Annotated in this window: 52 protein-coding genes and 2 tRNA genes (1 of these 54 cut by a window edge); 21 read left to right on the top strand and 33 right to left on the bottom strand. The window is 68.3% G+C overall.

What is annotated here, in order from left to right; all coding sequences use genetic code 11:
• Positions 1-122: 122 nt before the first annotated feature.
• The 4 genes from ACFQI8_RS10600 to ACFQI8_RS10585 form a co-directional block, all read right to left on the bottom strand.
• Positions 123-1,163, bottom strand: coding sequence for a presenilin family intramembrane aspartyl protease PSH (locus tag ACFQI8_RS10600; protein ID WP_390244561.1), 1,041 nt, complete (start codon positions 1,161-1,163; stop codon positions 123-125).
• Positions 1,164-1,211: 48 nt separating this feature from the next.
• Positions 1,212-1,439 (bottom strand): H/ACA ribonucleoprotein complex subunit GAR1, encoded by a 228-nt coding sequence (locus ACFQI8_RS10595; protein ID WP_390244559.1) that lies wholly within the window; start codon positions 1,437-1,439, stop codon positions 1,212-1,214.
• Entirely contained in the window at positions 1,439-1,717 is a 279-nt protein-coding gene (gene srp19 / locus ACFQI8_RS10590) for a signal recognition particle subunit SRP19 (RefSeq protein WP_007273434.1), read from the bottom strand. Before srp19 ends, ACFQI8_RS10595 begins: the two co-directional genes overlap by 1 nt.
• 95 nt (positions 1,718-1,812) lie before the next feature.
• Positions 1,813-2,949, bottom strand: coding sequence for a PGF-CTERM-anchored ABC transporter substrate-binding protein (locus ACFQI8_RS10585; RefSeq protein WP_390244556.1), 1,137 nt, complete (start codon positions 2,947-2,949; stop codon positions 1,813-1,815).
• 60 nt (positions 2,950-3,009) lie between these two features.
• Between ACFQI8_RS10585 and btuC the strand changes: the two genes are divergently transcribed.
• The 4 genes from btuC to ACFQI8_RS10565 all read left to right on the top strand — a co-directional run bounded on the left by btuC (position 3,010) and on the right by ACFQI8_RS10565 (position 7,604).
• Positions 3,010-4,104, top strand: coding sequence for a vitamin B12 ABC transporter permease BtuC (gene btuC, locus ACFQI8_RS10580; protein ID WP_390244554.1), 1,095 nt, complete (start codon positions 3,010-3,012; stop codon positions 4,102-4,104).
• A complete protein-coding gene (locus ACFQI8_RS10575) occupies positions 4,101-5,585 on the top strand; it encodes a heme ABC transporter ATP-binding protein (RefSeq protein WP_390244552.1) in 1,485 nt (494 codons plus the stop codon). Before btuC ends, ACFQI8_RS10575 begins: the two co-directional genes overlap by 4 nt.
• An 83-nt stretch (positions 5,586-5,668) precedes the next feature.
• Positions 5,669-6,838 carry a tubulin-like protein CetZ3 gene (gene cetZ3, locus ACFQI8_RS10570; RefSeq protein ID WP_390244550.1) on the top strand — a complete coding sequence of 390 codons (1,170 nt, stop codon included), beginning with the start codon at positions 5,669-5,671 and terminating at the stop codon, positions 6,836-6,838.
• Between the two features lie 67 nt (positions 6,839-6,905).
• On the top strand, positions 6,906-7,604 hold the full coding sequence (locus tag ACFQI8_RS10565) for an RNA ligase partner protein (protein WP_004970903.1): 699 nt from the start codon (positions 6,906-6,908) through the stop codon (positions 7,602-7,604).
• Positions 7,605-7,629: 25 nt separating this feature from the next.
• Here the strand turns inward: ACFQI8_RS10565 and ACFQI8_RS10560 are convergent, their stop codons facing one another.
• Together ACFQI8_RS10560 and ACFQI8_RS10555 are read right to left on the bottom strand one after the other, a co-directional pair.
• Complete coding sequence (locus tag ACFQI8_RS10560) at positions 7,630-7,830, bottom strand: DUF7511 domain-containing protein (protein ID WP_390244548.1); 201 nt, start codon at positions 7,828-7,830, stop codon at positions 7,630-7,632.
• Positions 7,830-8,177 carry a helix-turn-helix domain-containing protein gene (locus tag ACFQI8_RS10555; protein ID WP_390244576.1) on the bottom strand — a complete coding sequence of 116 codons (348 nt, stop codon included), beginning with the start codon at positions 8,175-8,177 and terminating at the stop codon, positions 7,830-7,832. The genes ACFQI8_RS10560 and ACFQI8_RS10555 overlap by 1 nt, the downstream gene beginning before the upstream one ends.
• 181 nt (positions 8,178-8,358) lie before the next feature.
• Here ACFQI8_RS10555 and ACFQI8_RS10550 point away from each other — a divergent pair, with 181 nt between their 5' ends.
• Positions 8,359-9,000, top strand: a complete 642-nt coding sequence (locus ACFQI8_RS10550; protein WP_390244546.1) for a helix-turn-helix domain-containing protein — start codon at positions 8,359-8,361, stop codon at positions 8,998-9,000.
• Between the two features lie 94 nt (positions 9,001-9,094).
• Positions 9,095-9,229 (top strand): DUF7560 family zinc ribbon protein, encoded by a 135-nt coding sequence (locus tag ACFQI8_RS10545; protein WP_004970899.1) that lies wholly within the window; start codon positions 9,095-9,097, stop codon positions 9,227-9,229.
• A 90-nt stretch (positions 9,230-9,319) separates the two neighbouring features.
• Here ACFQI8_RS10545 and ACFQI8_RS10540 read toward each other — a convergent pair whose 3' ends face one another.
• Positions 9,320-9,832: a halocyanin domain-containing protein gene (locus ACFQI8_RS10540; protein WP_390244544.1), complete on the bottom strand. Its 513-nt coding sequence runs from the start codon at positions 9,830-9,832 to the stop codon at positions 9,320-9,322.
• A 73-nt stretch (positions 9,833-9,905) separates the two neighbouring features.
• Between ACFQI8_RS10540 and ACFQI8_RS10535 the strand changes: the two genes are divergently transcribed.
• The 3 genes from ACFQI8_RS10535 to ACFQI8_RS10525 all read left to right on the top strand — a co-directional run bounded on the left by ACFQI8_RS10535 (position 9,906) and on the right by ACFQI8_RS10525 (position 11,708).
• A complete protein-coding gene (locus ACFQI8_RS10535) occupies positions 9,906-10,253 on the top strand; it encodes an Htur_1727 family rSAM-partnered candidate RiPP (protein ID WP_390244574.1) in 348 nt (115 codons plus the stop codon).
• Positions 10,250-11,458 (top strand): TIGR04347 family pseudo-SAM/SPASM protein, encoded by a 1,209-nt coding sequence (locus ACFQI8_RS10530; RefSeq protein ID WP_390244542.1) that lies wholly within the window; start codon positions 10,250-10,252, stop codon positions 11,456-11,458. Before ACFQI8_RS10535 ends, ACFQI8_RS10530 begins: the two co-directional genes overlap by 4 nt.
• A gap of 64 nt (positions 11,459-11,522) precedes the next feature.
• The gene (locus ACFQI8_RS10525; RefSeq protein WP_390244540.1) at positions 11,523-11,708 is read left to right on the top strand and encodes a hypothetical protein; all 186 of its coding nucleotides are present in this window, start codon (positions 11,523-11,525) and stop codon (positions 11,706-11,708) included.
• Positions 11,709-11,776: 68 nt separating this feature from the next.
• Here the strand turns inward: ACFQI8_RS10525 and ACFQI8_RS10520 are convergent, their stop codons facing one another.
• Positions 11,777-12,826 carry an NAD(P)/FAD-dependent oxidoreductase gene (locus tag ACFQI8_RS10520; protein WP_390244538.1) on the bottom strand — a complete coding sequence of 350 codons (1,050 nt, stop codon included), beginning with the start codon at positions 12,824-12,826 and terminating at the stop codon, positions 11,777-11,779.
• A 141-nt stretch (positions 12,827-12,967) separates the two neighbouring features.
• On the opposite strand from ACFQI8_RS10520, the gene ACFQI8_RS10515 reads away from it, so the two are divergent.
• Positions 12,968-13,252 carry a DUF357 domain-containing protein gene (locus ACFQI8_RS10515; RefSeq protein ID WP_390244536.1) on the top strand — a complete coding sequence of 95 codons (285 nt, stop codon included), beginning with the start codon at positions 12,968-12,970 and terminating at the stop codon, positions 13,250-13,252.
• Between the two features lie 111 nt (positions 13,253-13,363).
• Here ACFQI8_RS10515 and cysS read toward each other — a convergent pair whose 3' ends face one another.
• The 3 genes from cysS to ACFQI8_RS10500 all read right to left on the bottom strand — a co-directional run bounded on the left by cysS (position 13,364) and on the right by ACFQI8_RS10500 (position 17,335).
• Positions 13,364-14,848, bottom strand: a complete 1,485-nt coding sequence (gene cysS / locus ACFQI8_RS10510; protein ID WP_390244534.1) for a cysteine--tRNA ligase — start codon at positions 14,846-14,848, stop codon at positions 13,364-13,366.
• Positions 14,849-14,965: 117 nt separating this feature from the next.
• Entirely contained in the window at positions 14,966-16,774 is a 1,809-nt protein-coding gene (locus ACFQI8_RS10505) for a globin-coupled sensor protein (RefSeq protein WP_390244532.1), read from the bottom strand.
• Between the two features lie 66 nt (positions 16,775-16,840).
• Positions 16,841-17,335 (bottom strand): DUF7523 family protein, encoded by a 495-nt coding sequence (locus ACFQI8_RS10500; RefSeq protein WP_390244530.1) that lies wholly within the window; start codon positions 17,333-17,335, stop codon positions 16,841-16,843.
• A 180-nt stretch (positions 17,336-17,515) separates the two neighbouring features.
• Here ACFQI8_RS10500 and ACFQI8_RS10495 point away from each other — a divergent pair, with 180 nt between their 5' ends.
• Together ACFQI8_RS10495 and ACFQI8_RS10490 are read left to right on the top strand one after the other, a co-directional pair.
• The gene (locus tag ACFQI8_RS10495; protein ID WP_390244528.1) at positions 17,516-18,394 is read left to right on the top strand and encodes a CbiX/SirB N-terminal domain-containing protein; all 879 of its coding nucleotides are present in this window, start codon (positions 17,516-17,518) and stop codon (positions 18,392-18,394) included.
• Positions 18,394-19,563 carry a DR2241 family protein gene (locus tag ACFQI8_RS10490; RefSeq protein WP_390244526.1) on the top strand — a complete coding sequence of 390 codons (1,170 nt, stop codon included), beginning with the start codon at positions 18,394-18,396 and terminating at the stop codon, positions 19,561-19,563. Before ACFQI8_RS10495 ends, ACFQI8_RS10490 begins: the two co-directional genes overlap by 1 nt.
• A 71-nt stretch (positions 19,564-19,634) precedes the next feature.
• On the opposite strand, the gene ACFQI8_RS10485 is transcribed toward ACFQI8_RS10490, so the two are convergent.
• From ACFQI8_RS10485 to ACFQI8_RS10475, 3 genes are all read right to left on the bottom strand, one after another.
• Positions 19,635-20,216: a DUF7524 family protein gene (locus ACFQI8_RS10485; protein WP_390244524.1), complete on the bottom strand. Its 582-nt coding sequence runs from the start codon at positions 20,214-20,216 to the stop codon at positions 19,635-19,637.
• Positions 20,217-20,273: 57 nt separating this feature from the next.
• Complete coding sequence (locus ACFQI8_RS10480; protein ID WP_049905248.1) at positions 20,274-20,459, bottom strand: methytransferase partner Trm112; 186 nt, start codon at positions 20,457-20,459, stop codon at positions 20,274-20,276.
• A gap of 108 nt (positions 20,460-20,567) precedes the next feature.
• Positions 20,568-21,899, bottom strand: a complete 1,332-nt coding sequence (locus ACFQI8_RS10475; RefSeq protein ID WP_390244522.1) for an adenylosuccinate synthase — start codon at positions 21,897-21,899, stop codon at positions 20,568-20,570.
• Positions 21,900-22,130: 231 nt separating this feature from the next.
• On the opposite strand from ACFQI8_RS10475, the gene ACFQI8_RS10470 reads away from it, so the two are divergent.
• Positions 22,131-22,436, top strand: coding sequence for a hypothetical protein (locus tag ACFQI8_RS10470; RefSeq protein WP_004043804.1), 306 nt, complete (start codon positions 22,131-22,133; stop codon positions 22,434-22,436).
• A 260-nt stretch (positions 22,437-22,696) separates the two neighbouring features.
• On the opposite strand, the gene ACFQI8_RS10465 is transcribed toward ACFQI8_RS10470, so the two are convergent.
• Positions 22,697-24,952, bottom strand: a complete 2,256-nt coding sequence (locus ACFQI8_RS10465) for a DUF7527 domain-containing protein (RefSeq protein WP_390244519.1) — start codon at positions 24,950-24,952, stop codon at positions 22,697-22,699.
• Positions 24,953-25,142: 190 nt separating this feature from the next.
• Here ACFQI8_RS10465 and ACFQI8_RS10460 point away from each other — a divergent pair, with 190 nt between their 5' ends.
• On the top strand, positions 25,143-26,048 hold the full coding sequence (locus ACFQI8_RS10460; protein WP_390244517.1) for a methyltransferase domain-containing protein: 906 nt from the start codon (positions 25,143-25,145) through the stop codon (positions 26,046-26,048).
• Here ACFQI8_RS10460 and ACFQI8_RS10455 read toward each other — a convergent pair whose 3' ends face one another.
• Positions 26,049-26,912: a CDP-alcohol phosphatidyltransferase family protein gene (locus ACFQI8_RS10455; RefSeq protein ID WP_390244515.1), complete on the bottom strand. Its 864-nt coding sequence runs from the start codon at positions 26,910-26,912 to the stop codon at positions 26,049-26,051.
• A gap of 162 nt (positions 26,913-27,074) precedes the next feature.
• Entirely contained in the window at positions 27,075-27,428 is a 354-nt protein-coding gene (locus tag ACFQI8_RS10450; protein ID WP_390244513.1) for a hypothetical protein, read from the bottom strand.
• A gap of 53 nt (positions 27,429-27,481) precedes the next feature.
• Here ACFQI8_RS10450 and ACFQI8_RS10445 point away from each other — a divergent pair, with 53 nt between their 5' ends.
• Complete coding sequence (locus ACFQI8_RS10445; RefSeq protein WP_390244511.1) at positions 27,482-29,140, top strand: potassium channel family protein; 1,659 nt, start codon at positions 27,482-27,484, stop codon at positions 29,138-29,140.
• Between the two features lie 186 nt (positions 29,141-29,326).
• Here the strand turns inward: ACFQI8_RS10445 and ACFQI8_RS10440 are convergent, their stop codons facing one another.
• Both ACFQI8_RS10440 and ACFQI8_RS10435 read right to left on the bottom strand, forming a co-directional pair.
• Positions 29,327-30,175, bottom strand: a complete 849-nt coding sequence (locus ACFQI8_RS10440; RefSeq protein ID WP_390244509.1) for a cytochrome c oxidase subunit 3 — start codon at positions 30,173-30,175, stop codon at positions 29,327-29,329.
• A gap of 212 nt (positions 30,176-30,387) precedes the next feature.
• On the bottom strand, positions 30,388-31,464 hold the full coding sequence (locus tag ACFQI8_RS10435; RefSeq protein WP_390244507.1) for a phytoene/squalene synthase family protein: 1,077 nt from the start codon (positions 31,462-31,464) through the stop codon (positions 30,388-30,390).
• Between the two features lie 116 nt (positions 31,465-31,580).
• Here ACFQI8_RS10435 and ACFQI8_RS10430 point away from each other — a divergent pair, with 116 nt between their 5' ends.
• The gene (locus ACFQI8_RS10430) at positions 31,581-32,723 is read left to right on the top strand and encodes an acyl-CoA dehydrogenase (RefSeq protein WP_390244505.1); all 1,143 of its coding nucleotides are present in this window, start codon (positions 31,581-31,583) and stop codon (positions 32,721-32,723) included.
• 9 nt (positions 32,724-32,732) lie between these two features.
• Here ACFQI8_RS10430 and ACFQI8_RS10425 read toward each other — a convergent pair whose 3' ends face one another.
• Positions 32,733-33,083, bottom strand: a complete 351-nt coding sequence (locus ACFQI8_RS10425) for a DNA-binding protein (protein WP_390244503.1) — start codon at positions 33,081-33,083, stop codon at positions 32,733-32,735.
• Positions 33,084-33,203: 120 nt separating this feature from the next.
• Here ACFQI8_RS10425 and ACFQI8_RS10420 point away from each other — a divergent pair, with 120 nt between their 5' ends.
• On the top strand, positions 33,204-33,479 hold the full coding sequence (locus ACFQI8_RS10420) for a DUF7111 family protein (protein WP_390244501.1): 276 nt from the start codon (positions 33,204-33,206) through the stop codon (positions 33,477-33,479).
• Positions 33,480-33,508: 29 nt separating this feature from the next.
• Here the strand turns inward: ACFQI8_RS10420 and ACFQI8_RS10415 are convergent, their stop codons facing one another.
• Complete coding sequence (locus tag ACFQI8_RS10415) at positions 33,509-34,180, bottom strand: protein sorting system archaetidylserine synthase (protein ID WP_390244499.1); 672 nt, start codon at positions 34,178-34,180, stop codon at positions 33,509-33,511.
• A 166-nt stretch (positions 34,181-34,346) separates the two neighbouring features.
• Between ACFQI8_RS10415 and ACFQI8_RS10410 the strand changes: the two genes are divergently transcribed.
• Positions 34,347-34,793: a cupredoxin domain-containing protein gene (locus ACFQI8_RS10410; RefSeq protein WP_390244497.1), complete on the top strand. Its 447-nt coding sequence runs from the start codon at positions 34,347-34,349 to the stop codon at positions 34,791-34,793.
• A 121-nt stretch (positions 34,794-34,914) separates the two neighbouring features.
• Here ACFQI8_RS10410 and ACFQI8_RS10405 read toward each other — a convergent pair whose 3' ends face one another.
• Genes ACFQI8_RS10405 through ACFQI8_RS10390 form a run of 4 tightly spaced genes read right to left on the bottom strand, consistent with a single transcriptional unit; the run spans position 34,915 to position 37,405 of the window.
• Complete coding sequence (locus ACFQI8_RS10405) at positions 34,915-35,580, bottom strand: 30S ribosomal protein S3ae (protein ID WP_390244495.1); 666 nt, start codon at positions 35,578-35,580, stop codon at positions 34,915-34,917.
• Complete coding sequence (locus ACFQI8_RS10400; protein WP_115878595.1) at positions 35,573-35,815, bottom strand: KEOPS complex subunit Pcc1; 243 nt, start codon at positions 35,813-35,815, stop codon at positions 35,573-35,575. Before ACFQI8_RS10400 ends, ACFQI8_RS10405 begins: the two co-directional genes overlap by 8 nt.
• The gene (locus ACFQI8_RS10395; RefSeq protein ID WP_390244493.1) at positions 35,812-36,933 is read right to left on the bottom strand and encodes an exonuclease; all 1,122 of its coding nucleotides are present in this window, start codon (positions 36,931-36,933) and stop codon (positions 35,812-35,814) included. The genes ACFQI8_RS10400 and ACFQI8_RS10395 overlap by 4 nt, the downstream gene beginning before the upstream one ends.
• A gap of 4 nt (positions 36,934-36,937) precedes the next feature.
• Positions 36,938-37,405 carry a 30S ribosomal protein S15 gene (locus tag ACFQI8_RS10390; protein ID WP_390244491.1) on the bottom strand — a complete coding sequence of 156 codons (468 nt, stop codon included), beginning with the start codon at positions 37,403-37,405 and terminating at the stop codon, positions 36,938-36,940.
• A gap of 233 nt (positions 37,406-37,638) precedes the next feature.
• Between ACFQI8_RS10390 and ACFQI8_RS10385 the strand changes: the two genes are divergently transcribed.
• Positions 37,639-37,710, top strand: a tRNA-Ala gene (locus ACFQI8_RS10385).
• 179 nt (positions 37,711-37,889) lie between these two features.
• Here the strand turns inward: ACFQI8_RS10385 and ACFQI8_RS10380 are convergent.
• A complete protein-coding gene (locus ACFQI8_RS10380) occupies positions 37,890-38,102 on the bottom strand; it encodes a hypothetical protein (protein WP_390244489.1) in 213 nt (70 codons plus the stop codon).
• A gap of 147 nt (positions 38,103-38,249) precedes the next feature.
• Here ACFQI8_RS10380 and ACFQI8_RS10375 point away from each other — a divergent pair.
• Positions 38,250-38,321, top strand: a tRNA-Ala gene (locus ACFQI8_RS10375).
• A 337-nt stretch (positions 38,322-38,658) separates the two neighbouring features.
• Positions 38,659-40,170: a DUF7289 family protein gene (locus tag ACFQI8_RS10370; RefSeq protein ID WP_390244487.1), complete on the top strand. Its 1,512-nt coding sequence runs from the start codon at positions 38,659-38,661 to the stop codon at positions 40,168-40,170.
• A 51-nt stretch (positions 40,171-40,221) separates the two neighbouring features.
• Here ACFQI8_RS10370 and ACFQI8_RS10365 read toward each other — a convergent pair whose 3' ends face one another.
• The 7 genes in view from ACFQI8_RS10365 to ACFQI8_RS10335 are tightly spaced (each overlapping or abutting the next) and all read right to left on the bottom strand, a layout consistent with a single transcriptional unit that may run on beyond the window.
• A complete protein-coding gene (locus ACFQI8_RS10365; protein ID WP_390244485.1) occupies positions 40,222-40,992 on the bottom strand; it encodes a DUF7289 family protein in 771 nt (256 codons plus the stop codon).
• A complete protein-coding gene (locus ACFQI8_RS10360) occupies positions 40,989-41,504 on the bottom strand; it encodes a DUF7266 family protein (protein WP_390244483.1) in 516 nt (171 codons plus the stop codon). Before ACFQI8_RS10360 ends, ACFQI8_RS10365 begins: the two co-directional genes overlap by 4 nt.
• Positions 41,501-42,517, bottom strand: a complete 1,017-nt coding sequence (locus ACFQI8_RS10355) for a DUF7261 family protein (protein WP_390244481.1) — start codon at positions 42,515-42,517, stop codon at positions 41,501-41,503. The genes ACFQI8_RS10360 and ACFQI8_RS10355 overlap by 4 nt, the downstream gene beginning before the upstream one ends.
• Entirely contained in the window at positions 42,505-43,140 is a 636-nt protein-coding gene (locus ACFQI8_RS10350) for a DUF7288 family protein (protein ID WP_390244479.1), read from the bottom strand. The genes ACFQI8_RS10355 and ACFQI8_RS10350 overlap by 13 nt, the downstream gene beginning before the upstream one ends.
• Positions 43,134-43,640, bottom strand: coding sequence for a DUF7287 family protein (locus ACFQI8_RS10345; protein ID WP_390244477.1), 507 nt, complete (start codon positions 43,638-43,640; stop codon positions 43,134-43,136). The genes ACFQI8_RS10350 and ACFQI8_RS10345 overlap by 7 nt, the downstream gene beginning before the upstream one ends.
• Entirely contained in the window at positions 43,637-45,679 is a 2,043-nt protein-coding gene (locus ACFQI8_RS10340) for a type II secretion system F family protein (RefSeq protein ID WP_390244475.1), read from the bottom strand. Before ACFQI8_RS10340 ends, ACFQI8_RS10345 begins: the two co-directional genes overlap by 4 nt.
• Positions 45,680-47,457, bottom strand: the 3' portion of a protein-coding gene (locus ACFQI8_RS10335) for an ATPase, T2SS/T4P/T4SS family (protein WP_390244473.1). Its footprint extends 1,510 nt past the window's final position; the window shows 1,778 of its 3,288 coding nt (coding positions 1,511-3,288); the start codon falls outside the window, past its right edge; its stop codon occupies positions 45,680-45,682.

Genomic DNA, 47,457 nt, shown 5'->3' with positions numbered 1-47,457 from the left:
CCTGTGGAGACTGCGCTCCCTACGGGAACCACCACAGTTCCTGCAAAGCGCGTCGTGGAAGCAGGAAGCCCTACCCTCAAGGAACGAGCCGCGTCAGCGGCGAGTGAGTAGGGTAGGGTAGTTCACAGGTACGGCGCGAGTCCGAGCGCGGAGACGAGCGGAACGCCAGCGACGACCGCACCGACGAGGTAGCCGCCGATTGCGCCGCCGTTGAGAAGCGGCAGGCCGGCGTGCGCCCGACCCTTCATCACGGCCCACATCAGCCCGGCGAACCCGGCGAACGTCCCGACCATGGCGAGGAGTGCCGGGAGGTTGAGCGCCGGGAGCGCGCCGAGGCCGAGCGACGGCGCTTCGGAGAAGAACGCGCTCGAGGCGACCATCACGGTCGGCATGACCGCGTCGCCGAGACCGATGAAGAAGGCGTCGCGGTCGCCGGAATCGGACTCGTCGGTGTCGGTGTCGGTGTCGGTGTCGGCGACGGCGGTCGTCTCAGTCTCGGTATCGCCACCGGCCGCGGCCGCCGGTTCGCCCTCGTCGGTCGCGTTCTCCCCGTCGCCGATTTCGTTGGTGTCGCGGGCGAACTCGTCGTCGAGAATCGAGTACGACAGCGTCGTCGGGATGATGAGCACGACCGGGATGCGGAGGTCCATCACGCCCTCCGCGAGGTCGAGCATGTGTTTGGTCTTGTAGACGCTGATGGCGTCGTAGATAGCGAGGACCGAGAGGAGCACGATGGCGGGCAACAGGCCGAAGCTGATGCCGAACAGAGCGGCCGCGCCCGCGCCCATGAGCGTCCCGGCGGCGTCGATGACGTACCACTCGGGGTAGACCAGAAGCGCGAGCGCGACGGCCGCCGAGAGGCCGACGGCGACGAGCGCGTTGGGAATGAGCGCAGCGAAGACGTACCACGCGAGCAGGCCGCTCGTGAAGACGATGACGAGGCGGATGAGCTGGTCGAGGTCGTACTTGAACGCCGCGAGCATGAACGCGGTCATGACGATAATCGCGCCGATGTAGAGGAGGCTGTTCGTCGGGTCGGCGGGGTTTTCGACCGTCTGGTACCCCTGTTCGAAGAACGTCGGCACGAGGGCGAGCGCACCCACCTGCACGACGAGGAAGATGAGGGCGGCGAGGGCGACACCCCGATAGGCGCGGCGTGACATGGAGGGGGGTTCCCACCCGAGTGGTATGGGGGTTGCGCTCTGGCGTCGTCAGCGAGCGTAGAGCTTGCTCCCGACGAGCCGGGCGGGCGAGTCGTCGTCCGCCGTGACGGCGACGTAGGGACGGTCGACCGGCCCGAACACGTCCACGATGCGGCCCACCGTCGACAGCGACTCGTCGAGGACCATCGTGCCGATGTCCGGCGTGTCGTTGTCGTCGTCGAGGCGGACGATAGCGAGGCCCTGCGCCGTCCGGGAGACCGTGCCGATTCGCCGCATCAGTCGCGGAGGATTCCGACGTAGGCGGCGACCGCCTGCACGATGTCGTTTTTCGTGGCGTCGTCGGCGTTGTTCACGAGGACCCGCCCGCGGGTTTCGAACTCGCGGGAGTACCGTTTGCCCCGTTCGATGACGGCGTCGTAGCCGACCTGCTGGACCGCCTTCGCGATTTCGTCGACGGTCGGTTCCTCGACCGCCGCGGACTGGGCGACCCGCCGACCCTCGCTACGCGAGAGAGAGGCGTCGAGGTAGGCGGGGTAGATGACGTTCTCGACCATACCCGTGTGTCCGCCATCCGACGGTAATACGGTTGTGGTCTCACGGAGCCGAGTCGAGACGGAGCGAATCGGAGACGGTGGTGCTGTCTGCGCGGTTATCGGCGGCGCGCGAGCAGGGCGACCGCACCGACGGCGGCGAGGCCGGCGACGACGCCGAACCCGGGCGCGTCGCCCTCGGTGGTCGATTCCGACGACCCGGTCGTCGCGGTCGCCTCGGTGGCGTCGGTTTCGGTCGCGGTCGCGGTCGTCGCGGTCGCGGTCTCGGTCGATTCCGAATCCGTCGCCGACTCGGTTTCGAGTTGCCGGTAGCGCTCGTAGGCGTCGGGGTGGACCGCTTCGAGAATCGCCTCGCTCGCCTCGATTGCGCGCGGGGCGGGCTGTTGGAGCTTGTGCGCCTCGATGACGATGACGTTGCCCTCTTGCATCGCCGTCGTGCTGTTGTACGCCGGCGTGCTCGGCACGGGGGCGTGGTCGGGGACGACGATGTACTCGGGGTTCATCTGGACGACGAGCTCCTCGTTAATCTGGGCGAAGCCGGTGAGGTTCGCCTCCGCCGCGCCGTTGCGCAGGCCGCCGGTCGTCATGATGTCGGAGATGAACGTCTCCGACCCGGAGGTGTAGCCGAAAAAGGAGTTGAGGCCGACCGGGCGCTCCGCGCCGTCGAGGGCCTGTCGCATGTGCTCTATCGACTCGCGCATCTCGCCCGCGCGCTCCGCGCCCGCCTCGCAGTTGCCGGTCATGCGGCCGACACGCTCGGTCTTGTCGGCGACGGCGTCGAGCGACTTCCCGGATTCGAAGACGACGACCGAGATGTCCGCCGAGCGAAGCTGACCGATGCGGTCGGGCTCGGCGTTGTACGAGGAGTTCGGGACGAGCACGAGGTCGGGCTCGAGGCCGATGACCGCCTCGACCTTGAGGCCGCCGGACCCGGAGACGTTCCCCTTTTCGGCCGCGCCGTCGAGGTACATGGCGTACTGCGAGACGCCGACGACCTCGTCGCGCGCGCCGAGTTCCCACATGGTTTGGGCGGCGCTCGGGTTGGTCGTGACGACTCGCTCGGGGTCCTCCGCGATGGTGACGTCGGTCCCCGTGGCGTCGGTGACGGTCACCGGGAACGTGCACGCTCCGGTCTGGTGCGGTGCCGCTTGCTCTACCGCGGCCGCGGCCGGTGCCGGAACCCCGGCGAACGCGGTCGCGAACACGAGCAGAGCAACGACGAGTTGTCGGTTCACGGTAGTGGCCTCAGCGGCTGTTCAATAAATATTTACCTACTGAAAGCGCGGTTGTGCTCAATGAGCGTTCGAACGCGGGCGACCACGTGGACGCTCGGTCTCACCGGGGTCTTACTTTTCGTCGTCGTCGCGAGCGCCGGTATCGGGGCCGTAACGATTCCGCCGCGGACCGTCGCCGCCATCCTCGCGGACGCGTTGCCCGTCCCCGTCGGCATCTCTCTCGGCGGCGCGACGGCCCTCCCCGTCGTCGGGTCGGTTCCGACGCCGACGCTGGAGTTCGCCTCGCCGTTCGAGTTCGCCGTCCCCAGACCCGCCCGCATCATCGTGCTCTCGGTCCGCCTGCCCCGCATCCTCCTCGCGGCGCTCGTCGGCTTCGCGCTCGCCACCGCGGGAACCGTGATGCAGGGCTTTTTCCGCAACCCGATGGCCGACCCCTCCATCGTCGGCGTCTCCTCCGGGGCCGCCGTCGGCGCGGTCGCGACCATCGTGCTGTCGCTTTCGATTCCGTTCGGGCTCGAGGGCGCGGCGTTCGTCAGCGCCGTCGTCACCGCCTTCGTCGTCTATCTCATCGCCACCGAGAGCGGCCGGACGCCCGTGGCGACCCTGCTTCTCGCGGGGGTCGCCATCCAGACGTTCCTCGGCGCGGTCATCTCGTTTCTCCTCCTCCAGAGCGGTGAGAGCCTCCGGCAGGTCGTCTTCTGGCTCATGGGCCACCTCGCGGGCGCGACGTGGAGCGAGGTCGGCATGCTCGCCCTCGTCCTGCCGCTTCCCTTCCTGGTCCTCGTGGTCCACGCCCGCGACCTGAACGTCCTGCTCCTCGGCGAGGAGGACGCCCACGCCCTCGGCATCGAAGTCGAGCGGACGAAACAGCTCCTCCTCGCCACCGCGAGCGTCGTCACCGCCGCGGCCGTCTCGGTCTCCGGCGTCATCGGCTTCGTCGGTCTCGTCGTCCCCCACATGCTCCGGCTCCTCGTCGGCCCCGACCACCGGGTGTTGCTCCCGGCGTCGGCGCTGGCGGGCGCGTCGTTCCTCGTCGCCACCGACACCGTCGCCCGCTCCGGCGGCGCGGAGATTCCGGTCGGCGTCGTCACCGCCGCCGTGGGCGCGCCCTTCTTCCTCTATCTGCTCCGCACGCGGGAGGTGCGCTCGCCGTGAGCGACCCCGACCGCCCCGGCGAGGCGGACGACCCCGGTTCCGACGACCCCGCTATCGGCTCCGACGACCTCGCTCCCGACTCCTCCGACGCCGACCCCTTCGGCGACGCCGACCCGGCGATTCGCCTCGACGGCGTGTCGGTTTCCCTCGGCGGAACCCGGATTCTCGACGCCGTCTCGGTCGACGTGGGCGAAGGCACCTTCGTCGGGCTCATCGGCCCCAACGGCGCGGGGAAGACGACGCTCCTCAGGACGCTCAACGGCTCGCTCGCGCCCGACGAGGGGTCGGTCCGCGTCGCCGGCGAGGACGTCCACGCCCTGTCGTCGAAGGCGGCGAGCCGGGTCGTGGCGACGGTCCCCCAGACCACGAGCGTCACCTTCGACTTCCCCGTCCGCGACGTCGTCGAGATGGGCCGCACGCCACACCGCGGGCGCTTCGAGGGCTGGCGCGAGCGCGACGAGGCCGCCGTCGACGCCGCAATGCGCCGGACTGCCGTCGAGTCGCTTTCCGACCGCTCCGTCACGGCGGTCAGCGGCGGCGAGCGCCAGCGCGTCCTCATCGCCCGCGCGCTGGCACAGGAGACGCCCGTCCTGCTCCTCGACGAACCGACCGCCAGCCTCGACATCAACCACCAGGTCCGCACGCTCGAACTCGTCTCCGACCTCGTCGCCGACGGGACGACCGCGGTCGCGGCCATCCACGACCTCAACCTCGCGGCCCACTACTGCGACGCGCTCGTCCTCCTATCGGGCGGACGCGTCCTCTCGGCGGGCGACCCCGCGGCGGTGCTCTCCGAGGAGAACCTCCGCGAGGCGTTCGACGCCGAGGCGGTCGTCTCGCGGCACCCCGTCACCGGTTCGGTGTACGTGACCGCCCTCCCGCCGTCTTCGGACGACGCCAACGGTCGGGTCCACGTCGTCGGCGGGGGCGGCACCGGCGCTCGGGCGCTCCACCTGCTGTCGGCGGCCGGCTACGCGCTGTCCGCCGGCGCGCTCAACGAGGGCGACACCGACGCCGAGGCCGCCCGCCGGGTCGGCGCGGACCTCGTGACCGTGCCGCCGTACTCGCCGGTCGACGACGCCGCGCGAGCCGCGGTCCAGTCGCGGGTCGACGCCGCCGACGTGACCGTCGTCGCCGACGTGGAGGTCGGCGACGGCAATCTCGCCAACCTCGAAGCCGCGGCCGAGGCCGACCGACTCGTCCTCGTCGAACAGCGACCGTTCTCGGAGCGGAACTACGCCGGCGACGACGGCTTCGCGGTCTACGAGCGCCTGCGGGAGCGCGGCCGAGTCGTCGAACCGGGCGACCTCCTCTCGGTCGTCGGCGAACTCGCCTGCGACTCGTTCCGGGAGCGCGACGGCGGCGAGGGCAGTTCGAGCGCCGGCCCCCCCGGCTCGGCCGACGGCGAACTGGCCGACGGCGAACTGGCCGACGACGACACTGTCACGGATGGTCGAGCGTCGGACTTATCTTCCCGTTAAGCTGTCGTTGCAGAGCGCTACGCACGGTATATTCAAGCCCTGAGCGCGCGTCTAGTAGTACGATTTCTGAGAGAAACACGGCCATGAAACTCGCACTCATCGGTATCGGACAGGCTGGCGGCAAGGTAGTCGACACCATCGTCGACTACGAGCGACGGACGAACACGGGGTTCGTCGTCGACGCAATCGCCGTCAACACGGCCCGCTCGGACCTTCGGGGGCTCCGAAACATCCCCGAGTCGCGGCAGGTGCTCGTCGGTCTGACTCGCGTCAAGGGACACGGCGTCGGTGCGGACAACGAACTCGGCGCGGAGGTGACCGCCGAAGACGTCGGCGAGGTGCTCTCGATGGTCGACGACCTCCCGGTCCACGAGATTGACGCCTTTCTCGTCGTCGCCGGACTCGGCGGCGGCACCGGCTCGGGCGGCGCGCCCGTCATCGCGCGGGAACTGAAGCACATCTACACCGAGCCGGTCTACGGTCTCGGCATCCTCCCCGCGCGGGACGAAGGCGGCATCTACACGCTCAACGCCGCGCGCTCCTTCCAGACGTTCGTCCGCGAGGTCGACAACCTCCTCGTGTTCGACAACGACGCTTGGCGGAAGACCGGCGAGTCGCTCGAAGCGGGCTACGGCAGTATCAACGCCGAACTCGCACGCCGCCTCGGCGTGCTGTTTAGCGCCGGCGAGGCCGACGGCTCCGGCGCGGTGGCGGAGTCCGTCGTGGACGCCTCCGAAATAATCAACACGCTCGCCAGCGGCGGCATCTCGACTATCGGCTACGCCTCCGTCGAGCTCGACCGCCCGAAGCGCGGGCTTCTCTCCCGGCTCTCCGGCGGGGCGGCCGACGCCGAGGACGGCGGCGACTCGACGAACAGAATCACCAGCCTCGTGCGCCGCGCCGCGCTCGGCCGACTCACGCTCCCCTGCGAGATTTCCGGCGCGGAGCGCGGCCTCGTCGTCGTCGCCGGGCCGTCGGACGTGCTCTCGCGCCGCGGTATCGAGCGCGCGCGGACGTGGCTCGAAGACGAGACCGGGACGATGGAGATTCGCGGCGGCGACTACCCCATGGGGTCGAACTTCGTCGCCGCGGTCGTGCTCCTGTCGGGCGTCTACGACGTGCCGCGGGTGAAAGAACTGCAGGCGGTCGCCATCGAGACCCAACGCGACATGCTCGCCAAGCGCGAGTCGAGCGCGGCGTCGCTCGACGACCTCATCTCGACCGGCGACGACCGCATCGAACCGCTGTTCTGAGCTTTTTGTTCCTCTCACCTTCGTCCACGGGGAAGGGTCATAGTGCCGCGGTACCAACTAACGAACGATGGCCGAGTACCCGCTGAAACAACGCTTCGTGCTCGACACCTCGCTGTTTCTCTCCGAGGAGATTCGAGACGACGACGAGACGTTCGAGGAGGGAATCGAACGGCTCCTCGACACCATCGCCGCCGCGCGACTGGACCTGAACATCTCGTGTTACATGCCGCCGTCTATCGCCGCGGAGTTGGAACACATCCTGCGCGACCGCGGCGTCTCCGAGGACGTGCTCGGCAAACTCGACACGTGGGTCATCAAGAAACACCCCGACCGCTACGAGGTGTACATCCCCGCCGAGGTCGTCTACCGCTTTATCGACGAGATGTCCGACCGGGTCAACCGCGGCCTCCGGGTCTCGGAGAAGGCCGTCCGCAAGGCCGAGGAGTCGAAACAGCGGTCAAACGGCGGGTCGAAGCTCTCCGATGTGGACAAGGTCATCTCCGACCTCCGGGAGGACTACCGCGGCGCGCTCAGACAGGGCGTCCTCGACTCCCGCGAGGACTTCGACCTCCTCATCCTCGCGCGCGAACTGAACGCCGGCGTCGTCACCGAAGACACCGGCATCATCAGTTGGGCCGCCGACTTCGGCCTGCGAAACCTCCGCGGGCGGGCGTTCCCGACCCTGTTAGAAGAGTACCTCATGGCGCTCGACAGCCCGCGCCCGTGGCACAGGGGCGACGACGGGGTCGACGCCGACCGACTGTAACCTTGCTGTCACTCTCTCCCCTCTGCTACGCCATCGAGTCGACGTCGACGAAGCTCCCCTCGAACGCCGATAGCCACTGAGTCAGTTGGTCTTCGGGCGTCGCGTCCGCCGGGTAAATCGTACACTCCTCGCGCCCGTCGGGATGGGTGGTCAGCCGAGACGCGAGCCGCGGCCGTTCGGGGTGTTCGCCCCCCGAATCCGGCGGGTGAACCGGCTCCGACCCCATCAGCGGTCGCCTCCGAGGGCGACCTCGAGTCCCCGGTCGTCGTTCAGCGACACCGTGACCGACTCGACGCTCGACCGGTACTGGTGGGTGTGGGTCCCGTTGGCCCGCAGTTGAAGCGTCTCTTCGAGCAGGCTCGCCTCCGAGAGCTGTTCGACTTTCCGGTACGTCGTCGACAGCGGGACGTCGCACGCCTCGGAGAGGTCCTGTGCGGTCATCGGCTCGGTCGCACCCTGAAGCGTGGTGAGGATTCGCCGGCACGCGCAGTCCGACAGCGCTTCCAGCACCTGTTCCGCCTCCAGTTCGGCGGGCTTCGGTCCGGTCGCCTTGCGTCTGAGGCCGGTCTGCATGCTCACTCGTAGATTCGCCCGCGTCGCCCGTCGAAGGGTACCCAAAATATACAGGGCGCTTTATACCCCACGAGCGACCGCGGCCCGTTTGACGGGGGCGACGACTGGAAACGGACCACGATATAAAGGCCCAGTGTATCGGGGGTGTTTATATCAGGGCCTGGGGCGACTCCGTACTCTTATGACGAGCGCAGCGGGCATCAGAGCGGAGTTGAAAGTGACGGGGCCGGACGGCTGTCCCGTCGCGACGGTCTCCGAGGGCGACACCTCGGGCTACGCGCTCTCGCGGAGCATGGCTCCCAACGAGGGCGGGTCGGTCGTCGAGGAGTTCGTCTTCGATGACGACGACGAGGTCCCCGAGGAGATGGAGCGGCTGTTCGAGTACGGCGACGGGAGCGTCTACCGGTTCGACCGCGAGGGCGGTATCGGCTGTCCCTGCGAGCGCGTCGAGGCGTTCGACTGCCCGGTCGTGGACGTCCAGACGCGCGACGGCGCGCTGTTTCTGACGTTCCACGCCCCTGACGTGGAGACACTCCGCGACGTGGTCGCCTCCCTCCGGGAGTCGTCGGGAGCGGTGGACGTGCGCCGACTGCTCCAGTCGTCGGCCGACGAGTCGCGGGACCTCGTGTTGGTCGAGCGCGGCCAGCTCACCGACCGTCAGCGCGAGGTGCTGGAGACGGCCCACGAGATGGGCTACTTCGACCACCCGCGGCGCGCGAACAAAGGCGAGGTCGCGACCGAACTCGGCATCACGACCTCGACGTTCTCCGAGCACCTCGCCATGGCACAGAAGAAACTCATGGGTGCCATCCTTCAGGGGTGACGAGATGAGACGTGTCGACGGGGTATCAGTCCCCCGCGAATGCAGGGTGCGACCCCTCGGGCCGCCGCTTCGTACCACTAATCGGTGAGCAACGATGCGCGAGTTCGACGTGACCTGTCCCGAGTGCGGCGAGCGCTACCGGGTCAACGAGCCGATGATGCGGACGCTCCGGGAGACCGGCTGTGTCCTCTGTACCGCGCCGCTGAACGACGCCCCGAAGTCCGCGTGACGCCGACGCCCCCGCCGACGCCGTCGGTCGGCCGGCGGGCTGACGGGTCGCTCCGCCCGCGACGACGCGGCGACAGTTCCGACGACGCAGTTACTCGACGACGACGACGCCGACCATGCCGAGCGTCTCGTGCGGGATGCAGACGTATCTGTACTCGCCGGACTCCTCGAAGGTGTACTCGAAGGTGTGGCCCTCCGAGACGGTGAGCTCCGATTCGAACAGCCCGTCTTCGCGGTTGACGACGTTGTGCGTCCCGCCGTTTCCGGTCCACTCCCAGACGACGGTCGTTCCCGGGGAGACCCGAACCGCGGCGGGGGCGAACGCGTAGCCGCCGCCGTTGCCGGCCGCGCCGACCGCGACCGTGACGCTGTCCTGTCCCGTCAGGTCGTGGACGCCGTCGTAGTTCCCCGTCCGGTCGAACCAGCCGCCGAAGTCCCGCATCTCGTGTTCGGGGGTGTCTTCCCCGTCGGACGAGTCGCCGCCCCCGTCGCCCGCGCCGCCGGAGCCGCCGCCGGACGAACTCGAACAGCCCGCCAAGAGCGCGATACCTGTCGACGCCGCCGTTGCGTGGAGAAACGACCGCCGAGAGACCCGTTTCGTCATTAGCTGGCGCTAGTGAGTGGCCGAACAAGTCGAAAGCTTCGATTCCCACGCGCTGAAAACGGGCGAAACGAGCGTGACCGTCCCGCCCGAAGGCGACGGCATGGACGACGACGGCGACCCGAGGCGACGACCGCGAATCGACGGCAGCCGCCAGTGGGAAGTGTTCTACCGCGACGTTCCGACCGAGCCGATGCGCCACGTCGGAAGCGTGACCGCGCCCTCCGAGGACCTCGCGACCGAGCAGGCGCGGACGCTGTTCGGCGACGGCGACGCGGACCTCTGGCTCGCGCCGGCCGACGAGTTCCTCCGACTCGGCGGGAACGACCTCGCGGCGAAAGGCGAGGGGGCGAACGGCGGGACGGAGCACGGCGACGCCGCGGAAGACGCCCGCGGAGCCGAAAACGGGGTGTCGGCCGAGTGATCTCGATCAGCAAGCTCCTGTGCGGACAGGGAGCCGAGGGCGACGGCCTCCGCTACGACGACCCCGACGCCGACATCGACCAGATTCGCGAGGAGAAACAGAAACGTCCGGTCGTGGTCTGGAACACGACGCGGCGCTGTAACCTCTACTGCGAACACTGCTACGCCGGGGCCGACCTCGACCCCGCGCAAGGCGAACTCTCGACCGCCGAGGCGAAGGGCCTCATCGACGATCTCGCGGCCTACGACGTGCCCGTCCTGCTGTTTTCGGGCGGCGAGCCGCTCGTCCGCGAGGACCTCGTCGAACTCGTCGACTACGCCACCGACGCCGGCATCCGGGCGGTGCTTTCGACCAACGGGACGCTCATCACCGAGGAGAAGGCGCGCGCGCTCCGCGACGCCGGCCTCTCTTACGCCGGCGTCTCCGTCGACGGCTTGGAGGAGCGCAACGACCGTTTCCGCGGGAAAGACGGCGCGTTCGAGGCCGCCGTCCGCGGCATCGAAAACTGCCTCTCGGTGGGGCTCAAGACCGGCCTCCGGTACACCATCACCGAGCACAACGCCGCCGACATGGAGGACGTGGTCGACCTGCTGTACGACGTGGGCGTCGACCGCTTCTGTTTCTACCATCTCGACTACGGCGGCCGCGGCGGCGACATCGCCGACGCCGACCTCGACGACGAGGCCCAGCGCCGCGCCGTCCGCCGGCTGTTCGACATGACCCGCGAGTACCACGCCGAGGGCGAGGAGATAGAGACGCTTCTCGTCGGCAACTACGCGGACTCCGCCTACGTGGTCGAGTACGCCCGCGACGAGCTCGACGCCGACCACGCCGAGCGGATTCACCGGCACCTCCGCGTCAACGGCGGCGACCCGACCGGCGAGCGCGTCGCCGACGTGGACTACCGCGGCGACGTCCACCTCACGCAGTTCTGGCAGGGCTACAGCCTCGGCAACGTCCGGGACCGCCCGTTCGGCGACATCTGGGACGACGAGTCGAACCCGCTTCTCGCCAAGCTCCGCGAGCGCGAACAGCACCTCACCGGCAAGTGCGCGACCTGCCAGTATCAGGACGTCTGCCGCGGCTCCTCGCGGCTTCGGTCGCTCGCGGCGACCGGTGAACTGTTCGGTCCCGACCCGCAGTGTTACCTGACGCCCGACGAGCGCGGCGCGGGGGTCGACGCGAGTCCCGGCGCGGCCGACTGAGGGTCGCCTTTCACCCGCTGGGAACGTACCCGACGCTTATTTTGCGGCGAGTCCAACCGCGGCTATGGAAACCAAACGAGGCGTCCCGAACATCCTCGGGAACGGATTCGTCGGCGTCGGTCTCGTCATCTTCACCGTCGCGGTCGCGGACGCGGTCGGCGTCGTGGACGCGCGATTCTCGCCCGGCGTCTACCTGATTTTCGTGGCGATTAGCTTCGTCCTCGCGTGGCTGTTGCGGTCGCTGACGTAGGGAGAACCGAAAAGAAATCGAGGAGGAATCGAACGCCGAGCGCCCGCGAGCGCGCGGCCGACGCTCGCTTACTCGGCCGCGCTCGCGGCCGCCTGCTTCTCCTCGCGTTCGAGTTCTTCGAGGTAGTCGTCGGCGTCGAGGGCGGCCTTCACGCCCATACCCCCGGCCGTCGCGGCCTGCTGGTAGTGGTAGTCGACAACGTCGCCCGCGGCGAAGATGCCGGGCACGTCGGTCGCGGTCTGGCCGCCGCCGGAGCCCCCCTTGGCGACGATGTAGCCGTCGTCGTCGCGCTGGACGCCCGTCCCCTCGAGGTAGTCGGCGTTCGGCGTGTGGCCGATGGCGTAGAACACCGCGCCCACGTCGAAGTCGAACTCCTCGGTCTCGGGGTCGTCGAGCTTGTCGCTCGGGTGGCCCTCGGGGTTGCGGACGAGCGTCACGTGGTCGACGCCCTCTTCGGGCGTGCCGTGAAGCTCCGTCGCCTCGGTGTTGAGCATGAGTTCGATTTCGCCCTCGTCGACTTTCTCCGTCAGGCGGTCGACCCAGTAGTCCTCGGCGCGGAACTCCTCGCGGCGGTGGACGAGGTAGACCGTCGACGCGAACTTGGTCAGGAAGTTGGCCTCCTCGACGGCGGCGTCGCCCCCGCCGATGACCATGATTTTCTCGTCGCGGAAGAACGCGCCGTCACAGGTCGCACACGTCGACAGGCCGTAGCCCATCAGGTTCTCCTCGCCGGGGATGCCGAGGGTGCGAGCCGACGCGCCCGACGCCGCGATGATGGCGTCCGCGGTGTACACGTCGCCGTTCTTGAGCGTGACCGTGAAGGGTCGCTCCGAGGCGTCGACGTCCTCGATGATGCCGTGGCGAATCTCCGTGCCGAAGCGCTCGGCCTGCGCTTTCATGTTGTTGATGAGCTCCGGCCCGGAGATGCCCTCGGGGAAGCCGGGGTAGTTGTCCACCTCGGTCGTGAGCGTGAGCTGTCCGCCCGGCTCGTCGCCCTCCAGCACCAGCGGCTCGTTGTTGGAGCGGGCCGCGTAGATGGCCGACGAGAGCCCGGAGATACCCGAGCCGGCGACGATGAGTTTCCTGTGTTCCACGAACGAATCGGCGTCCTCTGTCATGTCCGATAGTTCGCTACACCGGTGTCTTAAGGTTTCGCTGTATTGCGAGGAGCGCTACACCACCGCCACGATACCGCATGCCACGGTCCTCGCGGCGCGCGGAGCGAAAGACCGGTATCCGTCGCCGACGCATCACTCCGCATGGCCGCCGACTTACGGGAGAAGACGAACCGCTACGAGGGGATGCTCGCCGACGCGCTCGACGAGGCGGTACAGGCCGTCCCCGACGAGACGCACCTCGGCGAGGCCGCCGCCGACTGTCTGGAGATGGCCGAGTCCTACCTCGACGACGGCCGGCACTTCAAGGCCGACGACGACTGGGTGAACGCGTTGGCGTCGTTTTCGTACGGCTACGGCTGGCTCGACGCGGGCGTCAGGATGGGGCTGTTCGACGTGCCCGACGATTCGCACCTGTTTACGATGTGACTGGGTTTCGGTGGGCGCGTACGACACGCGAACAGCTGTCCCCGACGCCGGCCCCAAGAGCGGCCGGCGGCGCAGGACGACTTCGCAGTCGTGCTGTTTCTGCTCGGCTGACTACTCGAACCGGAACGTCGCACCGTCGGGGGCGTCTTCGACGTCGACGCCGAGTGCCGTCAGGTCGTCGCGCAGGTCGTCGGCGCGCTCGTAGTTGCCCGCCTCGCGCTCGGCCTCGCGCACGTCCAAGACCAGCTGGACGAGGTCTTCCGCGACCGAGACGTCGCCGCCCTCGCCCGCGCCGCCGAAGGAGAGGCCGAACACCTCGCCGCCGAGGTCCTCGAACGCCTCGACCGCCCGCCGGAGCGCGCGGTAGTCGTACTCGTCCGCGTCGGCGACGTGGCGGTTGACCGCGCCGGCGAGGCCGAGTAACTCGGCCATCGCCTCGCGGACGTTGAAGTCGTCGTTCATCGCCGCGCGGAAGTTCTCGCGGGTCTCGGTCACGGTGTCACGGAGGGCCTCGGCCTCGACTTTCGTCCGGGCGTCGGGGCTGTCGGCCGCGTCGACGGCGGCCTCGTAAGCGCGTTCGAGGCGCTCCCAGCGCTCTTCGGCCTCGGCGATGGTCTCCTCGGAGTACGTCTGTTCGGAGCCGTAGGCCGTCGAGAGGTAGAACGTCCGAAGCACGTCGACGCCGAACTCGTCGAGGGCGTCGCCGACCGTGAAGAAGTTGCCGAGGCTCGAACTCATCTTGTCGCCCTCGGTCTGGAGCAGGCCGACGTGGAGCCAGTAGCGGGCGAACTGCCGACCGGTCGCCGCCTCCGACTGGGCGATTTCGTTCTCGTGGTGCGGGAACACGAGGTCGCGGCCGCCCACGTGGATGTCGAGGGTGTCGCCGAGGTGCGTCATCGACATCGCCGAGCACTCGATGTGCCAGCCGGGTCGGCCCTCGCCCCACGGCGACTCCCACGTCTCGCCGCACGGCTCGTGGAGCGGTTCGAGGGCGGGGTCGCGGTGTTCGGCGGCCGTCTTGGGGTCGACCGCGCCGGCCTTCCAGAGCGCGAAGTCGGTCGGGTTGCGCTTCTCGGACCGTTCGTCTTTCGTCGCCCGCGACTCCAGCTCTTCGAGCTTCTGGTTCGAGAGCTTCCCGTAGTCGTCGAACGTGGACACGTCGAAGTAGACAGAGCCGTTGGACTCGTAGGCGTGGCCGCGGTCGACGAGCGTCCGAATGAGGTCGATAATCTCGGGGATGTGCTCGGAGACGCGCGGGTAGACCTCGGCGCGCTTCAGGTTCAGCCCGCGCATGTCGCGAATCACGTCGCCGACGAAGTGCTCGGCGACGCTCGCCTCGTCGTCGCCGAGGTCGTCCTCGCCGATGCGGGCGGCTATCTTCTCGTTCACGTCGGTGAAGTTCTCGACGTGGCGCACGTCGTAGCCCTCGTAGTCCAGCCAGCGGTGCATCAGGTCAGCGTGCATCCACAGGCGGGCGTGGCCGAGGTGTGCGTGGTCCGAGACCGTCAGTCCGCAGACGTAGAGCAACACTTCGTCGCCGTGCGACTCGAACTCCTCGCGCTCTCCCGTCAGGGTGTTGGTCACGGAGAGGGTCATCGCACTCGGCTACTCTCGGCACCGCTTTCAACCCGTCGGAAACACAGTCGGTTCGGAGTCGATGCGGGGTCTGCTCGGCGAGGCGACCGCCGCGCCGCCGCCACCTCCTCGCGGCGGCTACTTCGTCCAGTCCGGGCGGTCGGCCTCGCCGCGGCGAATCTTCGCCAGCGTCTCCTCCGAGAGGAGTCGCTTGACGAACGCCGGAATCCGGTCGGTCGGGTCGGTCGGGCCGGCGTCGTCGGTCGGGTCGCCGTCGGTCGCATCGCCGTCGGTCGCGGTCGAACCCGCGCCGCCGACTCGGTCGCCGGTCGCGGTCGTCGGTGCCGTCTCTCCTCCGACCGCGCGGTCGGCGTTCGCCGCCGACGCGAGCGCGTGGTGCCCGCCTCTGGTGGCGACGCCGCCGTCGGTCGTCGTCTCCGCGCGCCGGCGGAACGATTCGAGGTCGGCCTCGCGGTCCAAGTCCTCGACGGCCGTGTCGAGGTCGGCGGCCTGTTCGGCCTGCTCGGAGACGCTCTCGGAGATGCGGTCTATCTCGGCGGTCACCTCGTCGACCTGCGTCGCCGCGTCGTCGACGAAGGTGGCGATGTCGGAGGTGAGCGTCGCCTGCTCGTCGGTCGCCCGCGCCACCTCGTCGATTCCGTCGGTCACGTCGGCGACCGAGTCGGTTATCTCGTCGAGGCTCTCGACGGTCGACTCGACCCGCTCGATGCCGTGGTCGATGTTCTCGTCGGCCGACGACAGCGCCTCGGCGGTGTCCTCGATGTGGTCGGTCACGTCCTCTATCATCTGACCGATGCGCTCGGCCTGCGACTTCGACTCGTTGGCGAGCGACTTCACCTCGTCGGCGACGACGGCGAAGCCGGAACCCGCCTCACCGGCGCGGGCGGCCTCGATGGAGGCGTTGAGCGCGAGCAGGTTCGTCCGGTCGGCCACCTCGTCGATGACCTCGACGATGTCCTGAATCTCGTCGATGGCGGCCACGAGTGCCTCGACGTTCACGGTGATCTCGTCGCGGTCGTCGCCGACCTGCCGCATCGCGTCGATTGCCTCGCCGGCCTCGGCGCGGCCCTCCTCGGCCCGCGTGGTGGCCTCGTCGCTCCGGGAGGACACGTCGTCGGCGGTGGCCGCGACCTCCTCGACGGTCGCGCTGAGGTTCGACAGCTCGGCGGCGATTTCCTCGGTCATGTCGGCCTGCCGGGCCGCCAACCCCTCGATTTCGGCGATGCTCTCGCTCGTGCCGGCGGTCTCTTCGTGGAGCTGTGAGGCGACCGATTCGAGGTTCCCGCGGCTCTCTCTGGCCCGTCGGACCTCCTCGCGGACGTCCAGCGAGTACGAGTAGAGGTAGGTGGCGTTGACGACCTGTCGGTCGAGGTTGAGCCCGCGGACGACCGCCATCATGTCCGCGAACGCCTCGTCGACGGCGGCTTCGACGCGGTCGGCGTCCTCGCCCGACAGCGACTCGGTGGCGTCGGCGACGGCGCGCCCGCGGAGTTCGTCCGCGAAGATGCCGGTGACGTTGGCGAACATCCCGCCGAAGTAGTGCAACGGCATGTCGAGTTTGTCGTGAAGCAGGCCGATTCGCGTGCGCGCCGCGTAGTGGTTCTGGTCGTAGTTCCCGTCGGTGAACGAGCGGTAGTAGCCGGAGACCACCGCCCGGAGACCGTCGATGTCGCCGTTCGAGCGGTCGATGACGTCCGCCGTCCGCTCGTTCGCGAGAATCGGCTCGACGAAGCCGTCGACGAGCGCCTCGTCGCGGGCCTCGACGACGCCCCGGAGGTCGGCGAGACGCGCGGCGTCCTCGTCGTCGAAGCCGACGAACGACTGCCGCCAGCCCAACTCGTCGGCGTCGAGGTCGAGTTCGGCGAGGAGCTCCGTGGATGAAAGCGAGATGTTGCCGTCGTCGTCGCGGGGGCTGGGCGAAACCATTGACGGATTCAGCGACTCCGTGGTAATAAGCGCCGGCCGTCGGGTATCACGGTTGATAGCCGGAAATCAGGTGTATAAATCGCTGACGGCCGACTCGACGACACGGAGGGCGGCGGCTCCCTGTCGGCGCGGCACGACCACGGCGAGCGCGTCGCCCGCGACGCCCGCGGCGTCGACGACGACGGACTCGGCGTCGAGGCGGGAGAGGACGGCGGCGAGGACGGTCGGGTCGACCTCGCCCTCAGCGATGATAGCCGTGAGCGGGCCGCCGCCGGCGAGGTCGACGCCGGCGACCGAGAGCACTGGGTCTTCGTCGGTCTCCTCGACGTCCTCGCCGACGAGCCCGACGCCGCTTCGCATCGTCACGGCGGCGTCTCGGGGGTCGGCTTCGAGCGGCGGGAGGTCGTCGGCGAACCGGCGGAGCGCGGCCGCGACCGCCTCGTCGTCGCCGAGGTCGAGTTCGGCCGCGGCGGCGGCGTAGTTGACGACGCCCGCGCGGAGCGCGGCGAGGAGATACGGTCGTGCGCGGACTGCGTCGCGCGCGTCGGCGGCGAGGGACATGGCTCCGTGATGGTCGGGCGCGCGCAAAAAACCGCCGCTCGTCGGTCGCCGTCGGAGCCGCCGACAGGGCCTACACCGCGACGCGTCGCTTGAACGGGTGGCGAACGCGAGTTGTCCGAACCCGAAGATTCCTTTCTCCGATGCGAAGTTCATAAGACAGTCCCCTCGTAACCCCCGGACATGCAAGCTCTGGTTATCGTGGCGCACGGGTCCCACCTGAACCCGGATTCGAGCGCCCCTACCTACGACCACGCGGACACGGTCCGCGAGGTGGGCGCGTTCGACGAGGTGCGGACCGGCTTCTGGAAGGAAGAGCCGTCGATTCGCGAGGTGCTCCGGACCGTGGAGGCCGACGAGGTGTACGTCGTCCCGCTGTTTATCAGCGAGGGCTACTTCACGGAGCAGGTCATCCCGCGTGAACTCCGTCTCGACGGGTGGGACGTGGCCGACTGGGACTCCGACGGCCTGTCGGCGTCGCACGTCACCCTCACCGCGAGCGACGTGCCCGAGAAGACGATTCACTACTGCGGGCCGGTCGGGACGCACGCGGCGATGACCGACGTGTTGGTCCGCCGGGCCGAGACGGTCACCGGCGACCCGAACGTCGGCGAGAGCTTCGGTCTCGCCGTCGTCGGTCACGGGACCGAGCGCAACGAGAACTCCGCGAAGGCCATCGAGTACCACGCCGACCGCATCCGGGAGCTGGACCGCTTCGACGAGGTGCAGGCGCTCTACATGGACGAGGAGCCCGAGGTCGACGACGTGACCGACTACTTCGACTCCGAGGACGTGGTGGTCGTCCCGCTGTTTATCGCCGACGGCTTCCACACCCAAGAGGACATCCCGGAGGATATGGGCCTGACCGACGACTACCGCACGGGCTACGACGTGCCCGCCGAGGTGGACGGCCACCGCATCTGGTACGCCGGCGCGGTCGGGACCGAGGGCCTCATGGCCGACGTGGTGCTCGAACGCGCGGCCGACGCGGGCGCCGACATCGGTAACAGCCTCGAAGTCGTGCGCGAACGCACCCGGAAGACGCCGCAGGAGGCGAACTGATGGGACACCACCTCGACGCCCTCGTCGACGCCGCGGCGACCGGTGACGGCGTCTCGCTCGACGGACTCACCGCCGTCCACGGCGACGATGGCTTCCGCCTCGAAACGCCCGACTCGACGCTTTCGGGGCTCACGGAAGGCGGGCTCCGCGAGGCCCTCGCCGACCGCGACGACTACGCGACGAACTGGTACTTCTGGTCCGAGGTCGTCGGCGAGGCCAGCCCCCAGCGGCGGGCGTTCCTCCGCTGGGTCGAAGGCGCGTCAGTCGATGCGGGAGGCGACGACGATGGAGACGGAGACGGCGGCGACAACGACGCCGATGCCGACGCTGACGCCGCCTCGGTCCCCGAGCGGTACGAAGCCCTCCGAGACGGCATCTGCCGCGAGTGGGGCCAACTGCTCGTCACGGCCACGGTCGACGACCACGGCGAGCGCTCTTACGAACTCCGCCACGCCGACGAGGTCGACGCCGACCGCGACGACCTCGACGCCTACCACGAACCGCTCGCGGCCCGGCAGTTGGCGACCTACGACGAGAAGGGTCGGTACCGCCCGCTGAAGGCCGGCAACAACCTCGCCGGCGGCTGGGTGTTCCCCGACCTCGACGGCCGCGACCTCGTGGGGACCGTCGAGACGTTCTACCCCGCGTCGGTGCCGAACTGGGACCGCGAGCGCCGGGGCGAACTCGACGTGACACACTGGGCGGACGCCATCGGCCGCCAGACCGGGATGTACAGCGTCGTGAAGACGTGGAACCGCGGCGACGGCCACGAACACGTCGACTGGGTCGCGGAGGCCTGCTGCGACGACAGCCAGTGCGTCAAGCGCCGCGAGTGGGAGTACGACGACGACACCGACCTCGCCGTCGACGGCGGCGACGGCGCGTTCCCGTGCCGTGAGCCGTGTTCCGTCGTCATCGCGGCGTCACGCAAGTGGACGCGGCTGGAGGGCGAGGAGACCCAGACGTACGAGTTCGAACTCACGCCCTCCGAAAAGGAACAGGTCGAGGACATCATCGACGCCGTCGCGGACGACCGCACCGACGACATCCGCGAGGCCGACGTGTACGAGGGCGCGAACCGCTACCGGGCGCGGTTCCTGCGCGCGAAACTGTTCGACGACGAGGGGAACCTCGGCGGCGTCCCGACGGACGCGCCCGACGGCGAGTAAGCCGCGCCGCGAGGAGCGGGAATCGGACCGATTTTTCCGACGCCGTCACCGCGTCGTCAGCATCGTCCACGTCACCGCATCGTCAGCACCAGCGCCGCGAGGACGCCGCCGACGACGACGCCGGCCCCGAGGGTGATGGCGAAGCTCTCGAACAGCGAGGCGAGCGCCACCGCGAGGACGAGCGCGACCAGCGCGAGGCCGAACACCGGGACCGCCCGCGGGTCGACGCTCGGGAACACGTCGGCGATGCTTTCGGTCACGCTCGGCTCGGGTTCGGGCTGTTTGGGCTTCGAGAGCGTCTCGTCCACGTCGACCGACGGCTCGCCGCCCGAGCCGGGTTCGACGGTCACGTCGACGTACCTCGTCTCGGAGCCGTGGCCCGAGACGATTTTGAGCTTCCCCGACACCGGTTCGGGCGGCGAGGTGACGAACACCTCGACGGTCTTCGTCTGGCCGCCGTCGACGAAGTGGTTTCCTTCGGACAGGCTCGCCGCGCGCGAGAGTTCGTCGTCGATGTGGAGGTGGACGTGCACCGCCTGTCCGTCGTTCGCGAGCTCGACCGAGAACGGCCCGTTCGTCGAGAACGACGGCGCTACCGAGAGGTCGTGTGGGCGCTCGTCGTTCAGCGTGACGGTGAGCGGCGCGTTCGACACGGCTTCACCGTCGAGACGAGAATAGAAAAACGTTCAGGTCCGATGAGGTGTCGTCCCTCAGTCGTCGCGCATGTCCGGCGGCAGGAGGTTCGGGATGCCGTCCTCGATGGGGTACACCTCGCCGGTGACCGTGCCGATGAGCCGCCCCTCGAGGATTTCGTCGCCGTCGCGCTCGTCGACTTCCAGCTCGAGTTCGCTCTTGTCGAGGGGGTCACAGAGGATGTCCATCAGGGATTCTTTCATCGTCGTGACGGTGGATTGCGCGAAGTAAAAGCGTACGGGTTCGCCGCCGTCGCGGCGACGGTCTGCGGACGGAGACGCGTCCTCACCGGTCGGACGACCGCGGGGCGCTCAGTCGTCGAACGGGTTCTCGATGTGGACCGTCTGCTCGCGGCCGGGACCGACGCCGACGGCGTAAATCGGCACGTCGATCTCGTCCGAGAGGTATTCGAGGTAGTCCTGTGCGGCGTCGGGGATGGCCTCGTAGCCCTCCTCTGTGACGGCCGCCCAGTCCACTTCGGGCCACGTGTCGAACCCCTTGAGGACGGGTTCGCACTCGCCCCAGCGCTCGGTGGTCGCGGGCATCGTCAGGCGTTCGTCGCCCTCCAGTTCGTAGGCGTGACCGACCTTGACCTCGTCGAGGCCGGCGAGCACGTCGAGGTGGTTGACGGCGATGCCGGTGAAACCGCTGACGCGGGCGGCGTGGCGGAGCATCGGCATGTCGAGCCAGCCGATGCGGCGCGGGCGGCCGGTGACGGTGCCGAACTCGCCGCCCTTCTCGCGGATGAAGTCCGCGAGTTCCTCCTCGCGGTCGTCGTCTTTCAGTTCGGTCGGCATCGGGCCCTCACCGACGCGGGAGAGGTAGGCTTTGACGATGCCGACGACCTCGCCCTGTCCGACGACGGTCGGGCCGACGCCGGTGCCGGTGGCCGCGCCGCCGGCGGTCGGGTTCGAGGAGGTCACGTACGGGTAGCTCCCGTGGTCGATGTCGATGAGCGTGCCCTGTGCGCCCTCGAACATCACGTTGTCGCCGGCCTCGCGGCGCTCGGCGAGGAAGTCGCCGCAGTTGACGGCCATGTCGTCCTCGCGGAGGCGACGACCGATTTCGGTGAACTCCTCGACGAGCGCTTCCACGTCGCACTCCTCGCCGGCTTCGAGGCCGTACACGTCCTCGATGAGCGCTTTCTTCTGGGGAACCACGTACTCCAGTCGCTGGCGGAGCACGTCGGGGTCGAGCAGGTCGCCGACGCGGATGCCGCGACGGCCGGCCTTGTCCTCGTAGGTCGGGCCGATGCCGCGGCCGGTCGTGCCGACGGTGAGGTCCGAGTCGGCCTTCGCCTCCTCTTCGATGTTGTCGAGGCGGCGGTGATACGGCATGATGACGTGCGCGCGCTTGGCGAGGCGCACGTCGGGGTCGAGGCCGCGCTCGCGGAGGTCGTCGATTTCGGAGAACAGCGTCCGCGGGTTGATGACACAGCCGTTTCCGAGGACGCCGACCTTGTCGCGGACGGCCCCGCTCGGGACGAGCGACAGCTTGTACTCCTCGCCGTCTTCGACGACGGTGTGGCCGGCGTTGTCGCCGCCCTGATAGCGGACGACGATGTCAGCGTCACCGCCCCAGAGGTCGACGAGCGCGCCTTTGCCCTCGTCGCCGAGTTGCGAACCGACGATGGTAACAGTCATACGTCGGCCGTTCCCCGCGCCGGACTAAACAGATTACGGTCGCGGCCGACGAGCAATACACGAATGTGCCTAATTCTATCGCAGTCACCGAGAAATACGCCATGAACACGCATTGTCGTGGCGACGGATAACACAACGGTTAATTAGTGTCCTCAGTAAGGTCGGGTTATCGGATTTTCGCCGGCTCGGAGGGCAAGGCTTAAAGCCTACCAAGAAGAGTTAACAAATGGCATGATAGACCGACTTGAGAAGGAAGTCGATATGTTGGAGCGCCATCTCCAGGTCCTGAAGATGGTCATCGAAAGTGAGCCAATCGGCATCGTGAAGATGTCCAACGAGACGGGCTACCCGCACCACAAGGTCCGGTACTCTCTCCGCGTTCTCGAAGAAGAGAACCTCATCGAACCCTCCAGCCAGGGCGCAATCACCACCGAGCGCACCCAGGAGTTCGTCGACGAACTCGACGACAAGCTCGACGAAATCGTCGGCAAGCTCGAATCGATGAAAATCGAGGAAGCGGCCGAAATCGAGAACTAACCACGCTTCAGGCGCACGCGGTCGTTCTATCACTGTTTCGTCCGACGAGTCTCTCCGGGCACGACATCGGACCGACCGCGGTAGCGACGCTTCGACGCGACACTACGGACACCACGGACACTATCCGCGGCGCTCGAACGGCGTCCGCGGTCGTTTCACTATTTTCTCAGTCGCACCGATAGCCGCGGCGCTCCGCGCGTGACCCTTCACGGGAGAACGAACGCAAAAACAGCGACAGCGACGCCGAGCGGGTCGCCGACTCAGAGGTCGGGGACGTTCAGGTGGAACTCGCCGCCGCGGGCCTCCACCAGACAGAGGTGGTAGCCGCGCTTCCGCGAGAGCTTCACGAAGCTCTTGCGCTTCGACCGGCTCAGGAGGCCGCCGCCGGTCTCCTCGGTGGCGGCTTCCAGCGCTCCCGGCTCGAAGAAGCTCTTCGTGACCACGAACGCCGAGCCGAGCGTCTCTTTCGCGTCGGCGACGGTCTTCGAGTCCTTGATGAGCTGGGTGACCATCGGCCGGGTCGCCGGGTCCCGCGAGTCGTTCAGGTTCGCCACGAACAGCGGCTCGCCCATCTGGTCGCGGACGATGATGTCGAACTGCCGGGACTCGGCTTCGCCGTCGCCGAGGGGTATCGAGACGCTCCCGTACAGCTCGATTCGGTCGGCCTTCGGAATCGAGTCGAAGACGCCGGCGAGGCTCGACCGATTGCCAGTCTCGCCGATTTCGTAGAGCAGGTCGGTGACGACCCACTTGGCGAAGCCGTACTCGGGCGTCTCGTGGAGGAACTCCTCGTAGGGCTGGCCGTCGATGCCGAGCCCCTCCGTGTCGAACGTGGTGTGGTGTTCGAGCCGGAGGTTCTCGACGACCTCCTCGCGGGAGGTCTGGCCGTCGTGGGCCTTCTCCAGCGTCGCCTCGCCTTTTCGGGCGTAGCGGACGAACAGGTTCGTCCCGCGGAGCGCCTCGTCGGCCGACATGGTCCGGTCGGTCGAACGAACCCCCGCCTCGTCGAGCTGTCCCCGAAGCCGTTCGGCCTCGGATTCGAGCTCGGCGACGCGGTCTTCCAGCTCCTCGGCGCGCGAGCGGTGTTCGTCCCGCTCCTCGCGGAGGGCGTCGCGCTCGGATTCGAGCCGGTCGCGCTCGGACGCCAGCGCCTCGACTCGCTGTTTCAGCGACTCGGCTTCCGCCGGGTCGACGGCCGGCTCCTCCGGCGTCTGTTCGGCCGGCTGAGACTGCCGCTGGGTCGGCTGGTCTTCCGGCGACGGTCGCGACTCGCCGGTCGCCCCGCCCTGCGACGGGCGGCGGTGCGTCGCGTGCGTCGTGTTCCGCTGGTGGCTTCGGGGTGTCCCGGGGCGGCCGTCGACGGACTCGCCCTCGGCGTCGCGGGGGTCGAGCGAGGGAATCGACCGGGCGTTTCGCCACTGCGCCTCGGCGGAGAACACGTCGTCGCCGGTCGCGTCGTCTGCGGCGGACGGCTCCGGAGACGCCGGGTCGGGGTTCTCCTGCGGGGCGTCGACGACGACCGGTCCATCTGTCGTCGTCGACCGCGACTCGGCGTCGGCCTGCGCGGACCGGCTCGCGGACGGCGCGGCCACCTCGGCTGATTCCGACGACTGCGACCCGTTCGTGGGTCCAGACGGGTCGGGAGCCGACCCCGTCACCCCGTCGTCGGGGGGCGACGACTCGGTCGCCTCGGCGTCGTCCGCGGCCGCGTCGGCCGAGGCGGCAGGGGCCGGTTCTTCGTCCCCCGGCTCCGGCTCGTCGGCCACCGTCGGCTCGTCACCGACGAGGTCGCCGTCGGTGTCGTCGACCTCGGAGGTCTCGCCGCCGTCCTCGTCGGTAACCGCGGTCGCTCCCGGTTCGTCGGTGGCCGTCGGGGCGTCCGCGTCCTCGGCGTCGTCCTCGGCCGCCTCGTCGTCCGCTGGAGTCACGCCGCCCGCGGCGACTCCCGTCGCATCGTCGGTTTCCTCGTCGGGTTCGCCGCCGGGAATGTCGACGAGGTCGAGGTCCACGTCGTAGACCTTGTAGATTCCAACTTCGTCGCTCGCGCGCTCGAACGCCTCGTCGCCGGTGATGAGTCGCCTGCTGTTGCCGACGAAGGCGGCGCTCATCGACTTCCCCCCGTGGTAGACGACGTAGTAGTCGCCCGAGAGCACGTTCTCCGACAGTTCGACGTAGCCGGTGAAGCCGCCCGCCGAGAGCGTTCCGTCGGCGTCCTGTAGCGGCGTCTCCTCCGTGTAGTACTGCGCGCGGACGTCGCCGCCGGTCTCACGCATCGCGTACAGAAGCGGCAGGGCCGGGTCCGGTGCGCGATACGCCTCGATTGATTCACCCTCGAAACCGCCCACCGTCCCGTCGAAAACCCCGAGGAGACGGCCGTTGAGCATGAATCCCCACGTCATGCCTGCGACGACGGCTCCTGTGAAGCCGTCGTCCGCGAGCGACCGGAGGCCACCGTAGCCTCGTTCGGCGGGCGCGGAGTCCCACCCGGTCACCGCGTCAATAATCTCGCTATCCATTTGGCGTTACATCACCGGAACCGAATCAAATAGTTTCCGGGCGAACCGAGCGAACGTTTAGTTCAGCTCACACTTCGGCGTGTCCGGTGTGACCGATTCGCTCGCCTTGGTCGGGTCCGGGACCCTGTCGGGACCGGGCCGAGACCGGGCCGGGAGAACGGTTATACGAGTCCGCCGAGACGAGTCGGTCGTGACCAGCCACGACGACCGGTTCGTCCACTACCTCCGCGCGAAGGAGTCCGTGGACGACCGCGCGCTCCACCGACCGACGCTGGCGAGCCTCGAAGACCGACTGGAGGCGCGCGCCGAGTCGCGGTCGGGACAGCCGCTCCGCGTCGTCTCGGTCGGGGCTGGAACGGGCGCGATGTGTCGGCGACTCCTCTCGTGGGGCGTCTTCGACGCGCACGACGAGATAAAGTACGTCCTCGTCGACCGAACGCGCGGGATGGCCGACAACGCGGCCGCGGCGTTCGCCGAGTGGGCCCGCGCCGCCGGTTGGACCGCCGAGCCGACGTCGAACGGCTTTCGCATCGACCGCCACGGTCGCTCCGTCTCTCTCACCTACGTGACGAGCGACATCTTCGAGGCGATGACGGTCCTCCCGAAGGCCATCGACCTCGTGGTCGCCCACGCGGTCCTCGACGTGCTCCCGCTTCGCCGCGCGGTCGCCGCGCTCCTCTCGCGGCTGACCGACGACGGCCTCTTTTACGCGCCCATCACGTTCGACGGCCGAACCGCGTTCCGCCCGAGCCACCCCGACGACGACGACGTCCTCGGCGCGTACCACGAGACGATGCGCGGCGACGACCGCGCGGGCCCGGACACCGGCTCCGACCTCCTTTCCGTCCTCCCCGACCTCGGCGCGCCCGTCGTCGCGGCCGGCGGCTCCGACTGGGTCGTCCACCCGCCGCACGACGACGAGGCGCGACGCTTCCTCGACCACATCCTCGGCTTCGTCGAGGCGTCCGTCGGCGAGGTGGACGCGGTCGACCGCGAGACGCTCGACGGGTGGCTCCGCGCCCGACACGACGCCCTCGCGGGCGACGAACTCGCGTACGTCGCCCACAACCTCGACGTGTTGGCCGAACTCGACTGATTACTCGGACGCTGACGCGTTCCCGTCGCCCTCGCCGCGTCGGGGCTCCCCGTCGCCGCCGGTATCGGGGCTGACACGCCCGAATCGCCCCGACACGTACCCCCAGTCCCGAGCGAAGCCAACGAGGAGCGCCGCGGCCGCGACGCCGGTCAGGAGGGGCATCCACGGGTCGAAGACGCCGGGCGCGAGCGCCAGTGAGACGACGGCCATCTGGCCGCCGGCGAGGACGCGGCGCGACGCGCGGGGCGGGAGGTCGAACGTCGGCCGGCCCGCCCGCTCGCGGCGGCGGCGACCGACGAGAAACACGTACCGCGCCGCGCCGACCGAGAGGTACCACCACGCGAGCTCGCCGAGGAGGACGCCCGCGAGGGGGGCGACGAGCAGGCCGAAGGCGTCGACCGCGGTGTCGAGTCGCGCGCCGAGTCGGCTGACGCGGTCGAGTCTGCGGGCGAGCGCCCCGTCGAGCGCGTCGAGCGCGGCGGCGACGCCGTAGCCGACGGCGGCGGCCCACGCCCACGACGGACTCAGCGGCCCGTGGAGCGCCACGCCGGCGACGCCGGCGACCCCCGCGACGAGAAACCCGCGGGTGAGCGTGACCGCGGTCGGTACTCCGAGGCTATCGTAAGGGTCGCCCGGTTCTGCCGACCCGGATTCGCGTCCGTCGCCGAGTGCGACGTTCTTGTCCGCGTTCGCATAGGCGTACGCGCAGAGGCCGACGACGACGAGCAGGGTCCCGGCGGCCCACGTCGCGGCGGCGGTCTCGGGCGAGGGGTCGGCCCGCGAGACGAGCCACACCCACTCGGTCGCGAGCAGTCCGCCGAACCCCAGCGTGGCCGCGGCCGCCGCGCCGCCGGTTTCGAGCACGCGGCGTCTCGTCCGACGCGTCGTTCGCGGAGTCGCCGCACCGTCCGAGAGCGTCACGGCCGCCGACTGTCGCCTCGGCGGTCGGACAGTGTGCTACGCATACCCGTACTGGGGGCCGGACGGCGGTTAAGTGTTCCTCGCGTAACAGCGCCACGAGCCGAATCACTGGGAGTTCGCGCGGTCGAGATGACGACTCCAGAGCTCGACCACCGCGAGGAGGAGCAGATACGTCGAGAGCCCGGCCGCGACGACGAGGAGCGACGCCGGCCCGAAGACGACGACGCCGAGGGCGGTGCCGACGGCGGCGACCGCGGCAGACGCGGCTCGCACGCCCCGTCGTTCCCACAGTCTGCGGACGCTCGACGCTCGCAGTGAAAGCGCGATTTCGAGGGCGAGCGCCCCGACGACGCCGACGAAGACCGGCTCGAGCGTCACCGGCGTCCGCAGGAGGGCCACCGCGGCCGCGACGGGGACGAACACCGACCCGGCGAGCGCGGCGTCTCGGCGGCGGGTCATAGAGCACCTACCGCGTCAGGGCGCTTTTAGCCACCGGCGGCCATAGCGGGAGTATGTCTATTTCGGGCGACGGCCCCGGGTTGTCGAAGGCGAAGCGGCGACTCGGCCGCTATCTCGCGGGTGCCGGGCTGTTGATGCTCATGTTCTCCATCGCGTACCAGTGGGCGGCGGGTTTTTTCGCCGGCGAGGACGTCTCCTTCCTCCAGGCGGTCCACGTCGTCGTCGAGACGTTCACGACGACGGGCTACGGCGAACAGACCCAGTTTTGGGTCGACCACCCGCCGTTGCTCGCGCTGTCGATTGTGATGCAACTCACGGGCGTCACGACCGTCTTCCTCACGCTCCCGCTGTTTCTCGTCCCGCTCGTCGAAGACGCCCTGCGGACCGCGCCGCCGGCGGCGTCGACGCACACGGACCACGTCGTCATCTGTACGTTCACCCCGCGCGGCGACGCCCTCGTGGACGAACTCGACTCGATGGACGTCCCCTACGTGATTCTCGAAGCCGACCGCGACCGCGCCGAGGAACTGTACGGCGAGGGCTACGAGGTCGTCCACGGCGACCCCGAAGAGGTCGAGTCGCTGGAGGCGGCGAACGCCCCCGAGGCGCTCGCCATCGTCGCCGACGACGACGACGAGACGAACGCGAGCATCATCCTCACCGCGAAGCAGGCCGCGCCGGACGCCCGCGTCGTCAGCCTCATCGAAGACCCCGTGGTCGCCGACTACCACCGCTACGCCGGGGCCGACCGGGTCGTCTCCCCGCGCCGACTCCTCGGCGAGAGCCTCGCGGGCAAGGCGACCACGTCCATCTCCTCGGAGCTCGGCGACGCCATCGAAATCGGCGAGGACTTCGAAGTCGCGGAGTTGCTCGTCCAGCGCGGCAGTCCCGTCGAAGGGCGGACCATCGCCGAGAGCGGAATCGGGCGGGTCACCGGCGTCAACGTCATCGGCGCGTGGTTCACCGGGGAGTTCGTCTCCCCGCCCGGCCCGGACGCCGTCATCGACGAACACACCATCCTGCTCGTCGTCGGCCGCGAGAAGCAACTCGAAGAGCTCCGTGCGCTGACGCTGTCGTCGGCGCGGCGCTTCCGCCGCGGGACCGTCATCGTCGCGGGGTACGGTGAGGTCGGCTCCACCGCGGCCGAGACGCTGGCGAGCGCCGGCGTCCCGCACCTCGTCGTCGACAAACGGGACAAGCCCGGCGTGGACCTCGTCGGCGACATCACCGACCCCCAGACGCTCGCCGAAGCGAACGTCTCCGAGGCCCGCGGCGTCCTCCTCGCGCTCGACAACGACACCACGGCCGTCTTCGCCACGCTCGTCTCCGAGCGCGTCTCCGAGGAGACGGAGGTCATCGCCCGCGCCAACGAGACCGAAAGCATCGCCAAGCTCTACCGGGCCGGCGCGGACTACGTCCTCGCGCTCTCGACGGTCGCCGGGCGGATGCTCGCCTCGACGGTGCTCGACGAGGAGGTCATCGCCCCGCAGTCCCAGATAGAAATCGTCCGGACGAACGCCCCCGGCCTCGTGGGGCGGACCCTCGCCGGGGCCGACGTCCGCGCTCGAACGAACTGCACCGTCATCGCCGTCGAGCGAAACGGCGACCTCGTCACCGAAATCGAACCGGGGTTCCGGGTCGAAGCGGGCGACGACCTCGTCGTCGCCGGCGTCGACGAGGACATCTACCGATTCAACGAACAGTTCGGGTGAGCGGCCGCTGGCGGGGCTGGTCAGACTGTCGGTCGTCGGCCGCCAGTTGTCGGTTGTCGGTGGTCAGTCTCAGCGGTCGGTCGTCGGTCTACGGTCGATGCTCGACGGTCGGCGGCCGCGGCTCTCGGAGGAAAGAGCGGTTCGAAAGAATCGGTGCCGCGGCGTCGCGGCGACGGACGGGAACGGTTACGCGCCGACTTCCGCGCCGACGTAGAGGACGACGACGAGGAAGATCCAGACGACGTCCACGAAGTGCCAGTACATCGAGGCCGTGCTGACGGAGACGTGACGCTCGGCGGAGTACTGCCCGCGGAGCGCGCGGACGAAGACGATACCGAGAAGCACCGCGCCGAGGCTGACGTGGAGGCCGTGCAAGCCGGTGAGGCCGTAGAACGCCGACCCGAAGATGCCGTCGGTGATAGAGAAACTCGAGTGGACGATGAACTCGTAGTACTCGTACACCTGCCCGCCGATGAATATCACGCCGAGCAGGAGGGTGACCGCGAGGCCGAGGACGAAGTTACGGTGGTTCTCCTCTCGGATGGCGACGTGCGCCCAGTGGAGCGTGAAACTGGACACGATGAGGATGGCGGTGTTCGCCAACACGAGTGACCCGGTTAGCTCCGGTAGTTCCTGCGGCGGCCACGCCCCCGCGCGGATGAAGAAGTAGTAGGTGAACAGCGCCCCGAACGTCCCGAGTTCGGAGCCGAGGAACGCAATCATTCCCCAGCGGAGCTTCGATGCGCTCTTCTGGCTCGCGTCGCGCGACCAGAAGTGGCTCACGAACGCGTGGTACAACCAGCCGTAGAGCCCGGCCAGGAAGAGGAAGATACTGCCGATGAACACGGCGGGACCCGCCATCTGGCCGACGATTCCGTCCTGTCCCATGACGTACAGCCCGGCACCGGCGTAGATGCCCGCGCCACCGACGGCGGTGACGAACGGCCACCAGCTCGCCTCGCCGAAGCCGCGCGGCCAGTCCTGAACCGCCGGCAGGTGATGGCCGTGGTCGTCGTGTGCTTCTTCGGTACTCATAGACGCCCGTTATGCTTGGGTTACTAAAAATCCTCCCAAACTGCGTTCGTCACGGGACCGCATGGGTCTCGAACCGCGGTTCCGACGGCGACCGCGACGGCTCCGACATGGAGCGCTCGCGAGGGGCGGTTGCTCGGCGCGTTGGCGGCGCTCGACGCGAGAAGAGACGCGAAAACGGAGCCGCGGCCCGGCCGGGGGTACGGGTGCGTGGGTCAGTCGGCGTTCGTCGTCGCCCGGTGGAACGGCTGTCGCGAGATAATCTCGCGCATCTCGGCCAGCGACTCGGAGCCGGAGCCGTTCATCTCGGTGACGACGGCGAACACCTCTTGGCGGGAGATTTTGACGCCCTCACCCGTCACCGCGTGTTCGGGGTTGGCGACGAGTTCGCGGAGCGTGCCGACCGCGAGCAGGAACGGAATCGCCCACGCGGCGAGCGTGTTGCCCTCGCGGAGCGGCACCGTCTCCAAGTAGGTCTGGGCGTCGTCGAGGAACGACTTGGCGTGGTCGGCGGTCCGCTTGACCACCGAGGCCGTCCGGTCGTTGTGCTCGGGGGAGACGACCTCCTCTTGGGGGACGCCGGCTTCGTCGAGCCAGTCGGCGGGGAGGTAGACGTTGTTCTCGGAGGTGTAGTCGTCGTGGACGTCCTTTGCGATGTTCACGAGCTGGAGGAGCAGGCCGAACTCCTCGGCGGTGTCGTAGAGCCGCGACCGGCGCTCGCTGTCGACGTTGCCGCGGGTCACGAGGTTCGTGATGAGGTTGCCGACGGTGCCGGCGGCGTAGTAGCAGTACTCCTCTAGCTCCTCGCGGGACTGAATGCGGAGCCCGCCGGTCTGGGAGTAGCGTTCGACGAACATCGCCATGCCCGAGACGAGTTCGCGGACCGGCGGCGTGACCGCCTCCCGCACGTCCTCCGGAAGCGCCTCGAACGTCCGGAAGACCCGAGCGGTGTTGGCGACGACCATCCAGTCGTCGGACTGTTCGCCCTCCGGGGGGAGGTGCGGCTGTACTGCGTGCACGAACTCGTCGACGGTGGTGTCGTCGTCGGGGTCGAGCGCGCGGTCGTAGAGTCGAAGGAGGTGTGCCTGCTCGTCGGGCGCGATTGAAGACGAATCCTCCACGGTGTCGGCGATTCGACAGAGGAGATATCCGATACAGATGTGCGACGCCATCGGTTCGTCGAGGACGTCGACCGTGAGGGCGAAGGTGCGAGAGACCCCCTGAACTGCATCGTGACACCAATCGAGGTCGTCATCAGTTGCCGGTGGCCGGGCATCGGCGTGTCGAGACATTCGAAGCGTACCGGTATTACGGAAGGGGGGATAAAAAGTCTCGTGGGGCCGTTCACTCCCAGACGGCCGAGACGGCACAGGAGAAAACATAAGCATAGTCGATGATAGACTCACGTATGGACTTCGCGCTCACTGCGGAGCAGAAGCAAATCAAGGAGATGGTCTCGGAGTTCGTCGACGAGGAAGTCAAACCTCGCGCGGCGGAGATAGACGAGACCGACGAGTTCCCCGCCGACCTCGTGCGCGAGATGGGCCAACTCGGCTTGATGGGCATGCCGTTCCCCGAGGAGTACGGCGGTGCCGGCCTCGACTACCACTCCTACGCCATCGGCCTCGAAGAGATTTCCCGCGGCTCCGGCGGCCTCGGCACCATCGTCGCCGCCCACACGAGCCTCGCCGGTAACATGCTCTACGAGTTCGGGAACGAAGACCAGAAGCAGACCTACCTGACGCCGCTCAACGAGGGCACCGACATCGGCGCGTTCGCGCTCTCCGAACCCGGTGCCGGGAGCGACGTGCCGGCCATGGAGACCACGGCCATCAAAGACGGCGACGAGTACGTCGTCGACGGCGGCAAGCTCTGGATTTCGAACGGCTCGGTCGCGGACACCGTCGTCCTGTTCGCCAAGACCGACCCCGACGCGGGCAACAAGGGCATCTCGTCGTTCGTCGTCCGGCCCGAGGCGGACGACGGCTTCGTCGTCGAGGGCACGGAGCACAAACTCGGCGACAAGGGCTGTCCGACCGCCGAACTCCGCTTCGACGACATGCGCATTCCCGAAGACCGGCTCCTCGGCGACGAGGGCGACGGCTTCGTGCAGGCGCTGAAGACGCTCAACGGCGGCCGCATCACCATCGCGGCGCGCTCTATCGGCATCGCCCGCGCCGCCCTCGACGACGCCGTGAAGTACGCCGGCGAGCGCGAGCAGTTCGACCAGCGCATCGGCGACTTCCAGGCAATCAAGCACAAGCTCGCCGACATGGACACGAAGGTGCAGGCCGCGACGCTCCTCATGCACAAGGCCGCGGACCTGAAGATGCGCGACGAGACGTTCGTCAAGGAGGCCGCGCAGGCGAAGCTCTACGCCAGCGAAATCAGCCGCGAAGTGGCCAACGAGGGCATCCAGATTCACGGCGGCTACGGTTACACCAAAGACTTCGCCGCGGAGCGCTACTACCGCGACGCGAAGCTCAACGAGATTTACGAGGGGACGAGCGAGATTCTCCGCAACACCATCGGCGACTGGCTCCAGCAGTAACCGTAACCGTCAGTCGACGACCGACTCGTCCGCGTCGGTCGCCCCGTCTGCGCCACTCATTTCGTCCGCGTCGGCCGTCCGTCGCTCTCCGTTTTCGACCCGCGCTTCGAGCCATTCGTAGTATGATTCGACCCGCTTTGCGCCCGCGTCGGTGAGGGCGTACACGTCGTAGATGCCTTCGGTCCACCGGTCGAGATGACCCGACTCCACGAGCGCGTCGAGCGTCCCGTAGAACGACTGGGGGTCGATTCGGAGGTCGTAGTAGCGTTCCAACCGGGTCTTCAGCTTCTGTCCCCGGAGCTCGCCCGCGTCGTAGAGGACGGCACACAGGTCCCGGCGGCGGCCGCTCTGAAACCACATACCACCACCTCGGCGGAGAGACACACGTCAGTTTCGTTCCGCGGGCCGCCGCTACTCCGGTCCCGTCTCCCGCCCGCCGGAACCGGTAGTTTAGACAGGCCGTACGCCCTAGCGCCTCGCATGACCGACGTAACCGCTGCGGCGAACGGCGTCACCGCCCGCTACTCCGTCACCGATTCCGAGCGCGTCCTCGAATTCGACCGCGACGGCCGGACCGCCGCCGTCGCTCAGAACATCGACGGCTACGCGATGCTGAAGGTCCGCCCGACCGTCGACGGCGACGAACTCGAACGCTACTACGGGTTCGACATGGCGCTCGACCACGCCGCAGAACTCCTCGGCGTCTCGCCGCACGACTTGCCGGTCCCGGAGGACGCGGCGGACATGGGGATGTAACCGAGGCACGTTCCGTTCCGTCGCCCCGCTCACCCCCAGTAGAACCGCGGGCCCAAAAACAGGTAGCCGAGCGCCAAGAACAGCAGGCCGAACGAAAACCCCTCTCCGAGCGTCCCGGAGCAGACGATTGCGAGGCCCTGCACCGCGCCCATAACGAGCGCGTCCTGCGCGTGGAGGTCCGGATAGGGCACGTCAGAGAGCATGAGCGCGGCCATAATCGCCGAGAGGCCGACGAGCAACATCGGCTCGACGAAGCCGACGAGCACGCCCGCCGAGAGAATCGTCGCCGCGAGCGTCGTCGGCACCCCAATCGTCTCGTCGGACCCGCTGTCGTAGGCGGTGTACAGCGCCAACCTGACGACCGCGGCCGCGACGAACAGCGCGGCGACGCCGACGCCGACGACGACCCGGGCCCTGTCAAAGCCCCAGACCTCGCGGACGAGCGCGACGACGAGCAGGGCCGGCGCGACGCCGAAAGATGCCACGTCCGCGAGTGAGTCGAGGTACGGCCCCGCGTCGGTCCCGCCGTAGCGTCGGGCGACCACGCCGTCGAGGCCGTCGGCCATCGCGGCGAGGAGGATGACCTTGGCGGCGAGGTGCACGTCGACCGCGGTTAACACCGCCGCGACGAATCCCAGCGCCGCGTTCCCGGCGGTGACCACGTCGGCGGGGCCCAACCGGCCGACGAATCGGGGTCTCATACCGATGCGATTGCGCACCTTCCCTTTCCCTCTTACGTTCCGTCCGCCGGCGACCGGCTTCGCGTCGTCGCCGCCCGAACCGGACGGAGACGGCGCGTTCCGCCCCGTTCGGCGGTTCGGCGGGCAAACCATGCGACCTTTATCGGTCGCGTCCCGAGGGACGGACATGCGAGACCACGGGTCTTCGGACGGCGGTCGGACGCGGCGTCGATTCCTCGCGGCGACCGGTGCGGCGGCGACCGCCGGCCTCGCGGGCTGTGCGACCTTGATGGCTTCGGGCGACGACTTCGACGTCGGGATGACCGCGGTCGCGTTCGACCCCCCGACGCTGACCGTCGAGGTCGGCGACGAGGTCGTCTGGCGCAACACGAGTTCGCGCGGGCACACCGTCACCGCCTACGAGGGCGTCCTCCCCGAGGACGCCGCGTTCTTCGCGAGCGGGGGCTACGAGACCGAGCAGGCCGCCCGCGACGCCTACTCCAACTCGCTCGGCGGACTCATCGGGAGCGGCGAGACGTACGCCCACACCTTCGACGTGCCCGGCGAGTACGAGTACCTCTGTATCCCCCACGAGCAGGCCGGCATGGTCGGCACCATCGTCGTCGAAGAGTAAGCTCGGAACTCACCGCCCACCCTCGAGTCCCGATTCAACACCCGGGAGCGGCGTGGCTCTCGCTCAGCGGGCGGTCGGCGAAAAAGTCGAAATTCGAAGTCGAGCCGTCGGCGAGACGGGCTTACGCTTCGGTCGCTTCGTCCTCGTCGACGTCGACTGCGACGTCGTCTTCGGCGACGCTGACGGCGGCTTCCTCTTCGGCCTCGACCTCTTCGGGGTGGGCTTCGAGGGAGAACTTCTTGACCTCGACGCGGCGCAGAGGGTAGATGACCTTCGCGTCGCCGTAGATGGTCGACGAGAGGCGACCCTCGACGACGCTCTCGGTGAGCGCGTCGTAGGTGTGGCCCGTGATTGCCTCGCGGGTGAGCTCCGTCATGATGCGACGGATCTCGTGTTCTTGGCTCCGGTCTGCCTTCTTCGTGGTGAAGGCGACGGGCTGGACCTGGACGCGGTAGTCGTCCTTGGTGATGGCCGTGACGTTGGCTTCGATCTTCGATGCGCCGCGGCGGACGAGACTACGGAGGTAGTCTCGGGTGAGCTCCTGCTGGATGAACTCGGTGTAGGCGGCGTCGCTGCCCACGTCGGTTATCTTGAAGGTGAGCTTGACGTTGTTCGCGCCCTGGTCGTCGTTGAGGTCGCCGAGGGTGGACTCGACGGTGCGACCGTTGATTCTCTCGGGTTCGTCCGCGAAGGTCGAACCGAGTTCCTTACGGTCGAAATTCTCGGGAGCGATGACGGTGTACCATCGCTTTCCGCGCTTCTGCTTGGAGACGGATCGTTCACTCATGGTTAGTGTCTGTGTGCGTTCGTGTGGCTTCGATGACGGTCTCGGCGACCGTCACGTTGACGACGTAGTCATCGACCGTGGCGTGGAGGCCGCCGGTCGAATCGCGTTCGATTGTGGTGACGAGTTCGTCCCCCTCGACTCGGGTGCGCATCGACTCCGTGTTGTCCGGTTCGAGCGCGCCGGCGACGATGCCGGGGTCGTCGTGGGTCGTCCGCAGGGTCGCACGCCGGGTCATCGGCGCACCTCCCTGACGGCCGCGACGACCGCGCTCGGCTCCGCCGCGGAGTCGAACGTCATCGTCGCCTCCGACGGCGACCCGGTCGCGGACGCGTCCGGCAGGTCGCTCGCGGCCGCGGCAAGGTCCTCGTCCAGCCCGGCGGGGCCGGTCGAAACGAGGGCCGCGGCACCGACGCCGACCGCGAGAACGGTCGGCTCGGGCGAGCGGAAGTCGCGGGCGAGCCTCGCCACCGTGGCGAGTCGCCCCGGCGACGACAGGTCACAGGAGAGCGCGTAGAGGCGCTCGTAGCGGCCCGTCGTCGCCGCCCGGAGCGCGGCGTGGGTCGCCCGCGCGTGGTCGCGCCACGCGTCGAGCGCCGCGTCTCGAACGTCGTGTCCGAGCGCCAGCGCGACGGCGGTCCCGGGCGACTCCCGGACGGTCGCGTCGAGCACGTCGGCGAAGCCGCCGACGGTTTCGAACGGTCCGTTCGGGGTCGTTTCCGGGCCCAAGACGCGTTCGACGGCGGTCGCCGCGCGGGCGGTCGCCTCGCCGGTCGTCGCGTCGATGGCGACGAGGGAAGCGACGCGCCTGCGGGCGTCCGCGTCGAGTTCGGCCGGGAGCGACAGTTCGGCGAGCGTCGCCTGCGCGCGCTCTCTGTCGGCCGAAAACGGCGCGTGGACGAGCGTCGAGTGGGCCAGCCCGTCGGCGAGGTCGCCCGTCGGGACGGCCACGCCGGGGCCGGCTTCGACGCCCGCGTCGGCCGCGGCGTCCGCGAGTTCGGTGTCGTCGACCGGCGTCTCGCCGGCGGCGTGGAAGCCGGCCAGCGCGACCGCCGGGTCGGGGTCGACCCCGAGTTCGCGGACGACCGAGACGGCGTCGTTCGGGTCGAGTTCGAGGTCCGCATCGGCGTCCGACAGCCCGACGACCGCCACAACGTCGTCGTTTGCGACAGTGTCCGGGGCGTCGGTCGCGCGGATGCGGAAGGGGACGTCGAGTGTCCTGAGCGCCCGCCCGACGACACCCGCGGCCGCGACGGCGGCACCGCTCCCGTGGACGCGGAGACGAACGAACGTCGCCTCGCGTAGGGTCGCGGCGGCGTCGGCGGCGGGTGTCTGTTCGGCGGGAGTCACGGACATTCAGTTACGCTTCGAGGAGTTCGACAGCGACGTCGTAGCTGTAGGTGAAGTCGTCGTCGAGCTTGTCGCCGCGGTAGTACGAGACGAGGCGGCGAATCTTCGACTCCGTGTTCTGCAGGGCGCGACGGTTGGACTTGTCCTGCTGGTTCTCCTCCATGTGCTCGCGGAGGCGGACGGCGCGCTCCATGAGGTTACGGAGGTCCTCGGGGAGGTCGCCTGCGGCGTCGTTCTCCTCGAGGATGGTGGTGACCTTCTTGCCCGTGGCGAGCTTGACGTCGGGGACGGGAACGCCCTTGACGCCTTCGTCGCGCAGGGACAGGCCGATCTGGCTCGGGTCCTTGCCCTGTTCTGCAAGTTCGACGACGCGGGCTTCGATGTCAGCCGCGTCGACGTCGCTCCACTCCGGTGCTTCGTCTGCCACCGGCTTGTCCGAACTGGACGAGCCACGGCGGCGGGTGTGCATTCGTGCCATTGTTGCGGGTTGGAACCGCACTGACCGCAGAAACGAGTACCCCGCAGTCGTATCACCGACTACCGGGGCACTACCGCAATCCCAAGCCCAAATGGGCGAAGTCAGATTTGCGGCCGTGCTGGATTCCCATCGGGTTGTCCACGCGCGCCGGGTTAAACCGTTTCGACTCGGACCCGACTCGCCCCGGTCGGAATCGAAGGGCTTCTAAACGGGCGACGGCTATCGGAGGGTGCGGGCTCGTAGATCAGGGGTAGATCACTCCCTTGGCATGGGAGAGGCCCCGGGTTCAAATCCCGGCGAGTCCACTCACTTCCTTTCGGTCACTTCGTTCCCTCCAGTCGTTCGTGGACTCGCCGACGTCACGTTCGTTTCACTCACGTGACTCCCGGCGAGTCCACTCATTTCGCTCTGGACTCCCGGCGAGTCTATTTGAATCGCGTGGCTGAAACGTATCGATACGGCGCGTCAGCGCCTCTCTGAGACCTCACGCCTCGTCTTCGAACACGCTCATGTCCTTCGCCGCGAGGTCGGTCACGTGCTTGACGATTTCGGGGTCGACCTGTGCGACGTCGTCGCCGTCGTGGACCTGTTCGTTGTGGCGCTCGATGGCGTCCGCAACCTCCGAGAGCGGAACGCGAGTGGTCGTGTCGCAGGCCTCACACACCACCGGAACTTCGGGAGCGTCGTCGTCAGTCATACCGAGTCGTTCCGCTAGCGACGGAAAAAACGAGTCGGTTCGTTGCCGGCGGCGTCGGGGCGCGTTCGACGCACGCGACCACCCCTCAGCCGTCGAACGATTCGAAGCCCTTATTTATCCGACCGGGAAATTGATGATTGCGTTTGAGGGCTCGTAGATCAGGGGTAGATCACTCCCTTGGCATGGGAGAGGCCCCGGGTTCAAATCCCGGCGAGTCCACTCACTTTCTTCCGTCGCTTCGCTCCGTCAGTCGTTCGTGGACTCGCCGACGTCCCACTCGCTCCGCTCGCGGGACTCCCGGCGAGTCGCCCGCATGGCATGCAAGACGGCAGTGCCGTCTCGCTCTGCTCACGTGACTCCCGGCGAGTCCGCCAAGTGTACTACAATCTGTTGAAGTGTGTTCTCCTCAGTCTCGGGTTCAGTGTCCGGTGAGCCATACACCCGCCGTTCCCGGAACCGTCCCGGCGTCGCTGAGAGCTACCTATCAGACGGGTCTACTTACCAGACTGTCAGATACCCCGCGAGGTTTTCACCCCGTATCTCCTTCGGATAGGTAATGAGCGGTCGTCCCCGAGTCCCACTGGTCTATCGCGTCGTCAGAGACCGGACGGCGCAGACCTCGCCGATTGCGGTGGTGCTTCTGTTAGCGGTCACGGTCGCCGGAACGACCGCCGTCGTCGCGCTCGGCGGCGTCGCCCTCGACGAGACGAAAGAGGCGTCCCAACTGACGCGCGCCGAGCACTCGATGACGCTTTTCGACTCGCGGGTCGCCATCTCTGCCCTCGGGGAGGGCGAAACGCAGTACGTCGACCTCAGCGGCACCGGCGGCGGTGCCTACGTCGTCGACGACGACAGCGGCTGGCTGAGCATCACCCACAAGAACTACACCGACGCCGGCGACGACCAAGAGCTCTACAACGAATCGCTCGGGACCGTCGAGTACCGCAACGGCGACGCCCGCATCGCCTACGAGGGCGGCGGGGTCTGGCGCACGCAGGACGGGGGGACGACGATGGTCTCGCCGCCGGAGTTCCACTACCGCGGGGCGACGCTGACGCTCCCGGTCGTCCGTGTCTCCGGCGACGGGTCGTCGTCGGGCGACGTGTCCGCGAGGGTCGCGGCGACCGAGCGCGCCCATCGCATCTATCCGAACGAGACGGCGGAATACAGCGAGTCAGCGGACAGCTACGACAACCCGGTCAGCAACGGGACAATCGTCGTGACGGTCCACAGCGACCACTACCGGGGCTGGGCGGCGTTCTTCGAGTCACGGAGCGAGGGCACCGTGACGGTCGACGACACCAACCAGACCGCGAGCGTGGAACTGGAGACGCTCGGTCTCGTCGGCGAGTTTCAGATGCCGAACGAGGGCACCTCGGTCGACGTGCGCGGAATGGCCGGGAACCACAGCGTCTCGACGTTCACGCTCACGCTCTCGAACGACCAGCACCTCCAGAACATGGAGTGGGGGATGTACTACGACGGCGACCAGCGCGACCTCGAACTCCACGTGCAGGCGGACGGCAAGTGCAAGAAGGGCAGTTACGACGGCACGTTCGACCTGACGCTCTACTACGCCACCGAAGACGGCAGGTACCACGGGTGGCAGGCGACCGACCTCGACCCGGACACGAGCGACGCGGTGAGCATCGACTGCTCGCCGAGCAACCCCGAGATAACCGTCGACTTCACCAGTTCGCAGACGATGACCTACGGCGACATCCAGTCGGACAAGGGCTTCGGCAACCAGAACAAGTGGCAGTTCGCCCCCGAAATCACGGACGGCGAGGCCTACGACAGCGTCACCTTCGACGAACACGACGCAGATAGCGGCCAGACGTTCTCCAAGGCCACCGGCGACACCGCCTCGATGGACTTCGTTCTCAACCACTACTTCTCGCTCGCCGCGCCGCAGTTCGAACTCACCGTCACGGACGGGCCGGGCAACAGCCAGAGCGTCGACGAGTCCGGCTCGCGCGGCGAACTCGACTACGACCAGGCCGAGGGCGGCCAGTTCATCACCTTCCTGCACGTCACGGAAAACGAGGTCGAAGTCGACGTCGAGTGAGCGCGTCCACCGCGCTCCGACGGTCGCGGTCGGTGACGGTGCCGTTTCTGCTCAGTCGGCGAACGTCATGTCGACCGACGTCGAGACGACGTGGACGCGCGCCGTCCCGTTCACGTGACACGAGACGCTCGGGTAGCCGTCCGACGGCTCCACCAGTTCGCCGCAGGTCACGTCGGGGCGGCCCGATAGCTCCCGTTCCCAGAGCGCCGCGCGGGGGGAGCGAACGGTCAGGTTCACGTCGTACGGGCCCTTGGTCCGCGCGGCCAACACGTCGCTCGCGGCCTTGTCGGCGCGGATGAGGAACGTTCCCGACCCGCCGACGGAGGTCGTCGCCTCCTCGTCGGGGCGCGTCACGAACGCCGGAATCAACACCCGCTCGCTGGTGAGCACCAGCGACGGTCGGCGGACGAACGTCCCGCTGTTACCCCGCGTCCGGAAGAGCGCGTCGAACGCGTAGACGACTCGCTCGTCGCTGGAATCGCTCTCGTAGACGATTGGCGACACCTCGTAAGTGTTGGTGAAGTTGACTGACGGGTCCCCCGACCGCTCTCCGGAGACGACGAACTCGACGGGCCGGTCGAGCGTCAGGCTGGCGTCCTGGAGCTTCACCTCGGTCGCCCGACTCGGCGCGCCGCGGTCGGCGATGTCCTCCATGTTGTCGCCGAGGATGTCCAGCGCGCGCTCGGCGTTGTTGACGCGCTCGACGTCGCGGGCGTCTTGGAGGCCGGTCATCCCGACGGCGGTGACGAGGCCGACCATCGAGAGGACGATGGCGAAGACGAACACGAACCCGAGCGTGTCGCTCACGGCGCGGTCGCTCACGACACCACCTCCAGCGTCTCCGACGACGAGTCGTAGGTGATGGTCACGTCGCCGCCGTCGACGCGGCTCGTCGCCAGCGCGGTCTCGTTTTTGACCGGCACGCGGACGGTCACTTCGGGGTCGGTCGAGGTGAGCACGAGTCCGGTTGGCGGCCCGGGTTCCACCTCGATGGAGTAGGTCGTACCGGCGACCCTCGGCGGCAGTCGAATCGTCGCCTCGACCCGCGACTCGCCGGGGGCCGCCGCGATTCGGTCGACCGATTCGATGCCGGCCGCGAGCCGGTTCCCGACGACGTCGAGTTCCGTCTCCGTGACTCGTTCGCGCTCGTCGGAGACGAACCCGCCGGCGGCGACCATCAGCCCCGAGATGAGGACGACCGTGATGGTGAGTGTGAGCACGTAGCCGAGCGCCGTCGAGACGCCGCGGTCGGTCGAGCGGAGTCGAACGCGGCGCGCGCGCTCCTCGGGCCGGCCGCGGTCACCCCGGTCGCCCGAGAGCGTCGGCGGCGTCACGCAATCTCACCCGGTGCGACCCGGACCTCGCGGGAGACGTACGTCTCGCCCGACTCGTAGACGTACGAGACGGTGACGGCGTACAGCGCCTCCTGTGCGACCGGTGACGACCCGCTTCCGGCGGACGCGTACTTCGTCGCGTCGAAGACCGTGGCGTTCGTCTCGTCCACGTACAGTTCGTAAGAGCCCTCGGCCTCCGCCGCGTTCCGATACGTGACCGTGACCGCGCCGTCGAGGTCGGTGTGGACCGCGTCGAGCGGGTCGCAGATGGTCCCGTTGAGTCGGCCGTCGGCGACGTCGACAGTGACGTAGTCGCCCGCGTCGGCCGCGACGCTACAGGTCGTCCGGGTCCCGCCGGCGTCCTCGACGGCCACGAAGACACGCCCCTGCGTCGTATTTCGGTAGATTTCGGTCTCGACGGCGTCGGTCCCGTCGTCGACGACGAGTTCGAACGCCGACCCGCGACTCGTTGCGAGCGAGTCGCGCGAGACGTTGACCCGAACGCCGCGGACGCCGACGTCGCTCGCGAGCGTCCAGTCGGCCGTCTCGTTCCTGTCCGTGAAGTTCCGCGCCGCGTCGGTCTGAGAGATTCGCGTGCCCTCGACGTGGTCGACGTACGAGGCGTCCGTCGCGGTCCCCCTGACCGCGGCGAGCGTCGCGGCCGCGTCGCTCCAGTTGCCGAACGTCTCGTCGAACCTGTCGGCGAGTTCGCCGTACGTGCCGCCCTCGCGGTTGGCCTCGTCGAGGAGCGTCCCCGCCCCCGCCTCGACTGCGCCGCCGTGGGCGACCGCCCCGTCGAGGTTCGTGTCGGTCGTCCGGGTTGCGAGGTTCTCCGTGTAAATCGCGGTGTTGAGCGTCAGCGCGAGGCCGACGAGGAGCACCGCGATTGCGAGCGCGGCGACGAGCATCAGCTGGCCGCGGTCGTCGCCACCGAGAGCCCTCTCCCCGGCCGACTCCCTCGCCTCACCAACCGCGTCGCTCGCGCGCTCGAAGGCGTCGGTCACATCCGCCATACGACCACCTCCACGTCGACGACGCCGTACAGCGGCCCTGCGTTGCCGTCCTGAACGAAGTACTCCTCGTCGGCCGCGGCGTCGACCGATTCGAGCGTCTTCGGCGTCTCGACCGCGCGGGGGTCACCGCCCGGAGAGGTACCCGGCTCGGTCAGCGCGTCGTCGTCCGTGAGCGTCACGAGTCGGGTCCGCGAGACGGCGTGGTCGCTCGGCTCGCCCATGTACACGAGGCGGGTCGTCCGCCGGGCCTCCCGGTCGCGCAGGTAGTGCAGGTAGACGTTGAACGCGATGCCGCGGTCCGAGAAGGACTCGTCGAGCATCGCCCCGAACGCGGTCGGCGGCCCGCCGTCGACGTAGTAGCCGCGCGCGTCGATGCCGTAGAAACTCCCGTTTTCGGGGTGCGTGAACAGGACGGTTCGCTTCAGCGCGCCGGTCTCGGCGGCCGCCGTCAGGACGCCGTCACCGACGGCGGCCTGCTGGTTCTCGATGTGTTGGCTCGACGTGCTCGCGGTCAGGGGCGTCACCGCGGTCACCTGCAACGCGAACGTGACGCTGGCGAGGAGCACCATCGCGGCGACGAGCGCTTCGAGCGCGTGGGCCTGTGCGCGAGCCACGGTCACCACACCCTCACCGCGAGCTCGTGGAGGTCGCCGTCGAGGAGAATAGCCCGCCGCGCGGTGACGACGCTCCGGGTGGTCGGGACCGGCTCGCCGGTCGTCTCGACGACGCTCCCGCCCCGCGAGAGCGTGACGTTGAGCCCGTACGACGCCCCGATGCCGGTCGCGGCGTTGGGGTCGGGACTCCCGTAATCACAGTCGCCGGGTGGGGCATCGGGGGGGTCCCCGTCGAAGAACGCCTCGGTGCAGGGCGCGTCGAGCACGTCGGGGTTCTCGTCGTCCACGAGCAGGCGCTGGGTGAGCGAGTCGGCGGCGCGGTTGGCGACCAGCGGGCGGTCCTGTTCGGCCTCGAAGGGGTCGAGAATCTGCGGGATAGTGCCGACGACCCACGCGACCGCGAGGAGGAAGATACCGACGCCGATGGCGAAGTCGATGGTCGTCTGGGCGCGGGCGCTCCGGCCGCTCGTCTCGCGGTGGCCGTCGCCGCGGCCGCCTCGCCGCGTCATCCGACCACCATCCACACCGCGAGCGAGAGCGTCTGGAGGATGACGACGAACTTGACCCCCGAGAGGAGGTCCGCGTTGCGGATGTAGCCGCTGATGAATCCCGACAGCATCGCCTGGATGGTGACGCCGTGGAAGAACAGAAGCGACAGCAGGTCGGGGTCGATGCCGCCGCCGAAGCTCGGCCCACCGGTCGTCGCGCCGCCGGAACTCGACGCCTGCGACGAGAGCCCGGCCATCACGTCGAGGAACTGCGTCTTCAGGATGGCCATCACCGCCAACAGCGTCACGTACGTCATGAGGATGATGGCGACCTGCATCCGGGTCCGCGAGATGCGCTCGCGCTCGATGTCGTCTTGGTTCTCGGAGGCCTGGGCGGCCGTCGTCAGGACCTCGGTTATCTGGCTCGACGCCTCCTGGGCCTTCGTGATGAGCTTGACCGTCCGGGCGAGCCGCGGGATGTGGTACTTGTTGTTGAACTCGACGAGCGCCTCCCTGAGGCTCATCCCGTAGTGGACCTTCGCGTACATCACCTCGAACTCGTCGGCGAGCTTCCCCGAGGAGGTGTCGGAGACGGTCTTGATGGATTCGAGGAGCGTCTGGCCGGTGTCGTTCGCGCTCGATAGCTTGCGGAGGTTGTCGGAGAGCTTTCCCGTGATTGCCGCCCGCGAGTGGACGTTCCACTCGTGGAAGACCGTCAGCGGCACCGCGACGAGGTAGACCGGGACGTAGAACCAGATGAACGTCCCCCAGACGGGGTTGGCTATCATCCCGTCCCACGTCGTCGGGGCGGCCCCGCCGGCGACGGAGACGGCGAGGAGCGCGAGCGCCGCCGGAACCGTCAGCGCGAGGGTGAAAAGCGGATGCTGTTTGAAAAACAGGTGCGGCCGGCGCAGGAGCTCTTTCGTCTTGAACGTCCCCTCGCGGGACTTGATGCGCGAAAAGAGGCTGAACTCGCCGACGTAGCTCTCGACGAGCCCCATGTGGACGAGCCCCTCGCGCTGTTGACCCTGTAGGCGGTCGCTCTTGTCGTCGGGGCTGAGGAAGCCGTCGCCGATTTCGTCCTGTTTCACCGTCGAGACGAGCACGAGGAAACCGACGCCAGTCAGCGGGATGAGCCCGTAAACGGTCGCGTACAGCAGGCTCGACTGGGCCTCCCCGAGCATGCTCATGATGACGAGGATGATGATGAGGAGAAGCGGGAACAGCGACAGCGTCATGTACATCTCGCCGAACAGCTCCATCGTCTCCAGCGTCTGTTCCTGCTGTTGTTTCGCGGTCCGGAGGTGCTTGTCCTTCTTGTCGTCGAGAAAGCCCTGCATGTCGCCGCCGGAGTTGACGATAGAGAGCATGTCCGTCAGGAACTGCGAAAGCTCGTCGGAGGGGGTCAAAAGCGCCTGTTGGCGGATGGCGTTGCGGTAGTCGGTGCCGAAGTACTCCGTCTCCTGGACGATGCTCTGGAACTCCCGGGAGACCTCGCCGTAGGTGTCTTCGGCGCGGGCCATCGCCTCCAGAATCTCCAGTTGGTTCAGCCCGCCCACAGAGAGGGCGTACATGAACGAGACGGCGTCCGACAGAAGCATGTTTATCTCGCGTTTCCGCGCGGACGCCGTCGAGTACGGGATGGCGACGAGCGTCCCGAACCCGCCGGCGAAGCCGAGCGACCCGAAGACGAGCCCCGAGAGGACGACCGCCGCGGGCATCACGAGGGACCGAAGCGTGGCCGCCGTGGCCTCGCTCCCGACCGGAATCCCGAGGCTCAGCGCGTCGGCCGAGACGAGTCCGAGCGCGAAGATACCGTAGCCGACGACCATGCCGACGAGCCACAGCACGAGGCCGACGAGCACGCCGACCGCGAGCGCCCGCGAGAGATAGAGCTCGACGGTGTCGGGCATCCGGGCCTGCTGGAGCTTCTCTTCGACGTCGGCGACGAACTCGCCGTCCGCGTCGAAGAGAAGCTGAAACAGCGGGTAGAAGGCGTCGCCGAGGGTGTCGGTACTGCGGTCGAGCCCGCCCGAGGTGTTCGAATCGAGGTTGCTCATCTACTCCCCCTCACCAGAGTCCGACCCGCGCGCGTCCGCGTCGTCGTCCGGTGGGTCGTCGGTCTCGGCCGCCTCGAAGCCCCCCCACGTCTCGTCTTCGTGGCCTCTCTCGTCGTCCGGATTCTCCCCGTCGTCCGGATTCTCCCCGTCGTCCGAGTTCGCGGCCCGCCCCGCCTCTGACTCCGGCCTCTCGTCGATGCCGAACGCGCCGAAGAAGTCGTCGAGGTCGGCGTCGTCGTTGGGGTCGGACACCGAGGTGGCGTCGTCGAAACCGAACGGTCCGTCGGCGTCTTCGAAGCCGGCCGGTTCGTCGCCGGCGTCGTCCGCCGAGCCGTCCGGTCCGTCGTCGCCGTCTGGACCCGCTTCCAGCGCGGGCGTCTCGTCCTCGCCATCGACCGACGAGGGGCCGCTCTCGCCCTCGATTTCGGGCGTGTCGTCGGCCGGGTCGAGTTCGGACTGGTCGCGCCCCTCGCCGAGTTCGGGGTCGCGGGTCGACCCTTCGAGCGAGTCGAGTTCGCCCCGCTCGCCGGGCGTCGCCTCGACGTCCGGCTCGTCGCGCATGTGGTTGAGCGCCTCCGCGACCTCGCCGACGTCGCGGCCGCGGTAGTCGGGAAACAGCTCGTCTTCGGCTCGACGGAGAATGTCCTGCGCCAGCTTCCGGACGTGTTCGGGCGGGTCGGGGCGGGGGACCATCGCCTCGCTTTCGGGGTCGATGTTGATGTGGACGGACTCCATCTCCCGGAGGTCTTCGAGGCTCCGTTCGAGGTCGTCGGTCGCCATCAGCCCGAGGATGGTGTCCTGGTCGTTGATGAACGCCTGAAACGTCGCCGCGACCTGCGTGTAGGTGTTGAGCCCGCGGTCGATGAGATACGCGAGGATGACCTGCCGCTTGAAAATCTCCAGTTCGAGCGTCTCGTGATTCCAGCCGCGGTCGAACTTTATCTCTTCGAGCGTGTTCGACGAGCCCATCTGGAGGAACTCGTCGGTCTCGGCCTGCCACTGGTAGATGTCTTGGACGTTTATCTCGTCGTTTTCGGGGTCGTAGTGGTTGATTTCGGTGAGCGACTTGTTCCGGCGAACCTTGTTGCCGCCGACCCGCGTCGAGGTCTGGATGGACACGAGGTCGAGGGCGGAGAACATCGTCTTCGAGACGTTGATGGGCGCGGTGGTAAACCGCTTGAGCACCTCGCCGACCGAGTCGGCGTGGAACGTCGTGTAGGTGGTGTGGCCCGTCGACATGACCTGAAACAGCGTCCGGCCCTCCTCGCCGCGAATCTCGCCCATGACGATGTAGTCGGGGCGCTGACGGAGCGCGGCTTCGAGCAGGTCGAACTCGTCGACGTCGCCTTTGTCATCGTCCGCGAACGACGGCCGGGTGACGGAGGCGATCCAGTTTCGCTGGGGAAGTTCGACCTCGCGGGTGTCCTCGATGGAGACGATTTTCGTGTTCGACGGGATGAAAAGCGAGACGGCGTTGAGCGAGGTGGTCTTCCCCGAGGCGGTGCCGCCGGCGAAGATGAGGCTCTTGTCGTTTTCGATGCAGAGCCAGAGGAACGCCATCTCCTCCAGCGAGAACGTCGACCAGTTGATGAGGTCGATGGGCGTGAACGGGACGTCCTTGAACTGGCGGATGGTGTAGTTCGTCCCGTGGTCCGACACCTCGCGGCCGAGGGTGAGCTGTGCGCGCGACCCGTCGGGGAGCGTCGCGTCGACCTGCGGGCGGCGCTTCGAGATGCCCTTCCCGGAGCGCTGGGCGAGTTTCACGACGAAGTCGTCGA

Origin of the sequence: Haloferax chudinovii (genome assembly GCF_042663345.1) — an archaeon.
In the GTDB taxonomy this organism is placed as follows: domain Archaea; phylum Halobacteriota; class Halobacteria; order Halobacteriales; family Haloferacaceae; genus Haloferax; species Haloferax chudinovii.
This window is presented reverse-complemented; position numbering and strand designations above follow the sequence as displayed.

Excerpts from the sequence above, each read along its gene's own strand:
- ACFQI8_RS10395 (WP_390244493.1), bottom strand. The coding sequence starts at position 36,933 with ATGTCCGTGACTCCCGCCGAACAGACACCCGCCGCCGACGCCGCCGCG.
- ACFQI8_RS10490 (WP_390244526.1), top strand. The coding sequence starts at position 18,394 with ATGGGACACCACCTCGACGCCCTCGTCGACGCCGCGGCGACCGGTGAC.
- ACFQI8_RS10355 (WP_390244481.1), bottom strand. The coding sequence starts at position 42,517 with ATGGCGGATGTGACCGACGCCTTCGAGCGCGCGAGCGACGCGGTTGGT.
- ACFQI8_RS10435 (WP_390244507.1), bottom strand. The coding sequence starts at position 31,464 with ATGTCTCGACACGCCGATGCCCGGCCACCGGCAACTGATGACGACCTC.
- ACFQI8_RS10390 (WP_390244491.1), bottom strand. The coding sequence starts at position 37,405 with ATGGCACGAATGCACACCCGCCGCCGTGGCTCGTCCAGTTCGGACAAG.
- ACFQI8_RS10420 (WP_390244501.1), top strand. The coding sequence starts at position 33,204 with ATGACCGACGTAACCGCTGCGGCGAACGGCGTCACCGCCCGCTACTCC.
- ACFQI8_RS10440 (WP_390244509.1), bottom strand. The coding sequence starts at position 30,175 with ATGAGTACCGAAGAAGCACACGACGACCACGGCCATCACCTGCCGGCG.
- btuC (WP_390244554.1), top strand. The coding sequence starts at position 3,010 with ATGAGCGTTCGAACGCGGGCGACCACGTGGACGCTCGGTCTCACCGGG.
- ACFQI8_RS10500 (WP_390244530.1), bottom strand. The coding sequence starts at position 17,335 with ATGTCCCTCGCCGCCGACGCGCGCGACGCAGTCCGCGCACGACCGTAT.
- ACFQI8_RS10345 (WP_390244477.1), bottom strand. The coding sequence starts at position 43,640 with ATGACGCGGCGAGGCGGCCGCGGCGACGGCCACCGCGAGACGAGCGGC.
- ACFQI8_RS10550 (WP_390244546.1), top strand. The coding sequence starts at position 8,359 with ATGACGAGCGCAGCGGGCATCAGAGCGGAGTTGAAAGTGACGGGGCCG.
- srp19 (WP_007273434.1), bottom strand. The coding sequence starts at position 1,717 with ATGGTCGAGAACGTCATCTACCCCGCCTACCTCGACGCCTCTCTCTCG.
- ACFQI8_RS10545 (WP_004970899.1), top strand. The coding sequence starts at position 9,095 with ATGCGCGAGTTCGACGTGACCTGTCCCGAGTGCGGCGAGCGCTACCGG.
- ACFQI8_RS10340 (WP_390244475.1), bottom strand. The coding sequence starts at position 45,679 with ATGAGCAACCTCGATTCGAACACCTCGGGCGGGCTCGACCGCAGTACC.
- ACFQI8_RS10410 (WP_390244497.1), top strand. The coding sequence starts at position 34,347 with ATGCGAGACCACGGGTCTTCGGACGGCGGTCGGACGCGGCGTCGATTC.
- ACFQI8_RS10480 (WP_049905248.1), bottom strand. The coding sequence starts at position 20,459 with ATGAAAGAATCCCTGATGGACATCCTCTGTGACCCCCTCGACAAGAGC.
- ACFQI8_RS10560 (WP_390244548.1), bottom strand. The coding sequence starts at position 7,830 with ATGGGGTCGGAGCCGGTTCACCCGCCGGATTCGGGGGGCGAACACCCC.
- ACFQI8_RS10405 (WP_390244495.1), bottom strand. The coding sequence starts at position 35,580 with ATGAGTGAACGATCCGTCTCCAAGCAGAAGCGCGGAAAGCGATGGTAC.
- ACFQI8_RS10525 (WP_390244540.1), top strand. The coding sequence starts at position 11,523 with ATGGAAACCAAACGAGGCGTCCCGAACATCCTCGGGAACGGATTCGTC.
- ACFQI8_RS10425 (WP_390244503.1), bottom strand. The coding sequence starts at position 33,083 with ATGTGGTTTCAGAGCGGCCGCCGCCGGGACCTGTGTGCCGTCCTCTAC.
- ACFQI8_RS10520 (WP_390244538.1), bottom strand. The coding sequence starts at position 12,826 with ATGACAGAGGACGCCGATTCGTTCGTGGAACACAGGAAACTCATCGTC.
- ACFQI8_RS10465 (WP_390244519.1), bottom strand. The coding sequence starts at position 24,952 with ATGGATAGCGAGATTATTGACGCGGTGACCGGGTGGGACTCCGCGCCC.
- ACFQI8_RS10380 (WP_390244489.1), bottom strand. The coding sequence starts at position 38,102 with ATGACTGACGACGACGCTCCCGAAGTTCCGGTGGTGTGTGAGGCCTGC.
- ACFQI8_RS10495 (WP_390244528.1), top strand. The coding sequence starts at position 17,516 with ATGCAAGCTCTGGTTATCGTGGCGCACGGGTCCCACCTGAACCCGGAT.
- ACFQI8_RS10555 (WP_390244576.1), bottom strand. The coding sequence starts at position 8,177 with ATGCAGACCGGCCTCAGACGCAAGGCGACCGGACCGAAGCCCGCCGAA.
- ACFQI8_RS10565 (WP_004970903.1), top strand. The coding sequence starts at position 6,906 with ATGGCCGAGTACCCGCTGAAACAACGCTTCGTGCTCGACACCTCGCTG.
- ACFQI8_RS10430 (WP_390244505.1), top strand. The coding sequence starts at position 31,581 with ATGGACTTCGCGCTCACTGCGGAGCAGAAGCAAATCAAGGAGATGGTC.
- ACFQI8_RS10400 (WP_115878595.1), bottom strand. The coding sequence starts at position 35,815 with ATGACCCGGCGTGCGACCCTGCGGACGACCCACGACGACCCCGGCATC.
- ACFQI8_RS10595 (WP_390244559.1), bottom strand. The coding sequence starts at position 1,439 with ATGCGGCGAATCGGCACGGTCTCCCGGACGGCGCAGGGCCTCGCTATC.
- ACFQI8_RS10505 (WP_390244532.1), bottom strand. The coding sequence starts at position 16,774 with ATGGTTTCGCCCAGCCCCCGCGACGACGACGGCAACATCTCGCTTTCA.
- cetZ3 (WP_390244550.1), top strand. The coding sequence starts at position 5,669 with ATGAAACTCGCACTCATCGGTATCGGACAGGCTGGCGGCAAGGTAGTC.
- cysS (WP_390244534.1), bottom strand. The coding sequence starts at position 14,848 with ATGACCCTCTCCGTGACCAACACCCTGACGGGAGAGCGCGAGGAGTTC.
- ACFQI8_RS10450 (WP_390244513.1), bottom strand. The coding sequence starts at position 27,428 with ATGACCCGCCGCCGAGACGCCGCGCTCGCCGGGTCGGTGTTCGTCCCC.
- ACFQI8_RS10470 (WP_004043804.1), top strand. The coding sequence starts at position 22,131 with ATGATAGACCGACTTGAGAAGGAAGTCGATATGTTGGAGCGCCATCTC.
- ACFQI8_RS10475 (WP_390244522.1), bottom strand. The coding sequence starts at position 21,899 with ATGACTGTTACCATCGTCGGTTCGCAACTCGGCGACGAGGGCAAAGGC.
- ACFQI8_RS10370 (WP_390244487.1), top strand. The coding sequence starts at position 38,659 with ATGAGCGGTCGTCCCCGAGTCCCACTGGTCTATCGCGTCGTCAGAGAC.
- ACFQI8_RS10415 (WP_390244499.1), bottom strand. The coding sequence starts at position 34,180 with ATGAGACCCCGATTCGTCGGCCGGTTGGGCCCCGCCGACGTGGTCACC.
- ACFQI8_RS10600 (WP_390244561.1), bottom strand. The coding sequence starts at position 1,163 with ATGTCACGCCGCGCCTATCGGGGTGTCGCCCTCGCCGCCCTCATCTTC.
- ACFQI8_RS10445 (WP_390244511.1), top strand. The coding sequence starts at position 27,482 with ATGTCTATTTCGGGCGACGGCCCCGGGTTGTCGAAGGCGAAGCGGCGA.
- ACFQI8_RS10540 (WP_390244544.1), bottom strand. The coding sequence starts at position 9,832 with ATGACGAAACGGGTCTCTCGGCGGTCGTTTCTCCACGCAACGGCGGCG.
- ACFQI8_RS10515 (WP_390244536.1), top strand. The coding sequence starts at position 12,968 with ATGGCCGCCGACTTACGGGAGAAGACGAACCGCTACGAGGGGATGCTC.